This window comes from Leeuwenhoekiella polynyae, assembly GCF_004104075.1.
GTDB lineage: Bacteria > Bacteroidota > Bacteroidia > Flavobacteriales > Flavobacteriaceae > Leeuwenhoekiella > Leeuwenhoekiella polynyae.
This window is the reverse complement of record NZ_QOVK01000019.1, coordinates 1-57,671: the sequence shown is the minus strand read 5'-3', so window position 1 is coordinate 57,671 and position 57,671 is coordinate 1. Positions and strand designations below refer to the sequence as shown.

Here is a 57,671-nt window from a genome sequence, read left to right as displayed (position 1 = left end):
GCGGAATTAATGCAGTTAACACAGTAATCTCGTAACCCAACAATCCTAAAAAGCCAAATGCCCACATAACCCCAATCACCACCGTGATCATAGAGATAAACGTAGCTCTGTAAGAACGGAAAAAGAAAAAGAAAATTAATGAAGTTACGACAAGCGCACCACCAACAAACCAGCCTATTTCACTGATTATAGTCGCACTGTTTAAAGTACGTATATACGGCATGCCACTGGTATGAACCTTTACACCGGTTTCTGCCTCAAAACTTTCAATTAGTGGTATTAAGTCATCTACTATAAAATCTTTTCTAGCTGCAGTATTAACAATGTCTTTTTTAAGGTAGACAGCACTGCGAACGGTTCCGGTTTCCTTGTTATAAATAAGACCTTCATAAAACGGCAAATCTGTAAACAACTTTTTCTTCAGTGAATCTGCCTGAATCTTTGTATTTACATTTCCGAAAATAAAAGGTTTGAGGTCAAAACGTTTTGGATCTTCTTCCTTTTCTAAGAGTTTGAGATCTTTTAAAGAAACTGAAAGCGCAACAGCATCAAAACTATTGATGCTATCCGAAAGCGCATTCCATTTGTTAAGAATTTCCGGAGTAAAAAGTGTAGAATCTTTAATACCAAAAACCACCAGATTTCCTTCTTCGCCAAACTGGTCTAAAAACTTGTTATATTCCAGATTTACCTCGTGATCGTCAGGTAGTAAATTGGCTTCTGTATAGGTAAAACGCATGTATTTCCACTGCGTACCCAGAAATACCGTAAAACCGGCAACCAGAAAAAGTATAAAGAGTCTGTTGCGTAAAATGAGGCGTGCTACACCGTTCCAAAATCCGTAACCCAATAGCTTGGTCATCGTCCTAATTTAAGAGGCGCAAAGGTACTCATTTGTATGCGAAAAGTCTTTGCCTTATATCAAAAACAAAATTAACACTTCGGCTTTGCTCACTTTAGAAATTTTATTCGGAAAAAATAACCTTAACTGAAACCCTACAGTTGCAGATTAAAAGTGAATTTAAACGCAATATTATCTGCGAAACTAGGCAAATGATACGCTCCGTAGCGATAGGTGAGACTCGTACCAAAACCAAATAAAATTTTATTGATCTCAAAACCACTTTCCATAAAACCTTTGTTCAATTTTCCAAAAGTCACATCCTGATGTCTGTCAATATTTGAAATATCACCAATGGCATAACGCGAAATAAACACCATTTCAGGTTTAAATTTTTCGCCCAAATTAAACGGCCTTAAGCGATGTTTAACTTGAAGTGTAGCAAGCTTATCTGAAAAGAATTCACCAAAATACATAGTTTCAAAACTATTTACACCTGCCACCGAAAACCGCTGCATAATGGTTTGTTTAGTAGGCGCATTAGGATACGCGTGAAACAAATGTGTAAGTGGCACATCTCCAAAAGCCATTTTACCTTCGATCAGGAACTCGGTAGTAGATTTATTGAGACGCTCTACCTGATAATAGAATTTAGCGCCTACACGGGTAAAATCAAAATCCCCGTTAAACAATCCTGATATTCCCTTTGAAATCTGCGCGGTAACTTTTGGATACCCATCATAAATCTCAACCGTTCCTTTTTCTGAACGCATAAATTTACTTGACGGACTCCATCGAACTCCAAAAGTCGCTTCGGTGATATCATATTCACTGTACGACTCATCACCTAGCACAAACCGGTAAGCTTCCGTTTGTAAGACATTCGTTTTTGCAAATTGAAATTCTGAAAGAATTTTAGGTGTGATCTGGTATTCTTGATTCAGTCTAAAGGTTTTGTAATCAAAAAACTGGGTGATATTTACCAAACGCGGTTCAAAAAGCGAGTACACGCGGCGGTCTGTCAAATAATTAAAACTTCCGGTTTCTTGCAAGTCATCACTATAACTCAGGCTTAGCCAGGCTCCATGAGACTCATTCAACAAAACACCACCACCAAAACCATATTTTAAAACCTTGTCTTTAAAACCATATGCGGTATAACCTTCAATCCTAAAATCTTTTGAAAAATCAGCATTGGTAACACCACCAAGACCAAGACGTAAACCTTCATAATTATTATATTTTAAGGGATACGTCAAATCAAAATCGAAGAAGTCCACGGTATAATAACCTATTCCAAAATTATTGATCACCGCTAATCGACGTTCAATATTTTCGGTTTTTACAATATTATTCAGATAATCAAAACTGTTCAGATCACGTTCCGTAAGTGCTTGATTACGATACCGCGTCCAGAAATCTTCAGATTTTTGATCGGCGCCTTCCATAACTTCAATCGCAAGATTGGGATGCTCCAGTTTTTCTCCCTCGGAAAGATTAAAGTTTGCATTATAGGAGGTCAACAACAAATAGCGCCCCTCAATAGCTTCTTTAACCGGATTATTTTGTATTGTTCCCACCGAAACTTTTCCTCTAAAGAGCGAAAGGCGTTTTGAAGTCTCCCCTTTTTCAATATAAAGCTTACTGGTTCTAGGCATATAAACTCCAACGTCCGGCAGAAATTCATAGTGTTGCTCAATACGTGCAACGAGCTCATCATTTATAGCAATATGCACTTTTTGAATCGCTAAGCTCTGAGCATCTAAATAAAGTATACCTTCTAAACCGGGTATGGTTTTAGGACGCTTAGGGGAAAAAGCAACAGCATAACCTTTCCGATCCAACACCGTTGTATCTCCAATAAATTTGTAATCATAATTTTTCAAACCCCGGGAAGAAAGCGGCCCGGCATAACGATAATTAAAAATCACAAAATCTTCATCGTAAAAAGACCGCGATTGTAAAGTGATGCCTAAAACTTCATAACGCGGCTCTTTAAAACCGGCCATATTAAAAGCTAACACTTCTTCTTTAAATCCGTGATACGTATTGAAATTATTCTTCGAGACTTTTTCTGTAAAAAAAGAATGCGCGTTGTTTTCCCGCTCCAGCGAATCGGTGATGATTGTTTTCTCGTATGTAGTATAGCTAAAATGATCTAGCACCTTTTGCGGGTTATTCTGATCTGCACGATTGATGGCGAGTTGCATCAAGGAGTCTACATCTATGCTTTTTTGCTGTGCTATTGCAGCATTTTGCATCAAAAAAAGTAAAAACAAACAGAAAACAAATGGTTTAGTCATTATTACAGAAGGACTTAAGTGTCTAAAAATACTATAAAAAAAGCGACCCATGGGTCGCTCTTAGCATGAGTTTAACGTGAATTAAACGGTAAGTATTTCTTTTTCTTTAACTGTAAGAATATCATCTATTTTCTTGATGTGTGCGTCAGTTAAATCTTGAACGTCTACTTCTGCATTACGACATAAATCTTCCGCAAGACCATCTTTTTCTAACTTCTTAATTTCGTTGTTGGCGTTCTTACGATCGTTACGTACACCTACTTTTGCATCTTCTGCTTCTGCTTTTGCTTGCTTAACCAAGTCTTTACGACGCTCTTCTGTAAGTGGCGGAACGTTAATGATAACGCTCTCTCCATTATTCATAGGATTAAAACCAAGATTAGCATTCATAATAGCCTTCTCAATCTCATGAATCATCGCTTTTTCCCAGGGCTGAATAGAAATGGTTCTACCATCTGGAGTATTTACATTCGCTACCTGAGCTAAAGGAGTTAAACTTCCGTAATAATCAACCATAACACTGCCTAGCATTGCAGGACTCGCTTTACCGGCACGTATGTTTGCAAATTGTTTTTTAAGATGGGTAAGTGCATTTTGCATTGCCTCTTCTGTCCCGTCTAATATAAATTGAATGTCTTCGTTCATAGCTTTATTAAATTCTAAGATTTCTGGAAACCAGTCAAAAATAGTAAATTCTCTTTGGGAAAGCTCAACAGAAATTAAAATGAAGCGATTTTTAATTTCTTAAAAAAGCCTCTGAGCCATTAAGTCCACTAATCGGTGATTTATAAATTTACCGTAGTACCTATATTTTCACCCGCAACAACCTTAAGTAAATTCCCCTGCTTGTTCATATCAAAAACAATAATAGGCAATTCATTCTCCTGGCTTAGTGTGAAAGCAGTTGTATCCATTACTTTCAAACCTTTCTGAAGCACATCTTCAAAACTGATGAAATCAAACTTCACCGCTTTACTGTCTTTTTCCGGATCACTGGTATAAATACCATCTACACGAGTTCCTTTTAGTATAACATCTGCGTGAATTTCTATAGCACGCAAGACAGCAGCAGAATCTGTAGTAAAATAGGGATTACCAGTGCCACCACCGAAAATTACTACACGTCCTTTTTCAAGGTGCCTGATTGCTCTTCTACGGATAAAGGGCTCTGCAACTTCATTGATCTTGACAGCGCTCTGCAATCTGGTTTGAATTCCCGCCTCCTCTAATGCGCTTTGTAATGCCAGACCGTTAATAACCGTTGCCAACATCCCCATATGATCACCCTGAACGCGATCCATACCACGACTAGCTCCTGCAACGCCTCTAAAAATGTTACCACCACCAATTACTATGGCAACTTCTACGCCTTTATCAAGTACTTCTTTTATTTCCTCTGCATATTCTGCGAGCCTATCGGGATCAATACCATACTGGCGTTTACCCATTAATGCCTCTCCTGATAATTTAAGTAGAATACGTTTGTATTGCATGGTGTAGAAAAATTTTTGACAAATATAAGCTTAAATGGCATTTGAGAAAAAGAAAGAAATACAACAATAAAAAAGGCTGCCAATTGGCAGCCTTTTTCTATTCTAAAATAGAATTATAAGATTAAGCTAGGCTTACTCTTTTAAATCCTACAACTTCAAAATCACCTTTACTAGCAACATATTTTGCAACGTTGGTGCTTTCGTCCATAATAAATACTTGATCTAATAATGCTTTCTCATTATCAAGAGTAGTATTATCTGCAACAAAACGCTCTAGTTTACCAGGAACAATACGATCCCATATTTTTTCAGGCTTGCCTTCAGCTTTCAACTCTTCTTTGATAGCTGCTTCTGCCTGAGTCATAACTTCTGGAGTTAACTGAGACATAGAGATAAATTGAGGCACATTCTTTTGAGTTTTACCTAAACGACCTAACTCAATATTCTCTTTTTCTATAGCTGCAATACGTGCTTCAGTTTCCGAAGCTACGAACTCAGGATCAAAATCTTTGTAAGACAATGTAGTCGCACCCATTGAAGCAACCTGCATAGAAACAGCTTTAGCAACTTCTTCTGAAGCATCTTCTGCTTTAGATAAACCAGTTAATGCACCAATTTTGTTACCATGAACATAAGCGCCTACAAATGCAGCTTCTAATACTTCAAAACCACCTATTTCTAACTTCTCACCAATAACACCAGTTTGCTCGATCAATTTTTCTTCTACAGTCATCCCTTTAAAGTCTGCTGCTAAGAAGGCTTCTTTAGCATCAAAGTTGATCGCGATATCACCAAGTTCATTTGCTAACTCTACGTAAGAATCGTTTTTAGCAACGAAATCGGTCTCACAGTTCAATGAAAACACAACACCTCTGGTGTTAGCATCATTGATTTTTGCAACTACAACTCCTTCGCTTGAATCGCGGTCTGCTCTTTTTTCAGCAACTTTTTGTCCTTTTTTACGAAGAACAGCGATTGCTTCATCAAAATCACCATCAGCTTCTACAAGTGCATTTTTACAATCCATCATACCAGCACCGGTAGCCTTCCTAAGTTTATTTACTTCTGCGGCTGTTATTTTTGCCATTTTAAATACGTTTTATGAGTTAAAAGAAAAGTCGTTTAGTTTAGTGCAAAATTGCAGTATACTAAACGACTTTAATAATTATCAAATTGTTAAATACTATTCTTCTTCGTCGTTAGCTACAGCTTTTTTAGCTTTTGCCTTTGCAGGCTTAGCAGCTTTGTCAGCTTTTTTAGCGTCTCCAGACTTTTCTTTCCCAGCTTTACGCTCAGAAAGACCTCCTACTATAGCATCAGCAACGTTAGAAATGATTTTCTCAATAGATTTAGAAGCATCATCATTAGATGGGATAGCATAATCAACCTGACGTGGATCAGAGTTGGTATCAACCATCGCAAAGATTGGAATGTTTAATTTTTGAGCTTCTTTAATCGCAATGTGTTCACGCTTAATATCAACTACAAACAAAGCTCCTGGTAGACGTGTCATATCTTCGATAGAACCTAAGTTCTTCTCTAATTTGTCACGCATACGGTTCATTTGCAATTGTTCTTTTTTAGACAAGCTATCAAAACGACCGTCTTGTTTCATACGATCTACAGTTTGCATTTTCTTAACCGCCTTACGTATAGTTACGAAGTTAGTCAACATACCTCCAGGCCATCTTTCTGTGATGTAAGGCATTTTTGCACGACCTGCGTGATCTGCAACTATTTCTTTAGCTTGTTTTTTGGTAGCTACAAAAAGTATTTTTCTACCCGAAGCTGCAATTTTAGCCAGAGCTTCTGAAGCTTCGCCTAATTTAGCAGCAGTTTTGTATAGATTGATGATGTGAATACCATTACGCTCCATATAGATATATGGTGCCATGTTTGGATCCCATCTTCTGGTAAGGTGACCAAAGTGTACACCTGCATCCAGTAAATCCTTTACATTTTCTGTTTTTGCCATTTTTAAATTTAGTTTACGTTCCCGTTCTAGTAGCAATATGCAAGTGGTCTTCTAATGAATCGCCAAGCACATTTAGATGCTAAACTAATTTCCCAACGTATTGGGACAAGGACATTATTTTAAAATTAATTTCTTTTCGCTTTCAAAAATCTGATGCAATATAAATTGCAAAAGAATTGAAACACGATTGCTGTTAACGTTTTGAGAATTGGAATTTCTTACGCGCTTTCTTCTGACCGAATTTCTTACGCTCTACCATTCTTGGATCTCTCGTCAACAAACCTTCAGGCTTAAGAATAAGTCTGTTTTCTGCATCTAGCTCGCACATTGCTCTAGAAAGAGCAAGACGTACAGCCTCTGCCTGACCTGTGATACCTCCACCGTATACATTTACTTTAATGTCAAAGTTTTTATCATTTTCAGTCATTACTAATGGCTGATTAACTTTGTACTGTAAAGTACCTGTAGTAAAGTAGTTGTTAAGCTCACGTTTGTTGATCGTGATGTTACCAGAACCAGGAGCTAAATAAACACGAGCAACAGCCGTTTTTCTACGGCCAATTTTGTGAATTACTTCCATTTACTTAAGTTCGTTAATATTAATTGCTTTAGGTTTTTGCGCTTCCTGCCCGTGATCTGCACCGGCATAAACCTTTAAATTGCGATAAATCGCACTACCTAATTTGTTTTTAGGTAACATTCCTTTTACTGCATTTTCTACGAGACGCGCAGGGTCTTTACCGTACAATTCTTTTGCAGTTAGGCTTCTTTGACCACCAGGATAGCCCGTATGACGGATGTAAGATTTAGAATCCCACTTCTTTCCTGTTAAGTTGATTTTAGAGGCATTGATAACAATCACATTGTCTCCGCAATCAACGTGTGGTGTGTAGTTAGGCTTGTACTTTCCGCGCAAGAATTTTGCAACGATAGTAGACATGCGACCCAACGTTTGTCCTTCAGCATCAATAACAACCCACTCCTTATTTACGGTGTTCTTGTTGGCAGATACTGTTTTGTAACTTAATGTGTCCACACTGTTAATTTTAATTATTAAACATTCCATTTCCCGCTTCCACACTCACGCGCGAAAACAGGGCTGCAAATGTACAATTATATATTGATTTGACAAACGAGCTTTTGATTAATATTTAGAGTTCTGAAAATCTGATTTTCAAACTTCTAACCTTCCCCGTGAAAAACACGCTTCGTTAATTAAATACCCCAAAAGAAAAACCCGGTTCTCGTTACCGTAAATGATCTGTAAAAAAACAGCTGTTGTCTAGAAAAATTTAAAAATCAATAAACCTATTGAAAAATCCCATAATTAGAACAGAAAATCTTAACAAAATGATAATGTTTTGATCCTATTTAAGCTGTTTTATAAAAAAAATAAGCTTTCTATAAAATACCTGTATTCCGTACACATTAACTATTTATTAATTTTTATTCACCTAAAACACATTTTACGTGAGTTATCAGCAATAAAACAGAATAACGCATACGTTTTTTATGATGAATCAACAAAAACAGTGTGTCTTGTATTTTCAATATTCATTTAACCTAAATTTCATCATATAACTAAAATATATGTTAAATGATAAGAAAATTATTCTTTATGATTATGCTGGGGCTATTAGGGTTATCCACTCATGCTCAGCAGAAAACAGTGACTGGTACCGTAGCAGACCCTAACGGCATGCCTTTACCAGGCGTGAATGTGGTAGTGAAAAATGCCGCTAACCGTGGAGCTCAAACTGATTTTGACGGGAAATTCTCAATTGCAGCGTTCCCGGAAGAAACTTTAGTGTTCTCATTCTTAGGTTTTGAATCGACTGAACGTGTGGTAGGACAAAGCTCTGTAATAAACATTACTTTAAACCCAAGCACCGAATCTCTTGACGAAGTGGTGGTCGTAGGGTATGGCGTTCAGCGAAAATCAGATTTAACGGCATCTGTGTCTCAGGTAAAAGGAGAGGCCATTGCAGACCTTGTTACTCCAAGTTTTGAATCGCAACTTGCAGGACGTGCCGCAGGTGTACAAATAACAACTCAAACAGGTATCATAGGTGACACTCCTCGTTTTAGAATACGAGGTATTGCTTCTATTGATTCTGGCACATACCCATTAGTTGTTGTGGATGGTATCCCCATTGCAACAGGAGGCCAAGGAGGTTATGCCTCTTCAAATGCTCTGGGTGACATAAACCCTGCAGATATCGAATCGATTGATATTTTAAAAGACGGTTCTGCTACTGCAATTTATGGATCGCGTGCTGCTAATGGCGTTGTATTAATTACTACCAAAAAAGGAAAAGTTGGTAAGATCAGCACCAATTATAATGTAACTGTTGGTTTCGCGAGACCAGTAAGTCAATTTGACCTACTAGGCGCAGCCGACTTTGTAACCATCAGTAATGAAAAAAGATCAAACCGAAACCAATCAGATTGGGCAGCCGGTACTGAAGTAAATACAAACTGGCAGGATTTAGTTCTTAATGATAATGCATTTCAACAAGATCACAACCTTTCCTTTTCTGGTGGGACTGAAAATTTAAAATATTACCTGTCTTTAGGATTCACAGAACAAGAAAGCGTTGCTAAGCCCAATGAATTTACACGATTCACATACCGTGCAAATGCCGAGCAGAAAATCAAAGACTGGGTATCTATAGGCGCTAATGCTGGTATTACACAATCTGAATATTTTGGATTGAACGTGGGGACCAACTCTCTTTCCGGAAACGTTTTTAACGCTACCCGTCAACATCCTAACGTATCGCCTTATGACGCCAATGACCCTACTGGTTACAATTTGGATGATACTTTTCCGGATCGCATGGGACGCGGCACCAACTTGGAGACCGTAGGAGACAACATTCCTAACATTATTTTTGTAATAGAAAATAACAAATATGCCACAAAAATAAACAGATTGATCGGCAATACCTATCTTGACATTAAGCCAGTTTCTACCTTAAACTTCAGAACACAAATCAGTGTAGACAAGGCATTATCAAATGGCTATCTTTTCTGGAGCCCGATACACGGAGATGGTCGAGGTTCAAACGGGCGGGTTCAAAATAACAGTTTGGACGAAACTACTTGGAACTGGCAAAACGTTTTAAGCTATAATGAAACCTATGCGGATGCTCATAATATAAGCGTTACTCTTGTAAACGAATATCAAAAAACCAGAAGTCAAAGCTTCTTTGGTACCGGAACCGATTTAAGTAACGAATTCTTCGGCACCAACCTTATTACAGACTCTTACGGTGTTCAAGGTTCTGGCGGGGGTATTACCGAAAATGGTCTTATCTCCTATGCTGCTCGTCTTTCTTATAATTTTAAGGAACGCTACTATCTTCAAGGGACTATACGTCGTGACGGCCTCTCAAGACTAAGCTCAGATACCCGCTATGGTAATTTCCCGGGAGCTTCGGTTGGCTGGAGAATAAGCGAAGAACCTTTTATGGAAGGTATTAAACATGTGGTCTCTGAATTAAAATTAAGAGGTTCTTATGGAAAAGTAGGCAACACAGATATTGGAAATTATCCTTATCTAGGTCTTTACGCTCCAGCGCCCTATGCAGCAAATAATGGAATTGGTTATTCACAGTTTGGAAACAACACCTTACAATGGGAAACTAGCGCTAAATATGATGCCGGTTTTGACCTATCACTGTTGAGAAACAAAATAAACTTTAGTTTTGATTACTTTCTTAACGATATTGATGGCCTAATACTTGACGTGGAAACACCTCAATCTTTTGGTGTTCCTAACAACAGCTATAGAGCTAACATTGGTCAGATTGAAAACAGTGGTTTAGAGTTTACCGTAGATGCGCGTATTATTGATTCAGATTTCACATGGAATGTAGGCGCTAACATCTCATTTATTGAGAATGAGATCATAAGTCTTGTTAATGGCGCAGATCGTATCTCCAGTACTAATAACACGATAAACCGCGAAGGTGAGTCCATAAATTCAATTTACGGATACCGTTATTATGGTGTCAACCCTTCAAACGGGAATCCTGTTTACTATAAAGCAGACGGAAGTCTTGTACAGGGGAATCTGCCCGGAGCCAGTTATTCAGTTTTTGACCCGGCAAATCCGGCAGATGTATCAACTGCAGCAGCATTAAGCGCCACTGACGACCGCTCCATTATAGGAAGATCACAGCCTAAGTATTTTGGAGGATTTAATTCTAATATGACGTTCAAGAATTTTGATTTAGGTTTCCTATTCCGTTTTAGCGGCGGAAATCAGATTTTCAATGCAACCCGCAGAGATTTATTAAATCAAAACTTTACAAACAATAGCACAGAGATTTTAGGAAGATGGCAAAGTGTGGAGAATCCAGGCGATGGATGGACCCCAAGATTATATGCTTCTACAAACACAACCACTAACTTAACGTCAACGCCTACAACTCGTTTTGTGGAAGACGCAGATTTCATTAAGCTTGACAATATTACTTTAGGATACTCCCTACCTATGTCTGAAGCAGAAAAACTTGGTTTAACTAAGCTACGCATTTTCTTACAAGGTCAAAATCTTTGGACGATCACAGATTATAGCGGAGTAGATCCTGAGATGGAAACCGCAGGGGTAGATTTAAATTTAACGCCCAGATCTAGTGTGTTCTCATTCGGTATTAACGTAGGATTTTAATTAGAAACAAATGAAATTAAATATCAAAACAAATTTTAGAAGTAAAGCAGCATTTGTTTTACTATCAGTATCGAGCTTCAGTTTCACATTAAACTCTTGTAATGAGGGCAATGTGTTGGATCTAGAACCTTATAACTCTATTTCAGAAAATGCAGCATTTTCTACAGCAGATCTAGTAAAGCTATCTGTAACTGGTCTTTATAATGCAGCAGAGATTGGCGTATACACAGGTGCTGGGAGAGGATATCCATTTGGAGCAGCATTTGTACAACAAGGCGATAATCGTGGTGAAGACGTAGTAAACGTTGCTACTTTTTACCAACTTACGTATACAGCAACATACGACCCTACAACTGCCAATAACGTATACTACTGGAGCGACACATATCGTCTCATTAATCGCGCTAACATTGTTATTGAAGGCGTACAGGCAGCTTTAGATAATGGTATTATAACCAGTGAAGTTGCTACAGATTATATAGCTCAAGCTAAATTCTTTAGAGCCGCAGCGCATTTAGAACTATTATTCCATTTTGCAAGACCCTATAATGATACTCCTGATGCAAGCCACCTTGGAGTGCCTTATAGAGATTTTGCTATTCAAACCGCAGAATCTTTGGATTTAGCACAAGCACAAGGTCGAAATACAGTTGCTGAGTGTTATCAAAGAATAATTCAGGATTTTGATGATGCCGAAGATGATTTACTAAGCAAAGCAGACCGGGCAAGTGAAGAGGGCTCTATACGAGGAGGTATTGTTCGTGCTACAAAAGAAGCCGCAATAGCCTTTAAAACAAGAGCTTATTTACATATGAGAAACTGGCAGATGGTAATTACAGAAGGAATGAAACTGAATACAGTTTATACGCTACCTGCCGATCCCAATACTACGTTCTCTTCCGGTTATGACAACACAGAATCTGTATTCTCGATGGAACATTCTGAAAACAACAATCCAGGTGTGAATGCTGCTTTAGCTTCTCAATACAACAGAAGAGGTCTGGTAGTAGTTAGCCCTATTATCTGGAGAAACCCAGCTTGGCTTACAGATGATGAGCGCAGAACCGAAGGCGGTTTAATAAGCACAACTTCAGGAGTGATTTACACAAACAAGTATAAAGATGCTACAAATTATACTGATCCTGCTCCCGTTATACGTTATGCTGAAGTTCTTTTGAATATGGCTGAGGCTTATACAAGATTGAGTCCTGCAAATACAAGTGCAGCTCTCAGTTCACTTAATGCTGTTAGAAATCGTTCACTTGCAAATCCTGAAACTCAGGCATATGTCGCCGCAGATTTCACCACACCTGCCTCTTTGGTTAACGCTATTATAACAGAACGTAGAATCGAATTTGTAATGGAAGGAAGACGCTGGCCAGACATTCACCGTTTACAAAACGACAACTTAGCTCCTGTAAGTGGTATTCCTGCAAAAGTTGCAAACGGAACTCCTGCAGAAGCGCTTTACACTCTAGGAACTGCATATGACGGTCCTTTAGGAGTTGACGCAGTGCCTTACAACGATTTTAGATTTTTGTGGCCTATCCCTCAACAAGAAACAAATAACAACCCTACCCTTGCTGCTCAACAGAATCCTGGATGGTAAAAATTCCGATTTTGATTTTATAGATTTTTTAAACTAGCCAAAAAAACCCGTTTAGCAAATGCTAAACGGGTTTTTACTTTAGTGAAGTTTTTAATTAATGCGCCTCTAGCCAGTTTTCCCCTACTCCTAACTCAACATCTAACGGAACATCCATTTTAAAGGCATTTTCCATTTCTGATTTGATCATTTTTTTGACGTCTTCCAGTTCGGGTTTGTAGACATCAAAGACCAATTCATCATGCACCTGAAGCAACATTTTAGTCTTCAGTTTTTCAGCCTTCAGTTTTTTGTGAATGTTGATCATCGCGATCTTGATGATATCTGCAGCACTACCCTGTATAGGTGCGTTTACCGCATTCCGCTCTGCGGCACCCCGCACCACAGCATTGCCACTATTAATGTCTTTTAAATACCGGCGACGTCCTAAAACGGTAGAAACATACCCGTTATCACGGGCAAAATCTACCTGCTCACTCATGTAGTTACGCAGTTTCGGATAGGTTTTATAATAGGTATCGATCAGATCTTTTGATTCGCCTCGGGACAAATCGGTTTGATTGCTGAGTCCAAAAGCCGAAACCCCGTAAATAATCCCAAAATTCACGGTCTTGGCATTACTACGCTGCTCGCGGGTCACTTCATCAAGCGGCACATTAAACACTTTGGCCGCTGTTGACGCGTGAATATCCTCACCATCCTTAAAGGCCTGCATCATCGTTTCCTCCTGACTCAACGCCGCGATGATACGCAGTTCAATCTGCGAATAATCGGCAGCGAGTAAGACATAGTCTTCATTGCGCGGAACAAACGCTTTACGCACCTGCCGACCCCGCTCGGTACGAATGGGTATATTCTGCAAATTCGGATTGTTTGAACTCAACCGCCCGGTAGCCGCGACTGTTTGCATATAATCGGTATGCACGCGACCCGTGTTGGGATCAACCTGAGTAGGCAACGCATCTACATAAGTGCTTTTTAATTTTGACAGTCCACGATAATCCAAAACATGCTGAATGATCTCGTGATCGGGAGCCAGATAAGACAACACATCTTCTGCAGTTGAATACTGCCCGGTACGGGTTTTCTTGGGTTTATTGACCAGTTTTAATTTGTCAAACAGGATTTCTCCCAACTGTTTCGGCGAACCGATATTAAATTCTTCTCCTGCTTCTTTATAAATTTTTTCTTCCAGCGAAAGAATATCACTATTAAGGGCTTCTGCGAGACTCCCTAAAAATTCCTGATCCAGATTAATGCCTTCAAGCTCCATATCGGCCAGAACCTGCACCAACGGAATTTCAATCTCATCAAACAATTTTTGCGTATTAGCATCTCCCATTTCTTTTTCAAAATGCTTCTTAAGCTGAAGGGTCACATCGGCATCTTCTACGGCATATTCGGTTTGCTCTTCAACCGGCACATCGGCCATTGATTTTTGGTTCTTGCCTTTTTTACCAATAAGCTCTTCAATGGAAACCGGCGTGTAATTCAGATAGGTTTCGGCTAGCACATCCATATTGTGACGCATATCGGGGTTGATCAGGTAATGCGCAATCATCGTATCAAAGAGTTTGCCTTTCACGGCAACACCGTACTTAGCCAAAACTTTGATGTCGTACTTTAAGTTTTGCCCTATTTTCTCAATATTTTCATCCTCAAAAAAGGGACGCAGCTCTTCAATCAATTTTTGTGCTTCTTCTTGTTCCGACGGAAACGGAATGTAAAAGCCTTTAGTCTTTTCCCAACTAAATGCAATTCCTACCAAGTTTGCTTTCAAAGGATCCAGATCAGTTGTTTCCGTATCAAAACAAACCGAAGTTTGCTTCATCAGGTTTTTGATAAAAAGCTTCATCGCCATTCCGGGAGCAACACTTTGGTAAAAATGCTCGGTATCTTTAATGGTTTTTCGCGTGTTACGTTCTTCAATCTCGGTGTCGTCTCCTCCAAAAAGATTGTATTGCCCTGCTCCTGCATTTGCCGCTTTTTCAGATGAACTTACTAACTTTTTAGCCGTTTCTGTTCCGCTTACCGCAGCGCCAGTGTCGCTATCAGCTTCACCAGAAAATATTTTGATAAATTGATCTTTCAATCTTCTAAACTCCAACTCATCAAAGATCTCCTGTACTTTATCTGCGTCAGGCTGAGAAAGCTCATAAGACTCTGCGTGAAATTCTACATCACAGTCGGTCATAATCGTTGCCAGCTTTCGGGAAAGTCTTCCTAGCTCAGCATTCTCAATCACCTTCTCCTTCATCTTGCCTTTCAGCTCATCGGTATGCGCCAGTAAACCTTCTAAACCACCATATTGCTTGATGAATTTTTTAGCCGTTTTATCCCCCACTCCCGGAAGCCCCGGAATATTATCTGAAGCATCACCCATCATCCCCAGGTAGTCAATCACCTGTTCCGGGCGTTCCACCTCAAAACGTTTTTGCACTTCAGGAATTCCCCAGATCTCAATGCCGTTACCCATTCGGGCCGGTTTGTACATAAAAATATTTTCAGAAACCAACTGCGCATAATCTTTATCTGGCGTTACCATAAAAACCTGATAACCTTCTTTTTCAGCTTGTTTTGCCAATGTACCAATCAAATCATCAGCTTCTACTCCTTCAATCTCTATACAGGGCACATGCATTGCCTTCAAGATTTGCTGAATAATAGGCACGGCTATACGGATAGCCTCTGGGGTTTCATCACGATTGGCTTTATACTCCTCGTATAGTTCCACGCGTTCTGAGCTTCCGCCCTTATCAAAAGCCACGGCAAGATGATCGGGTTTCTCCCGTTTGATCACATCAAAAAGTGAATTCACAAAGCCCATTACCGCAGAGGTGTCCTGCCCTTTTGAATTTACTCTCGGATTTTTAATTAGGGCATAATAGCCTCGAAAAATTAAAGCATAAGCGTCTAAAAGAAATAAGCGTTTTTGAGTCGACATATCGGGAATGTGTTTGATTCTGGAATTGAATTCCAAAAATAGGAATTAGTCTTTTGATATGCGTTTTTAAATCTCAGACATTTTTGCTTTACACCAAGAACAAAAAAAGCAGCCTTATTCAGGTTGAATAAGGCTGCTTTACATAAAGTTTTAAGATGTTTAATCAATTAAAATACAAGACATAAACACGCTGAGACGGATTGTCTAAGCTTGTAAAAGTCCCTGACTCATTGGTATAATTAACTAAATTACTTGAAAAAGACCCTTCTAGAGTTGACACAAGACCTTTTTCACTGGCAAAAAAGTTCAACAAAGGCATTACGTCAGCTTCAATATAAGCTGCATTCCCCGATGCTGCTCCTTCGTATTCCATGAATATAACTTTATCAACAACGGTTGCCTCCGAAAAACAAAAATCAGCTCTGAATACTCCCCCATCAGACAATCTTCTAAAGAATAATAGCAAATAAGATTCACAACCCCCATCTTCAACATTACTCATATTAAACTGAAAATCCTCCAACATAAAGCCACCTCCCAAATTAGCCAAGTTAGCATCAACTTGATTCCAAAGCGCATTAAATCCTGAAGAGGTAAGTGCGTTATCACCCCAGCTATAAGGACGATATCCAAATATCGGAAAACCACCATCCTTATCCAGGATATCTTTATAATCATCTGTAATAAACCCAGGCCTATCAGCTTTACCTATAATTGCGGTATTGCCATTCACTTCAGATTTAAAATTATCTTCTTCTTCATCATACGTAAACTCCTTAAATTCAATCCCGCCATAACTAACGGCTGGACTCACGATCAACCCCTCTTCTGTAAATGCAATACCAAACTCGTCGTAACTACCTCCAAATGGACTTTCCTCAGTAACACCAAATGGCTCAGCAAATTGCTTCAAAATGTCAAAATTAAGATCGTACTCTGCTTCATCACCGTCCACTTCAAATTTTAATGTTTGAAAAACTGAGCTTTTCTCACTACTTGCTAATTTTGATCTATTCTCCCTAGAAGCTGCTATTAAATCTATTGCATTATCAATTACATCTTGCCCAACAGGCTCAAAAACCAAACTGCCTTCACTACGCAAATCACTAAATACCAAAGAATCACCTTCTCCTACGGTATTGAATTGAAAATGTGAATGACCTTCATAACCAGTTCCTATTAAACCAGAAGTACGATTATCACTTAGTTTATGAATAGAATTAGGTGTTGTAAAAACCAACTCAGTAGCAGATACCGAACGTACTTCATATTGGCTTGTTCCAAATGAATCCTCATCATCTATATTCGAAATCATCTCTACATTACCACTTTCATCAAAAGCCATATAAAATAGGAACCCTCCATATTCAGAATCTTTAGGAAAGTAAATAACCTTAAATCCATCAGATGCCTGTAATAAATTTTCTAATTCTGCTCTACTTGCATTCTTTCTTTCAGTAGGGGTTTGATCAAAGACAGTATCATCATCATTTTCACAAGATGCTACAACAACGAGCATCACAAAAATGAAAATTATTTTATATAATGTATTTTTTAGTTTCATGTGATTTCTAATTTAATTAACTAAAGACTGAGACTTTTCATGAGCTACCTCTTGTAATTCATAAATATCTATACCAAAACTTTTCTGATAATAGTCAGCTATATACGTTTCCTTCAATCTAATAATAGCTCTTGCCTGAGGGTTAATAATACCCTCCACTAAAGCATCAAACTCATCTCGTGTACGCGTTAACATCTCAGCTATCATTTCCACAAAATCTTCATCTGAATTACTGGATGCATACGCTGTTATATATCCTAATTCACGAGCTTCAGCATCTGAACGATTAAACCATTGGGCAGTATAATTTCCAGGATTAATTTCTTTATAAGATGGATCAATAGGTCTTGTCTGATTTAAAATATGACCATATTCATGTTGAACAGTTCTCAACGGCTGATTGATACTGTTCAAATCAGTAAAATCGAGATAATCAATATTAAAAAGTGTAATCTTTGCTCCTGCTTCAGCAAGCCCTAAAGTAATTGTTCCTGAAGGATTTGTATTATAACTGCCTATTAAAGTAAATTCTCTTGGAGCTATTTTTTTTATAAAATCTGCACCTGCAACTTCACTGTAAGGAGCGATCCAAGCCGTTAATAAAATATTCAAGGCAGGCTTTACACTTTCTAATCGAGGTGGGTTTAGAAAACGTTCTTGAGCAACCTCATTCTCATCAAAAACATATTGAACCCTTATATTATAAGGCTTTACAAATTCTTCTCTGATGTATTTATCCAACTCACTAAGATCAGGAGTAGAAGTATCAAGTTGACTAGGCAATAAGGGGTCTGCATCCTCTCCACACGAAGTGATAAGAAGCAGAGTCAGTAATAAAAGTGTACTAATTTTTTTCATAATAAGATGTTTATTTTTAAAATCTACTATCTTGGATTAGGCTCTAATCCAAATGAAACCGCTTCGTTAGGAATTTGTAAAGAATACCTCAAATCACCACTCTCCAAAGTAAATGTCTCTCTGTTTTCTGTATCTAAATGATTGATAGCCAAATGGAATCTTCTAATATCAAACCATCTAAGACCTTCTTCATAAAATTCTCTTCTACGTAACTCCTGCAAACCATGTATAAATGGAATTTGCTCAGGATTAAGATTATAAAAAGGCTTATATTCAAAATTTGTATTGCTATAATAGTCTGAAAAATTTTGTGGAGATAAAATAAAACCAGCATTATAATTCCTTGTTTTTTTACTTAAGTATAAATTAATATAATCCAAAGCTTCAAACTCTTTTCCTAGCATCACTTTAGCCTCTGCTAAATTCAGTAGAACTTCATCAGTAGATAATAACACATATTGCACATATGCATTACCAATATTCGCACTTGCATTTGTTACTCTAAAATATTCTGAAAACTTAGGAATATTATAAGCAAGATCAGTTCCGTATAATGGATAAGCCCACGCCCCTCCTGTAGGGTTACCATTAGAAAAAAGCTCATTACTAAGACCTGGAGCTAATTGATAACGAGCACTAAAGAAATTTCTAGCATATAATGAACCTGCAGAAACCACCAACAAATTAGCAGGCTCATCAGATGAGCTGTATAAAGCTGAAATTTGACTATAGGTCAAACTACGATAATACACCCAATCTCTAAGTTGATTAGATATATTATCACTTGACAGTACGAAATTTGAAAATTGTTCTACTTTATCCCACTGACCTAAATGTAAATAAACTCTAGAAGCGAAAGCAGCTGCTGCTTCTTTTGTAAAATGAAAACTTTCTTTCTCATAATCATCTTCAATTAGTAAAAAACCACGCTCTAAATCAGCTACAATATTTCTATAAACCTCTGCCACAGAAGCTCTCTCATACTCTTTAATAAGTACTGTTTCTGGCTCTTCAACATAAGGTATTCCTAAATCACTTTCTGCTGTCGCACTGTCATAAGGCTTAGCCCAAATATTTAACAACATAAAATGCGCATAAGAACGTGCTAACAAGGCCTCTCCTTCGTATTTATCAAGATTATCTTCCATTCCAGAACTCCTTAATTCTTCAATAGAAACTAAGGCTTGATTAGCTTGAGCAATCGCAGAATAAGCAGAGTTCCAATAATTCAAAGGATAATCGTTATCTGGATCAAAAACATCATTCCAAAAAAATGATTCTCTGTTTATACGCTCATCTCCTCCTGCTCGACCTTTATCTTCAGCGTTATCTGTTCTTGGCTCTAAAAAAGGAATATATGCTCCTTCTGGATAAGCTCCAGTTAGCAATTCACCAATTTTTTCAGCTGAATCTATTTCTGTTCTATTATCTGGAACTTCATCAAGTACATCATTACAGGAGACACATAGAAATACACTACTGAAGAACACACTCTTTAAAATTTTATTTGTATTAATAGTCATAGTGTTGTTTTTAAAATGCAAGATTTAGTGAAACTGTATACTGTTTTGGTACAGGTTGAGCGACTCCTCCAGATCTTATAAATTCTGGATCCTGACCATTTAATTTACTATCTGAATAGATTAAAAATGGGTTTGTAGCTTGTGCAGACACGCGTAGCTGACTTAAGTTTAGTCTACTCAAAACGTTTGAAGTAAAACTATATCCTAAACTTATATTACGCATCCGTATAAAACTACCATCTGCAACACGTTGTGTTGAATAATTATAAGCATTATAAGCTCTTGTTAAGGTATTCTGTCCGTAAGCAGATAACTGAGCTCCTGATGGGATAGTAGGAACAGAAGTAACATTTTCATCCCCTGAAATTAACCACCTGTCATTAAAATCTCTGCTAAATACAGATAAGTCATTATAAACGGCACTAAATGTAGGTGCCAGTCTAATTTTATTACCTTGAGCAAATGTTACAAAGAAACTGAAATCAACATTCTTATACTTAAAACTATTAGATAGTCCTCCTGTGAAGTTAGCCTGCGTAGGGCCTTCATAAACTAAATAATCTGTGATATCTTCGATATCCTGAAAATCGATATCTCTTAGTGGATCTTCACCATCCCCCAGGTTAAAAGTAGGGAAACCTTGATCACTAAGCCCAGCGAAATCAAATGACCATAAGCCATTTACTGGCTTACCTACAACATTGCCTCCAGTATCATCTACAAGATCTAAAACATTAGGGCGTTGAGCAATCTTAGATATCTCTTGATCAAAGTAAGAAGCATTTAACGTTGTATCCCAAGAAAAATCATCCGTCTTAATATTATGAGTTGTCAATTGAGCTTCAATACCTTTAGTCAGCAATTCTGAATTGTTACCTAACTTTAAGAATTCTCCACCAATACCAGATGTTCTTACAAAGTCTATTAAATCTGCTCCTTTACGAGTATATAAATCTAAATCTAAAGAGATTCTATTATTGAGAAAACCTGCATTCATACCAATATTAAGCTCTCTAGTTTGTTCCCAAGTAAGATCACTATTCTGTAAATCTTCTATCGTAATGTAATTCTCTCTATCATCAGAAAATAATCTATTAGTTAATGCATTTCTAAAAACAGGAAGGTTGTTACTAACATTATCAGCAAGCAAGGCTATTAAGCCGTATCCAGCTCTAAAAGACAACTTAGAAATCCATCCTGATTTCTTTATAAAATCCTCTTGACCTGCATTCCATCTTGCACTAGCATTATAAGTTGGTAACCAACGTGAAGAGTTAGATCTACCAGCTCTGTTAGAACCTTCATAATTTCCTGAAATATTGAATATATATTTACTGTCATAATCATAAGAAAGCTTTGCCAAAAAAGTCACCTCTCGCTGACGCGTTTCAAAAACCGAATAATAATCAACACCTTCACCAATGAGCTTATCAAATAAATCAGGATCTAAAAAGGGTACATTTCCTTTACCAAACTGAACTCCATAATTTCTATTACGATGCTCATACCTATCATTATATCTATATTCTTGAGCAGCATATAAGCCTACTGTATGAAGATCGTTTATAGTTTTATCAAAATTCAAGGAGTTTCTAACTGTATAAGTCGTTATAGAGTTGTCTGTTCGCTCTAAAATACCTCCGTAAGGCATTACTACTCTAGGATCTTCATTTGGCCTACTTGGATCCGAATACAGAAAAATATTTTGATTTCTAACAATAGAAGTTTCAGCAGATCTATATGCTTCTGCTCCATTTGAACCTTCACGTACTTTATGATTTCTGGTAGAATTAGCATATCTAACAGTTCCTAAAAAATTATATTTTAAGTCTTTAGAAAGCTTATATTCTAAATCTGCCTGCAAACGAATATCATACACATTAATTTTTAATGTATTCTTTTCAAGTTCGTTGATAATATTAAATGGAGCCCAATTAAATCGCACATATTCTAAATCCCCATTATTATCATAGGGTCTAATAGCTCTACTCGTATTTAATGCATAACTAAAGGGGTTTATATCAAAATCTCTTGTAAATGTGCCATTTACAGGGTCATTTTGCCTATTGAATGTTCCAGGAGCATTTTGATCTCTATAGGATGCTTGAATATTAGTCCCTACAATCAGCTTATCATCAGCTAAGAAGAATCTATTTCTCATATTGCCAGTTAGTCTACGTACGCGATCAGCAACTGTCCAGCCCGGATCTGTATAATAACTTATTGAAGAGTAAGATGTACTGTTTTCACCTCCTCCGGTAAAACTTAAGGAATGCGTCTGTGTAAGACTTGGTCTAAAAAGAGTTTTAAACCAATCTGTATTAGCCAACTCATATTGTTGTAAAAAACGATTACGCGCTTCCGGAGTATTACTTACTCCAAAAGCCCCAGAAGTTTCATTATAAGTATTTATATTCCTTGCTAATATATGATATACCCCACCATATCTACCTTGCAAACTTAAGGGGTAGTTAAGTCTCCCCTTATCAGACAATTCTTCATAGACACCTATAGTTCTCTGAGAGTTTAAAAGATCAAACTGCCCGTAATTAGGAACAACACGCACCGCGTTTTCAACAGAATAATTTACACGTGTTTTTTGATTACGCTTACCGCTTTTAGTTGTTATAACTATCACACCATTTAACGCCCTTGCCCCATACAGTGCAGATGCTGAAGCATCTTTTAATATTTCAATACTTTCAATATCAGCAGCACTGATACCTGCAACCGCAGAACCTAATAAAGTATTTGCATCTCCCGAAGCTAAGTCGTTAACATTGACATTGACGATATTTTCTTGTATCGCCCCATCGATAATCCATAAAGGCTTGGTGTCACCCAATATAGAGGAAGACCCTCTTATGGTAATCTTAGGTGTTGCCCCAAAGGTACCAGACACATTCTGTACCGTAACCCCTGCTGCTCTACCTTCAAGAAGACGAGAAACCTGAGGCACCCCTGCTATTTCAATATCTTCTGCCTTCAATGTCTGGGCAGCACCCGTAAAAACTTGCTCTTTAATATTCTGAAATCCAGTAATAATAACATCATCTAGTGATTCTACAGAGGCTTGCAATGAGACATTGATAACAGAATCATCTGCAACTGTAATTCTCTTCTTCTCAAAGCCTATATACGAATAGACAAGAACCTCACCCATCTGCGCAGAAATTGTATATTTACCGTCAAAATCTGTGCTTGTTCCCTTTGAAGCTCCTTCAACCAAGACAGTCACCCCAGGCAAAGGCATTCCTGACTCATCTTTAACGATTCCCTGGATCTGCCTTTGTATAAGACCTAGATTTTGATTTTTTGAAAAAACAATAGTTTTTTCTCCTTCAACTTCAAAATCAATAGCTGAAGTTTCTAAAACCTTCTTTAATAAATTTTCGAGCAAAAAATCACCTTTAGATAATTCAATATTTTGCATACCTGCAAACATATCTGCTGGGTAAACAAAATTATAATCTGTTTGATTTTTTACAATCTTCAACACATCATCAACACTGATAGTCATATCCTTTTCAAAAGATACTCTAGATTTTTGTGATACAGATTTACCCGGTGTTAAAGCCAGCACTGATGTACAGAATAGGAGAATAAAGATCTTCATAGTAGTTTGGAATATAACCCGAGGAGGGGTATAAAATTTGTTAGTAATGTTTTCTTTCATAAAAACTGGGTTAGAATTATTTAAATTGAAAAGGTTTGAGAATTAGTAAATTTCAATGTGATTTCCACTACGTGAATATTTTAGAGAGATAGATTTTGAAAGAATATTGAGTATCTGACCTAAATTTTGATTTTTCCTAAGAACGCCATTAAACTTCTTCTGCTTTAAATCATTCCGAGTAATATTAATTTCAACATCATACCAACGCATTAGCACATTTCCAATATCCTCTAATGTATAATCACTAAATGCAAATACCCCAGACTTCCACAAGACATCATCATCAACTGTCGCATTCTCTACATTTACGATGCCTGAATTTTTAAATATAACTGCCCGTTGATTGGGCTTAAGAAAATGTTCTGCACCTAAATAAGTCAACTTCACACTTCCTTCTAAAAGACTTGTAACATGCTTATCGTCATTAGCATAAGCCTTAACATTAAAATGGGTTCCCAAAACCTCTATTTGTTGCTTATTAACCTCCACAACAAAGCGATTTCCATTATTCTCTGAGCTAGGACTCACTTCAAAGTAAGCCTCACCAGTAATCAATTCAACTGTTCTTGGTTGGCTATCAATAAATTTGACGGGATATCGTAGTTGTGAATCAGAGTTTACCCAAACCTTAGTATTATCACTCAAAATCAATTCAAAAAAACCACCTTTAGGAACAAATAGGGTATTGAATCTAAGTTCAGAAACTACAGGTGAAGTATCTTTAGTATACAAGATTTTATCTTCAACAACCTCAACATCTTTGTGTTTAAATTTGCTCTTAGTGTCAATTTTGATACTTCTCCCATTAGCCAAAATCAAAGTTGCTTTGGTCTTAGATGGAGTTATAGGATTCTCAAATTGTACTTCATCTACTAATACTGGTTCAGAAATACTAGTGGAACTAAAAAAGACATACGTTGAAACACTAAGAAAAACTATAAATACAGCTGCACTCCATTTTAAAGAAAAATATGTCTTCATAATTTTCTTAGGAGTTAAAGATTTCTCTTCCTCTAACTGATTCTTAACTTTATAGTAGTATTCTCTATGAGAAGAGCTTTCATTAAACCATGCTTGAAAAGCCTGTTCCTCAGACTCTGAAAGGTTTTTATTTATCTTCTTGTAAATTAACTTAAAATCAATCACTATATATACAATTATATAGAGAAGACAATTTATTCTAATAAAAGGGTGACAAAAAAAGAGAAAATTTTAAAATTAACTTAAAATAGTAGTAGTACAAAGAGCTAAAAAGCCTACTATCCTTAAGCCTGTATCAGAAACAAGCTTCTCAGACATTTTTAACTTAGCTCGTTTCAGCTGAGTTTTAACTGTATTAACTGATATATTAAGCTCATCTGCAATTTCTTTATAAGAATACTCTTTAAAATATTTCATAGTGACTATTTCCCTCATTTTCTTCGGAAGCTCTTTTACAGCTCTTTTAATCACATGAACTTTATAAGTGTTCTGCTCAGCATCCACCTCTTCATAAAAATCTGAATTCACTTTAGACATGAAATCTAACAAACCACTACTATCTACAATTTTTAACCGCTTAAGCTCATTTAAGCACCTATTTCTCACCGTTGCATACAAGTAATTCTTCAATGAATGATTAATAGATATATTTTCTGAGTTCTCCCATAAATAAACAAATGCTTCTTGAACAATATCTTTCGCCAAATCCCTATCATACAAATAAGTATTAGCAAAAGAAACTAGATCCTGATTGTAGTTCGCATACAAGTCACCGTACGCAGAATCCTCTTTCCTTCTCAAAGAATCTATTATAGTAATTGTATTCATATTTTAAAATTACTAGTTTATGCTTCATTACTTAACAATTATTAACAACAAAATAATATATAACAAGCAATTTTACTAAAATTAAAAAACAAGATCATTATATTTTCAATATCCTATTTTTTAATAGTTTATATTATCATTCACACAAACTAAAAGTATTTTAAACTGTCAACAACATACTAGATAATGTCATCTCTACAATCTTAGACAGACTTCAAGAAAATTCTTGATGTAATAATACCTCCAGAAAATTGGAGTAAAAAGCCCAAATCAGTCTAGGATCAAACAAAAGGAGACTGGGATAAATCGCACGGTAATGCTCAGGACATCAACAGCCCGATGGGCAGCCCATTCACGCCCACCTGCACCGCGCTGAAGGCGACGACTGGAATGCCAAATACTGGTATCGCCAGGCGGGCAGAACGTTTCCCAATATTTCTTTAGATGCAGAACTCAAGCAGCTTGTAGAAGAAGTTTTAATTGAGAAAAAATAAAAAAAGCTCACAGATTTTAAAACCTGTGAGCTTTGTTATTTAAGAGTATTTCGCAGTTGCGAAATTTCTACATTTCTAAAGCTTTAAGAACATTATTATCCATCAATAACTCTTCTGGATTTTCTATAGCTTCTTTTATAGCCACTAAAAATCCTACAGATTCTTTTCCGTCAATAATACGGTGATCGTAAGAAAGTGCCACATACATAATTGGCGCAATTGCAATCGCTCCATCACGTGCGATAGGACGCTCAACAATATTGTGCATTCCTAAAATCGCAGATTGTGGAGGGTTGATAATAGGCGTTGAAAGCATACTGCCAAAAACACCACCATTTGTTATAGTAAACGTTCCGCCGGTCATTTCATCTACTGTGATTTGACCATCACGTGCTCTAAGAGCCAGACGTTTTACTTCAGACTCCACACCGCGGAAACTTAGATTTTCAGCATTTCTAATTACCGGTACCATCAATCCTTTTGGACCAGAAACTGCAATAGAAATATCTTTATAGTCATAGGTCAACATTTCCTTACCGTCTATCATAGAATTTACAGAAGGGTACATTTCTAATGCACGCACACAAGCTAATGTAAAGAATGACATAAAACCAAGACCTACACCGTGCTTGGATTTAAAATCTTCTTTGTATTTGCTACGTAACTCAAAAATAGCACTCATATCTACCTCGTTGAAAGTAGTAAGCATCGCAGTTTCGTTTTTAACTGAAACTAAACGCTCTGCAACTTTACGACGCAACATAGACATTTTAGAACGGCTTTCTCCACGGCTTCCGGTTCCCGGAGTACCCATAGAAGGTTGTGCGTTTACCGCATCGTCTTTTGTAATACGACCGTCACGACCTGAACCTTTTACATCTTTTGCATCAACACCTTTTTCATCTAAAGTCTTTTTAGCTGCAGGAGAAGGTGTTCCTGAAGCATACGATTTCTTATCCTGAGACTGGCTAGGTGTACTTGATTTAGAAGGTTCTTCTTTTTTAGCATCACCTTTCTCATTAGTATCTGGTGTTTTCTCGTCCTTTTTATCAAGATCTTTCGCAGCATCACCCCCACTACCTTCATCTCCTGACGCTTTTTTATCGTCTCCATCAGGTTTTGGAGCATCTGTATCTATAAGGCAAACCACCTCACCTACGGCAACAGCATCACCTTCTTCGGCTTTTAATGTGATTATCCCACTCGCTTCAGCAGGTAATTCTAAGGTTGCTTTATCGCTATCAACTTCAGCAATTGCCTGATCTTTTTCTACATAATCTCCATCTTCAACAAGCCATTGTGCGATTTCAACTTCGGTGATCGATTCTCCCGGTGAAGGGACTTTCATTTCTAAAGCCATAATTCTCTTGTATTAACTTTTATTCTATCGCTTTCGCGAAATTTTCTTTTATTGGTTATTTGAATTTTTATCAAACACGTCATCAATTACGCGCTGATGTCTTCTCTTAAAACGTACAGAACTACCCGCTGCTGGTGCACCATAAAACTTACGGCTGCAAATTCTGAATTTTTGCGCTTCAGGTAAATGCATCAATAAGTGACCATAAGCTCCCATATTACGTGGCTCTTCTTGAGCCCACACAACATCGTCTGCATTTTTATATTTTTCTATAGCCGCTCTAATTTCATTTTTAGGAAGTGGAAACAACTGTTCTACTCTAACTAAAGCAACATCATCACGCCCCAACTCTTCGCGTTGTGCCAGCAGATCATAATAGAATTTACCGGTTACAAATACGAGTGTTTTTACTTGATCTGCTTTTACTTCCGAATCATCTATAGTCATTTGAAAACTTCCGTTAGCCAACTCTTCTTTTGTAGAGATCACTTTAGGATGTCTCAACAAACTTTTTGGAGTAAAAACAATAAGCGGCTTTCTAAAGTTAGTCTTTAATTGACGACGTAGTAAGTGGTAGAAGTTTGCGGGTGTAGTACAATCTGCAACATACATATTATCTACTGCACACAGCTGTAAGTAACGCTCCATACGTGCCGAAGAGTGTTCTGCCCCCTGACCTTCATAGCCATGCGGTAATAACATGACCAGACCGTTTTGAAGTTTCCATTTATCTTCTGCAGCAGAAATGTATTGATCTAACATAATCTGTGCTCCGTTGCTAAAATCACCAAACTGTGCTTCCCAGATAGGGAGTGTTTTTGGACTCGCCATGGCATACCCGTAATCAAAACCTACAACGCCATACTCAGAAAGTAGCGAGTTGAAAATATACATATGCCCTTGCTCTCCTTCAAGATTATTAAGCAATACAATTTCTTCTTCGCTATCTTCTACTTTAGTTACTGCGTGACGGTGTGAGAACGTACCACGCTCTACATCCTGCCCGGTCATCCGCACATCAAAACCCTCTTTGAGCAACACCCCATAAGCCAGCAATTCCGCAAGACCCCAATCTATTTTATTATCATCAAAGTACATCGCGCGACGCCCTTCAATAATCTTATTTATTTTACGTAAGAACTTTTTATCTTCTGGAAGCTTTGTGATTGACTTTGCAACTTCTGTAAGACCCTCAAGATCAAAAGTGGTATCTACCGGCTTCATCATCTCATCTTCAGTAGCAGGCTCAAAACCTTCCCACTCATCCTGCATAATAGCCGTTATACGTGTAGTATCTTCCTCTCGAGATTTTTCTAACTTCTCTTCAAGCTTATCTTTATATTCTTCTTCTAACTGTTTAACATAACTTTCATCAATTACGCCTTCAGACTTTAAACGATCTGCATATATATCCCGAGCATTACCATGTTTAGCAATCGCTTTGTATAATTTAGGCTGTGTAAAACGCGGCTCATCACCTTCGTTATGTCCGTATTTACGATATCCCAAAAGATCAATAAATACATCACGGCCAAATGTCATTCTAAAATCGAGCGCAAAAAGCGCTGCGTGCACTACCGCTTCTGCATCATCTGCATTCACATGAAGTACTGGTGACAAGGTCGTTTTAGCAACATCTGTACAATAGGTTGAAGAACGTGCATCCAGATAATTTGTGGTAAAACCTATCTGGTTATTGATCACAATATGAATAGTACCTTTTGTAGTATACCCATCTAATTGTGCCATTTGTATTACTTCATAAACAATTCCCTGGCCTGCAATTGCAGCATCACCGTGCACAACAATAGGTAGAACCTCTTGCGGATTGTCAAAGTGATGACGGTCTTGCTTTGCCCTAGAAATACCCTCAACCACCGCACCCACGGTCTCTAAGTGAGACGGGTTTGGCGCAATATTGATGTTGATTTCTTTTCCACTATCAGTAAGGCGACTTGAAGTCCAACCTAAGTGATATTTCACATCTCCGTCAAAAACTTCCTGATCGTAATCTTTACCATCAAACTCACTAAAGATGTCTTTAGCATTTTTACCGAAGATATTTGTTAAGGTATTTAAACGCCCCCGGTGAGCCATACCCATCACAAACTCTTTTACACCAAGATCTGCAGCAGCTTCAATAATCGCATCTACAGCCGGAATAAAACTTTCCCCTCCTTCTAAAGAGAAACGCTTTTGACCTACATATTTCGTATGCAAAAAGGTTTCAAAAGAAACAGCTTCATTTAATTTTTTTAGAATCTTCTTCTTAGTCTCAGCAGAAAAATCAGGATGATTATCATTGATATTGAGTTTATCCTGAATCCACTGAATCTCTTCAGGTTTTCTGATAAACATATATTCTACACCAATAGATTCACAATAAATCTTCTCAAGATGTATAATAATTTCCCGAAGCGTAGTAGTCCCAATACCCAGAATTTCACCAGCCGTAAAAGTGGTATCTAAGTCATTCTGACTCAATCCAAAATTCCCCAACTCTAATGAAGGAGTATATTGTCTACGATCACGCACGGGATTTGTTTTAGTAAACAAATGCCCACGAGTTCGATAACCATCAATTAGTTTTACAACCTGAAATTCTTTCTGAAGGTTTTCAGGAACACCCGAACTGGTAGGTTGAGGAGCAACATCTGGCGCTAAACCACGCTCTTCCATTCCGAAGTCAAATCCTTGAAAAAAAGCTCTCCAACTGGGTTCTACACTATCAGGATGCTGTAAATATTTATCGTATAATTCTGCGAAGTATGCAGTATTTGCTGCATTTAGAAATGAAAATCTATCCATTTTATAAGTTAAATCTGTCGATTTTTTAAGCAATAATTTGTCAAAAATACAATATTTACGCTCCACAAGACGTGTCCTTATCTATTTTTATGCCTATCATTAACATTTTAAAATCAGGATTTAACATCTATATAACAGATCTGCAAATTCTATAAAGACTACTTTATGAAATCGATTGCTACGTTAATAATTACGATACTTTTTGTAACGCTATTTTCAATTGAATCAACAGCTCAGTTTGCGCGATCTGATTTTTGGGATCGGGTAGCTATTGGAGGGGGTCTTGGTTTAAATTTTGGTCAGGATTATTTTGCTGCAAATATTTCGCCAAGCGCCGTTTATAATTTCAATCCGTATTTTGCTGCAGGGCCAGGCTTGAGCTATTCGTATATAAAAAATGGCAGGTACAAATCGTCAATTGTGGGAGGTAGCATTATCGCATTAGCAAACCCGCTGCCTATAATTCAGCTTTCTGCAGAGTTTGAAGAGCTTTATGTTACACAAATACAAGAATTGGATGGAGGAAACCGAAACAGAGATTTTTGGAATTCCGCTCTTTTCCTGGGGGCTGGTTATCGTTCTGGACCTGTTACAATAGGCGCTCGTTACAATGTTTTATTTAAAGATGATAACCTCATCTACACCAGCGCCATACAACCGTTTATTCGTTTCTATTTTTAAAAGAAACCTTCACAAACTCTCGTTCTAAGATCAATGCTGAAACAGCAAGGGCAAATTCGTGAACTTCTTGCTGCGGTAACTTTTTAATTTTTGATTCTGAAACATCAATGACGTAAAGCAAATTGAGATAAGCCTCAAAATCTGAAACGATAGTAGTGTACAAAGTTGCCGTTAAGTTACGCACCAAAGCTTCAGGGGTCAATTTTTCACCAAACTGGTCAGCTATTCCGGCACGCAAAAAGTCTTTATTAAGCTGAATGATCAGATCTTTATACAATTTAGCAGCTTCTGCTTTCTGTAAAATCTGAATTCCTGCTTCCATCTTTTGCAAATTGTTAAACCGATCTATACATCAAAGCTTGTGCAAACTCGCGTAAGTTCTCTTTATTTTCTTCTTTCACGTCTAACTCATCAAGTACTTTAAGCGCCTGATGGGTATAACTTTCTATCTCTTTCTGTATTGCTTCAGAAGCTCCCGATTCAACAAAAAGCTGTTTTACTGTTTCAACCTTTTCTGATGGATCTTGTGGGTTTATTGTAAATAAATGTTGCAGTTGAATGCTTTGCGCAGGATCTAGTTTTTCTAATGCAGTAAGATACAGAAAGGTCTTTTTATTTTCGATTATATCTCCACCTACCTGCTTACCAAAGGTTTTAGGATCACCAAAAGCGTCTAAATAATCATCCTGTAATTGAAATGCAATCCCTAAATCACGCCCAAACTCATAAATACGGTCACAGTTGATCTTTGTGGTTTCTGCAACAATTGCTCCCATTTTTAAAGCAGCCCCTACTAACACAGCGGTCTTATATTCAATCATTTTTAAATATTCAGGAAGCGTAACATCATCGCGCGTTTCAAAATCTACATCATACTGCTGTCCCTCACAAACCTCTATCGCTGTTTTACTAAAAAGCTTTGCCAACTCTCTGAAAATTTCCCCTTCATAATTTTCAAATAATTGGTACGCATTAATAAGCATAGCATCTCCAGAAAGAATACCGGTATTTACATCCCATTTTTCATGTACAGTATCCTGACCACGACGCAAGGGAGCATCATCCATAATATCATCATGAACCAGCGAAAAATTGTGAAAAACCTCTACTGCTAGTGCAGCATCTAACGCTTTTTTATGATCAGATTCAAAAATATCAGTTGCCATTAAGATCAAAACCGGTCGCAAGCGCTTCCCTCCTAACTGTAGAATATAATTGATGGGGTCGTACAAATTCTTAGGCTCTCGCTCTGTAATTTTACTATTTAAGTACTCAACAAACACTTCTGTGTATTGATCAATGCGCAGCATACTCATTAAATTTTCAGCTAAAATAAGACACTAAATCTGAACTCAACTCTCAAAGTCTTATGAAGCTGCACGAATACCATATTGTTACCTCATCATTAAATAAATAAAAAACTTTGGAAACTTATTAAGTTTTTAAAGTTTCCGTTATATATTTGCGCTCGATTATGAAGACTGAAATTTTAAAAAATGCATCGCAATTATTTTTAAATCAAGGATTTAAAAGCGTTACTATGGATGATATCGCCACACATATGGGGATATCTAAAAAGACGATTTATGCAAATTATGCTCATAAAATAGAGTTAGTACATGCCGTAGGTTATGAATTACTAAACAATGTTCAATGTGGCGTACAAAATTTATTAACAGAACATATGAATCCTATTGAGGAGCTCTATGAGATTAAAAAATACGTCATACAGCACCTTCAGGGAGAAAAAACCTCTTCTATACAGCAGCTCATCAAATATTACCCTAAAATTTTTGAAGAATTACGCAGCAAACAATATGAATTTATGCGTGGGTGTATGGAACGTAATATCACGCGTGGAATTGAACAGGGTCTATTTAGAGAAAATCTGGATGTAGAATTTATTTCCCGCATGTATCAAATAGGAATTACCAATATTAAAGACCAAACAATTTTTCCAACTGAAAAATTTCCTCATGCGGGTTTATATGAAATGTATCTGGAATATCATTTACGTGGAATTGTAACCCCGGAAGGACGAAAAATTCTCAATCATTTAATTCATTCAAATCAAGACTAATGCGAAAATCACTCCTCCTTTTTACTTGTGCTCTGGGTCTATATTTCCCAGCAAAAGCTCAGGATTCAACAGAGGTACAATCTTATGCACTCAGTTTACAAGAAGCTATTACTTATGGCCTTGAAAACAGTTATACTGCAAAAAATGCTCAAACAGACGTGGAGATTGCTTTAAAACAGAAATGGGAAATCATCGCTCAGGGATTGCCTCAAATCTCTGGTGAAATCACCTATCAAAATCAGTTGATACAGCCAACCTCTTTTATACCTGCTCAATTTTTTGATCCAGACGCTCAACCCGGCACTTTTACTCCGGTGCAGTTTAGCCCTAAACAAAGTGCCTCTGCAACAGCTACCTGGAACCAATTGATATTTGACGGCTCCTATATCGTAGGCGTTCAGTCTGCAAAAACACTTTTACAGATTTCTGAAAATGCTAAAGTAAAAACAGATCTCGAGGTTAAACAAAGTGTAATTGAAGCTTATGGTAATGTTCTACTTGCTCAAGAAAGCATTTCAATTTTTCAGAAGAACTTAAAAACCATAAATAAAAATCTAAACGATACCCGTAAGATTTTTGAAAATGGTCTTGGTGAAGAAGAAGATGTAGAGCAATTACAAATCACAGCCTTAGGCCTAGAGACTCAGCTTAATAATACAGTACGTCAACTGGCAATCGCATACGATATGCTCAAACTTACTTTAGGAATACCTATAGACAGTAAACTTGAAGTTACTGATAATTTAGAAGATGTAACGATGCAGTATTATGACCTTAACCTACTTACGCAAGACATACAAGCTGAAAAAAATATTGATTTTCGTATTGCTCAGGATCAAACCAATTTGGCAGAGACCGAAGTTAAGCTTGAGAAAAGTAAAGCGCTTCCCCGCTTGAGTGCTTATGTAAATTATGGAGCTTCAGGAGCGAGTAATGAGTTTACGTTTCTAAGTGAGGAACAACGTTATTTTGAGCAATCTGTTCTAGGCGTATCACTTAGCGTACCCATTTTTAGCAGCGGGATGCGTGCAGCTAAAACCGCTCAAAAAGAATTGGCTTACAAGCAAAGTCTCGAAGATCTGGAACAAACCCGCAATCAAGTCAAACTTCAGATTGCAACAGCTCGTAATGACTACCAATTTGCATTGGATAATTATGCTACCCAAGAAAAAAATCTTGCACTTGCAGAACGTATAGAAAACAAAAACTCTATTAAATTTTTTGAAGGCATTGCCAGTAGCTTTGAACTAAGCGAAGCACAATCTCAACTCTATCAGGCACAGCAAGATTATTTACAAGCTATGTACGATGTTATTGCCAATAAAGCAGCATTAGAAAAAGTTTTAGACACTACTATTTACGAACCAAAAGAAGACTAACCTCAGACACCTTATATCTATGAAAAATATATTCACCCTAGCATTTTTAACACTGTTACTTGTTTCCTGTGGAGGCAAAGAAGAATCTGTTGATGCAATTATTGAAAAAGGAGATTTGAGTGCGATGCGCGCAAAAAAGACCGAATTACTTGCTCAACAAAATGAGTTGAAAGCTAATATTGACTCGCTTAATACAGCTATTGAGAAACAAGACGTTAAAAAGAAAGCTGCGCTGGTTACAACCACAACGCTTAAAGACACATTGTTCAAACATTATTTTGAAGTTCAGGGTAATGTGAATACAGACCAAAACATCATTTTATACGCTGAATATACCGGTGTACTCACACAAGTGTATGTAAAAGAAGGACAACGCGTTTCTAAAGGACAACGTTTAGCACGTATAGACGATGGTGGCTTGAGTAGTGAATTGGCACGCCAAGAGGCACAAGCTTCTTTAGCAAAAACGACCTACGAACGTCAAAAAAGACTTTGGGATCAACAAATAGGTTCAGAAATCAGCTATTTAGAAGCAAAATCTAATTATGATGCTATGCAAGCCGCAACAGATCAATTGCGCTCTAGAGTTTCTAAAACAGTAATTACTGCTCCGTTTGCTGGAGTTGTTGACAACACCTTAGCAGATCAGGGACAGGTTGTAAATGCGGGGCAGACCGGTGTTTTACGTCTGGTAAATCTTAGCGATATGTATGTGGAAGCTTCAATTCCGGAATCTTTTTTAGGTAAAGTTGAAGAAGGTACCGAAGTAAAAATCAGACTGGCTTCAATAGGCAAAACCTACGACGGAAAGATCAGACAGGTAGGAAACTTTGTGAGCCCAGATAACCGAACATTTGATGTGAAAATTTCAATACCAAATCCTGATAATGCGGTAAAGCCCAACCTGATTGCGACGGTTATGGTTAATGACTATTCTGTAGAAAGTGCCATAGTCATCCCAGAAAATGTAATTCAGCAAAATGCAATGGGTAACAGCATCACTTATGTATTTGATGAGCAGGCAGATGGTACTGCTGTTGCTAAACAGGTTCAGATAGAAGAAGGCTACAGTGATGATCAATATGTAGAAATCACATCTGGTCTTGAGCCCGGTGACCAACTTATAATAGAGGGTGTACGCTCGTTGAGAGATGGCCAGCATGTAGAACTAAAAGACAAATCTTCAAACAACCAGTAAGATGGCAAAAAACACCTATAAAGAATTTGGTATATCATCCTGGGCAATAGACAATAAGATGACGGTATATGTTATTACCGCAATCATCTTATTGAGCGGTCTTGCTGCCTATTACAGTATGCCTCGAGAAGCGTTCCCTGAGATTATAGAAACCAAGATTTATGTGAGTTCTGTAAACCCGGGTAACGCCGCAGAAGATGTAGAAAAATTCATCACAGAACCGCTTGAAGAAGAGTTTAATGATATTGCCGGTGTAAAAGAAATAACCTCTACTACCCTGCAGGATTACAGTATCATCATCGTCGAATTTGAAGAAGATGTTGATGTAAACGTTGCCAAAACCAAGGTTAAAGATAAAGTTGACCTTGTAAAAGCAGAGACTACCTGGCCTACCTTAGACAACGGCGCCAAGGTAGAACCTAATATATTTGATCTCAATATTTCTGAAGAGCAGCCTATTTTAAACATCAATCTTACGGGAGATTTTCAGGTGCAGCAATTAAAGGATTATGCAGAGCATCTTCAGGATAAGATCGAATTGCTTCCGCAGATTAAAGAAGCAACCATTCGTGGCGCAGAAGATCAGGAAGTTGAAGTAGCTGTTGACATTTATAAAATGACCGCTTCTAAAGTAAGCTTTGATAATATTTTAAATGCAATTAGATCAGAAAACAATACTATCTCTGCGGGTAACGTAATTTCAGACGGACTGCGTAAAAACATTAGGGTTCTGGGAGAAATTAAAAATCCCAGAGAGCTTAACAACATTGTGGTTAAGCGCGATGGCGGAAACATTTTCTTAAAAGATATTGCTACCGTTCGCTTTAAAGAAAAAGATGCAACCACTTTTGCTCGTGAATACGGTCAACCGGTTGTTATGCTTGATGTTAAAAAGCGTGCCGGTAAGAATATGATCGAGGCTGTAGAGTCTATCAAAAAAATCGTAGCAGAAGAAAGTGATACCTATTACCCGGAGTCTTTGCACATAAGTCTTACAAATGATCAGTCTATCAAAACTGAAAACCAGGTTGATGATCTGGTAAACAACATCATTTTTGGTGTGATCCTCGTGGTAGTGGTTCTGATGTTTTTCTTAGGTTTTAGAAACGCATTGTTTGTAGGTTTTGCGATTCCGCTTTCTATGTTTATGTCACTTACCATCCTTTCGGCATTAGGCTTTACATTAAATACCATGGTGCTTTTTGGTCTGGTTATGGGACTGGGTATGCTGGTGGATAACGGTATTGTGGTGGTAGAAAACGTATACTCCTTGATGGATCAGGGAATGTCGCGTATCAAAGCTGCAAAACAGGGTGTTGGTGAGATTGCCTGGCCTATTATCGCTTCTACGGCAACTACACTTGCAGCGTTTTTCCCCTTAGGGTTATGGCCGGGAACTATAGGTAAGTTTATGATTTACTTCCCCATCACTCTTTCTATTGTATTGAGTTCGTCGCTTTTTGTAGCCTTGATTATCAACTCGATGTTGACTTCTCGCTTTATGAAATTAGAAGAAGAAGAACTTACTAAGAAAAAGCTGGTACGCTACAGCCTGGTTTTAGCAGGTGTAGGAGTTATTTTATTGATTGCCGGTTTTGTTATGGACTCTGGTGGTTTCCGTGGAATAGGAAATCTGATGCTATTAGCTGCTATTTTGCTTTGGGCATACAAGTACTTCCTTGCCGGTGCTGTGCGCTACTTTCAGTTTAAATCCCTTAGAGACCTTGAGAATCTTTATGAGCGCTTCTTAAAATATGCGCTTCGCGGAAAGAAAGCTTACGTGTTTTTCTTCGGAACTTTTGCGATGTTGATCCTATCTTTTATTCTTATCGGGTTAGTTCAACCTAATGTGTTGTTTTTCCCCGAAAACGAACCGAATCAGATCATTACGTATATAGAATATCCTGAAGGAACAGCTATAGAAAAAACAAATGAGCTTACCAAAAAAGTTGAAGAACGCATTTTTGAAGCTATCAAAAAATATGAGGATAAAGACGGGTACAACTATATGGTTGAATCTGCTATTTCTCAGGTAGGTCAAGGTGCCGGTAACCCACAAACCGATGGTGGCCAGAGTAACGAAATGCCACATAAAGGTAAAGTTACACTCTCTATGCGTGATTTTAAATTGCGCCGTGGTGTCAAGAGTAGTACCGTTTTATCTGAAGTGCGCGATGCTGTTAAAGGCTTCCCGGGTGCATCCGTAACGGTTGAGAAAGATGCTGCAGGACCTCCGGTAGGATACCCTGTAAATATCGAAATCAGCGGTGAAGACTATGAAGAAATGCTTATAGCTGCAGAAAATATGCGCTCCTATATAGAAGATCTGGGCATTGGCGGTATCGAAGAATTGAAGCTTGATATAAACCGCTCTAAAGCAGAATTAGGCGTTACGGTTAACCGTGAGAAAGCAGGGCAATTAGGTATTTCCACAGTAGCTATTGGCCAAACATTAAGACGTTCTGTTTATGGGGAAGAAGCTTCAACCTATAAGGAAGGGGATGATGATTATGAAATCAATGTGCGTTTTAATAAAGAATACCGTTATGATGAGAATGCGTTGTTCAATCAGCCGGTAACCTTTAGAAACAATCAAGGTGAAATCATACAGGTTCCGATCTCTGCATTAGTTGACACTAAAGCTACTTCTGCTTTTAGCGCAATAAAACGTAAAGACCTCAAGCGGGTAATCACGTTGTATTCTAACGTATTACAAGGGTATAATGCTACTGAAATTGTAAACCAGCTCAAGCAAGAGCTTTCGGGTTATGATTTACCTACCGGTACTTCATTCAGTTTTACGGGTGAGCAAGAAGAACAAGCTGACAACATGAGCTTCTTATTGATGGCTTTAGGTATCGCGATGGGCTCAATTTTATTAATCCTGGTAGCTCAGTTTAACTCCCTTTCAAAACCGATTATCATCTTGATGGCAGTTATATTGAGTTTAGTAGGGGTATTCTTAGGTCTGATCATTTTTAATATGGACTTTGTAATCCTGATGACAATGATGGGTATTATTTCACTCGCAGGTATTGTTGTGAATAACGCCATCGTATTGATCGATTACACCCAGATTCTCATCGATCGTAAAAAAGAAGAATTGGGTTATGAAGAAGACGATTTATTAACTCGTGAAGAATACTTTAAACTTACGGTTGCCGGTGGTAAATCGCGTTTAAGACCGGTATTACTTACCGCAATCACAACCGTACTGGGTTTGATTCCGCTCGCGGTAGGTCTTAACATTGATTTCTTTGGTCTATTTACAGATTATGATCCCGGAATCTATATTGGTGGAGATAACGTGATCTTCTGGGGGCCACTGGCGTGGACGGTTATTTTTGGTTTGGTTTTCGCAACCTTCCTGACTTTAGTAATTGTACCGGTGATGTTCTACTTAACAAACCGAGCGAAAGTTAGATTCAACGATAAGAAAAAAGCACGTGAAGAGAAAAAGCAACAAGCAAAGCTTGAAGCGGCTAATAATAATACGAGTGAAAATTAATTTTAAGTTTTAGTTAGATTTGAAAAAGCAGGAGCTCTATGGCTTCTGCTTTTTTGTTTTCAGCAGGATTCAGAGCTATAGATTTAATGACTTTATACAAGATCAATCAACAATTTTAGGTAGAAAATTCAAATCTCAACGTTCAAGAAAAATAAACCTAAAAACAATAGGCTTTGACTTGCTTTAACTTCTTAAATTTGCACCTCAAATAATCAAGCATGTACAGAACGCACAATAACGGAGCTTTACGCGCCGAACATATAAATGAAACGGTAACGCTTGCCGGATGGGTACAAAAATCCCGTGATAAAGGCTTTATGATCTGGCTGGATTTACGCGATCGCTACGGCATCACCCAACTTATTTTTGACGAGGAGCGTACCCCTAAAGACGTGATGGATCTCGCTAAAACCTTAGGTCGTGAGTTTGTGATTCAGGTAACGGGTAAAGTGATTGAGCGTGAGTCTAAAAATGCGAAGATGGCTACGGGCGATGTTGAACTTTTGGTTGAAAAATTAGAAGTTTTAAACGAAGCAAAAACACCCCCATTTACGATTGAAGATACAACTGATGGCGGAGAAGATTTACGGATGAAATACCGCTATCTCGACATCCGTCGCAATCCGGTAAAAGAGAAACTCATCTTTAGACACAAAGTGAGTATCGCCGTGCGTAATTACTTATCTGAACAAGGCTTTATAGAGGTTGAAACGCCCTATTTGATCAAATCTACTCCGGAAGGTGCGCGCGATTTTGTCGTGCCCAGCCGTATGAATGAAGGGCAATTCTACGCCCTTCCGCAGTCACCACAAACCTTTAAACAATTGCTTATGGTAGGTGGTATGGATAAGTATTTTCAGATTGTAAAATGCTTTAGAGACGAAGACCTACGGGCAGACCGCCAGCCGGAATTCACACAGATTGACTGTGAGATGGCCTTTGTAGAACAAGAAGATATCCTGAATATTTTTGAAGGCTTAACCAAGCATCTTTTAAAAGAGGTCGTAGGTTTTGAGATCGAAAACTTCCCGAGAATGACTTATGATGAGGCGATGGCAAAATACGGTAACGATAAGCCGGACATTCGTTTTGGGATGGAGTTTTGCCCCCTAACCCCCAAAGGGGGAACTGACTTCGGCTTTGGGGTCTTTGACAATGCCGAATTAGTCAATGCCATAAACGTTGAAGGTTGTGCCGATTATTCGCGTAAGCAAATTGACGAACTCATCAACTGGGTCAAACGACCACAAATAGGTGCTACCGGGTTAATCTGGGTTAAATACAATAGTGATGGAAGCTTAAGTTCATCGGTTAATAAGTTTTTTGACGAAGAATACTTAAAACATTTCGCAGAAGCTACACAATCTAAACCGGGAGACCTCATCTTAATCATGGCTGGTGAAACCTATAAAACCCGTACGCAATTGAGCGCGCTACGAATGGAACTGGCTACCAGATTGGGTTTACGTAAATCAGATGAGTTTGCTCCGCTTTGGGTGGTAGATTTTCCACTCTTAGAATGGGACGAAGAGACTGAACGCTATCACGCGATGCACCATCCCTTCACCTCTCCCAAGCCCGGCCAAATGGAATTGCTGAACACCAATCCCGGTGACGTAAAAGCAAATGCTTACGACCTTGTTTTAAATGGAAACGAAATTGGCGGTGGGTCTATACGGATTCACGATAAAGAAACCCAGTCTAAAATGTTTGACTACCTCGGCTTTTCTAAAGAAGAAGCACAAGCACAGTTTGGCTTCTTGATGGACGCTTTTCAATACGGTGCACCACCTCACGGTGGTTTAGCGTTTGGTTTAGACAGACTGGTAGCCATTCTGGGTGGTCAAGAAACCATACGCGACTTTATTGCATTCCCTAAAAACAATGCCGGCCGTGATGTAATGATCGATGCCCCTGCAACAATTGATGCAGCTCAATTAGAAGAATTAAATTTGAAGGTAACAATATAAGTAAATCACTTATACTAATAAAAAATCAAAAGCTGCTAGAACATATCAGCTTTTGATTTTATTGAAATATTAAGACGACTATTCTTTATTTAGCGATCTTCTCTGAGGATCCGTCTTCATGTTTAAAAATATACATACCACTTGGAAGATTTTCGATTAAACTTTTTCTGTCTGATTCAGAATAAAGCTTTTTCTCTTCTATCAAATTACCTGAAAAATCAAATATATGTATAGTCTCGACCTTAAACTCAACTGTATCGGCAAATCCCTCACCTTGTACAAGGGACTTTTCTAACCGTGGTGATCTATATGAAGTGAACTGAACATTATTGATTGAAATTGTATTATCGCTAAAGTTTTCATCATTATATACTAGATCAATACTCAAGAACAAATAATAGTTGTTCAAAGGAACATTGGAAGGTATATCTACAGCTTGAATATCTTGAATGTTTGAAACGGTTCTTGATGCTCCAGGCTGAATATTATATAAAGTGATTGCATTTTCAGGTAATCTTGGATCTAACTCTCGATTAAGTTCATCATCAGTTGATAAATAAAGATTGATTGAAGTGTTAGGAGATATTTGCCCTCCAACATTTTTAACTGTAATATTTCTTAAATAAATACCTGAACTGTTGCCGATTTCGAAATAATCATTTGAAGTAAGATTATCCAATTTAATATAGCCTTTATTGGGTACATATACCTCAGTTTTATTTGTATCAAATTTTAAATCGTAAGTTGAGGGCAAAGGACAACCATTATTACTACTTGGTCCAGCTTGGTTAGGGCAATTATCTTGCGAGTCAGGGACACCATCTCCATCGGTGTCGCAAGAAATAGAAATAGGGCTATTGTTAAAGCTAGAACTAAAAACTTCATAATCTGGATCCCCTTTTGTATAACTCCGTAAATCCACATAATAATATTGAACCACACCATCCCCAATATCCAATCGGTAAACCTTATTCTTAATCAAAGGCTCTTCAATATATATATTTACCTTAAATTGTAAACCCGTAATGTTACCTGAGCATATTTTACTTTTAGCTGAAGTTATTGATCCTAAACGTATTAGTTTATGATACTTCCAAGATAGGCTTGAGCAAGATAAATTAACTTGTGTTATTGTTCCTGGACTAAAAACTTCATCACCAGAATCATTATTATCATCCCAAGCTAATATAACTTTATAATAAGTGAGGCCGTACCCCAAATCTGCCAAGTATACTTTACCCACTTCTAATTTTACTCCATTAAGATTAGTCCTCAAAGTTCCTAGATCAGAACCTGTACAATAATAGTGTGTCGCGTTTTCTAGATCAGAACCTAAATCTAAAAGTTTATGATATTTTAAATCCTGAGAATAAGTATAGATAGAAAAAAACATAATAAAGAAAAGCGTAAAAATTCTCATATTTTTATTTTTAAATGAGAACTAAAATATGACTAAAAAAAAATCCTAATATTAATTGTGCATCAATAAATCATTTCTACAAAATTAACAAAGACGAATTGAAACCGGCGAGTATTACTTTGACTCACCTCCAAGAAACAATATCAGAGCCAAAGATTTGTTGTAACAATAAAGTCTCCTTAACTTCACAAATAGTTCCTAATTTTCACCAATATTGTATGTTTTCTAATAAGTAGATAAAAGTTAATGGAATATCGGTTGTTTAATTTCAATACCTGGAAGGAAACCCAGTCTAAAATGTTTGACTATTTAGGCTTTACCAAAGAAGAGGCTCAGGCGCAGTTTGGCTTCCTGATGGATGCTTTTCAATACGGCGCTCCGCCACACGGAGGTTTGGCCTTTGGATTAGACAGGTTGGTTGCTATTCTCGGCGGACAAGAAACGATACGCGACTTCATCGCCTTCCCTAAAAACAATGCAGGGCGCGATGTGATGATCGACGCTCCGGCAAAAATTGATGAGGAGCAATTGAAAGAATTGAATCTAAAAATCACCTTGTAAGTGCACATCAAAGTGTTTTAAGGCTTAGAGAATTATATACATATAAGATCTCAACTATTTAAAGTAAACTACCTCAGGGCAAGCCGGTCTGCCGACAAAGGCAGGCCCATGAAACATTGCTTGGAAACGAATTTTCAATTTCTTCAAGGCAAGCCTTAGAATAGTAAACCCTTTGGCGGTGCCAATAAAAAAGAGGCTTTCTTAAGTTTAAGACAGCCTATTTTTTTATGCTACGTCAAGTTATTAGGGATAATTGTTGTGTTTAAGCAAAAATTGGAGTTAATCTGTACAGAATAGATGTGGCATTTTTCACTCCTCTAATCCTCCTAATCCTCCTAATCCTAAGCTATTCAACAATCCCTATAATTCCATACAAACATTATAGATAAGACAGGAATACATATAGGTAACCCAAAAGTCAGTCCACATTCCAACTATATTCACCCACAGATTTTGTGGTAAAGTGTGGTTGGAGTGTGGTTGCACTGTGGTATCAGTGTGGTATCATTATGCTTTTACCTGGAAAAAGTTAGCCTTCTTTTTAAAGTATGGAGTTTCTAACTCAGGCTAAATCACAACTCCACTAGTACACCTTATCAAAACCCAATGTACCACAGAAACCGTAGAGAAGTGTGCCCAGTGTAGTCTCTGTTTGAATTCGCTGTGAAATCATTCGCAGCAATCAAAATTCAACCCTAAAGTAGGGCAACTCCCAAGCAAAGGCATAGCAAAGCCTAGGATAGTGTATGAAGAGTGTATGAAAACCACTTTAAAAACGTATAAAATTAAGATTTTATTAACAATAGAGCTAATTGCTAAAATCTGTCCAAGAGGCTCTTAAACTTTAAAGAAATCCAGTTCTTTTTAATCAATCCTTCTAAATAAGACAGCTTATCTCGCTCCGCTTGAACAAGTCGCTCATATAATTTCTTATTTTCTTCGTAAGCTTCAACAAGTTTGTCTAAAGGATTGAATGTTGCATACATACCTTGATTGAAGCTATTACCTTGAGAAGCACTATTATCATTAAAATAATTGATGCCATTTTCCTCTGAAAAATTTTTAATAGTTTCCGAAGTAACACCAAGGACTTTCGCTACCTCTTCTAATTTTTTATTTTCTAAGGTTTCACTCTTTTCGATGTGGGACACACTTTGCTGGCTAATACCTAATTCTTCCGCCAGGGTTTCTTGCTTCACCTCGAAGCTCTCTGATACGCGCGATTTTACGTCCTATAGGATTGGTTTTAGTAACGCTCTAAACTAATACAATAAGATCACGCTTACATTTAAATAAAGCCTTCGCATAGCCTGTTCCTTGAATAGTCTTATCGGTTTAGTTATAATGTTGAACAAAAAAATAGCTAAATAAAAAAGGTCCGAACAATGTCCGGACCTTTCGTCTATAGCTAATTCAAATAAATTTATTCAACAGTCCATCCTGCTTTCCAAGTATCATAATCAGTACCGGTAGCATCACCTTCATTAGTAATGAAATCATTTTCAGTAAAAGTAAAACCTGTATCATTTTTCATTTTCACAGAAATGTCTTCAAAGTTTACAGTGTCTACAAATAATAATCCGTCTACAACACCTTGCCCTGTTGGACTATCTCCAGAATCACCATCTAAATCAAAAGCTTCCTCATACCCTTGAATGATAACATTGTTAAATTCACCTTGAGTACCTGCTCTTAAACGTACAGCTTCTGTATCTGTAGTATTACCTTGACCAATGATTAAAAGATTGTTAACCGTTGGAGCAGAGAAATAAAGTGGGTTAGAGTTATTTCCTATATCTGTATTGAATCCATCAGCTTCAATAGCTTTATCGTGCGACACACCATGCTTGATATAAACATTTGACAAGGTACCAGAATACCCTTCAGTCCAGTCTACAGAATCATCCTGAGCATTTACCACAGAAACATAGCTTGCGTTAACAGTACCACCAAAAAACTCAACCCCGTCATCTTTACCTTCAAATGCTTGGATGTGGTCTACCGTAGTACCATTACCTACACCGTAAAAAGAAAAACCATTGTTTTCAGATTGACCATCAGCTGCTCCTCCAGAGTACTCAACACGCACGTAACGAATAACTCCTGAGAAATCTGATACATCGCTACCCCCGTAAGGAAGACCCCCAATTTCTGAAGTTGAAGTTGCAGAACCACCAGCAGTAGAGTTTATAGGTGCACGTCCTAATAAGATAAGACCACCCCAGTCACCAGCCGCAGGAGAAGTAGAAGCAGAAGTAAGTACAATAGGACGTGTAGCAGTACCTTGCGCGTCAATCACAGCATCCTGTGAGATCGCTATATAAACGTTTGCTCCACTCGCTGCTTTTATAGTCATACCGGCAGGAATAGTCAATTTTGTATTAGGAGCCATTACCAGAGGTCCGGTTAAGGTATATGTATTATTGATATCGAGCGTTAAATCACTAGTCTTGGTACCCTCTAAATCAATCGCTTCACCGGTACTAGGCTCTTCAGGGGTTGAACCACCATTATTGTTTGTAACACTATTGTCTGTATTGTTAATTACAATCTCTGCAGTATCATCAGCTTCACAAGAGGCAAAAATAAGTGCCGCTGCGGTTAAGCCAGTAAGTAAATAATTTGTCTTCATTGCATTTAAAGTATTTAATTAATTGTCTATCGTTTTTATTAAAATTTGTATTTCACACTGATACCTGCGTTGATTCCTCTGCGGTATATTGATGTAGTATAATCTCCAAAAGAAGTACCTTCTCTTACGTATTCAATGTCTGGATCAAGTAAGTTTTTTGCGCTAGCATTTACTTCCCAGTTTTCTCCTATTTCATTACGCCATACAAAATCAAGTGTGCCGTATCCTTTCTCTACTATGTTTCCTAATTGACCAGAACCTAAAGCATCGATACGATCTGCAAAATAAGAGTACACTAAATTGGCTACAGGTCTGTAATTTTCAAATGACGTAGGACTGTAGCTAATGTCTGCATTAATAAGAAATGGAGATGCTCCTTGAAGCTCATCATCACGATCTAGTGTTGAAGAAAACAAACCGTTTGAACTTCTAAGATCTTGCTTAGTGTGCATATACGTACCGTTTACACCAGCAGAAACAACAGCATTATCATTAGCATCCTGCACAAGGTTCTTACGAACTTCTACTTCTATACCATAAACATTTGCTTTCTCACCAGTTCTAAAATAACGTCTGGTTCCTGTTGCGTCATTGGCAATAACAAGGTTTACAGGATTTCTAATTTCTTTTGCAAAACCAGCTATAGATAACAATTCTGATTTACCAAAAAACCACTCATACTTAAGGTCTAGATTATAAACATCAGATACTGCCGGGTCATTTAATAAATCTGGATTACCACCCACACGCTTCGTAACATCTTCATAAACAAATGGTGCTACCTCTTTAAATTCTGGGAAAGAGACTGTTTTTGAAAAAGAGAATCTTAAGTTAGAGTCATCATTAAGCGCATACCGTACGTTTAAACTAGGTAAATAGAAATTCTCATAACTTTCAGCATATCCTGAAGCATCAGGAGGAAGGTTAATAACGTCATAAGAAATTGATTGATTGAATGACTCTACTCTAAAGCCAGGTACAAATAGCCATTTTCCTGTTGTAATTTCAGCATTAACATAACCTGCGTGAATATCTAGATTACCAGTATACTTGTTTTCATCAAGACCTGGAAAATTACGGTTGTCAATTCCTAATTCAGGAGCAATTGATCTAAAAACAAACGTGTCATAAACACTACCTAGGTTAGGTACATTAAACACACTATCTAAATTATTAATATCAGTAACCGGAGTGTTTGGTTCTATTAAATCATAACCATACCTGATGTTTTTAAAGAAACGCTCTTTAGATCTACCGTTATAACCAAAATTTAATTTGAAATTATCTGAAACAGTATATTCAAGATTTAAACGACTATTAAGCTCTTCGTCTTCAATACTCTGAAAATACCGTTGATTATCAAAGTTTGTGTTGTTGTAGAAAGAAGGATTGGTGTCAGGATCGTTATCTAAAGCACGATCGTAATTTTCTAAAGCAAAACGTTTACGGTCTGGTTGATTAGAAAACACCTTATTATAACCTACACCCCAGGTTAGTTCTAATTTATCATCAAAAGTATGTAGGCCAGACAATTGATTTACAAAGATCATATCTTGATTAAACTGAATATTCTTAGTAAAAAAGCCTTTGTCTGTATTTAAAATAGCATCTCTATTTCTACCATTACCATCAATCCCGAAGTTTCCTACCTCATCAGATGAACTATTCAAGAATAAAGAGTTAAAGGTAATTTTATGACCAGAACTTAAGCTGTAAATAGCATTAAGCATCGCTGTTGTTGTTGTAGAATATTCAAACTCTTCTACATCATCATACACTTGCTTTTCTACGGTTGTAAAATCTGCAGCAGAACCTCTTCTGTATTCATAATCATTTGCAAAAGAAGCTGTAGCAAAAAGGCTCAATCTACCTCCTTCACCCATTTCAAAAGATTTTCCACCAGATATAGATCCGTTAATATTAATAGGCTCACCCCCATTAACCGGATCAACAGGGTGCGAAAGAATTACTGCGAATGGGTTATTATCATATCTGTTATAGAAACCAAAATAACCTGTACCTTCACTTCTAACAAAGTTTTTACCTATTGCTCTACTATTGATACTTGACCCTAGTTGAATATCTAAAAATCCTTTTCCTTTATAGTCTTTTGAAATAACGTCGATATTACTTGCAGCAAAATCTCCGTAGAATTTTGTAGAGTATGCTTTACTTACCGCAACGTTCTGTATGATATCAGAAGGAAATAAATCAAGATCCATATTCTTCTTTTCAATATCATTTGAAGGAAGCGTTAACCCGTTATAGGTCGTATTTAAATAACGGTCCCCTAAACCACGCACATATACATTACCTGTACCCCCAGATTGTTTAGAAACTCCAGAGATCTTTGCAATTGCTGCTGCTGCATCACTTACCCCTTTTCGAGCCAGTTCATCAGCACCTATACTTTGTTGAATGCTTACTGCTTTCTTTTGCTCTAATAATAGTGCAACTTCAGATTCTCTTGAGACTGTTGTGGTGATTACCACCTCATCAAGAGCTGCAGCGGTAGCACCAAGGCCTGTATTAACGGTGGTCACTTTACCAGCTTCTACAACTACATTTGGAATTTCAACCGTTTCATATCCTACAAAACTAAAAACCAAGGTATAAGTTCCTGCTTCAACATTGGCAATTTCATACAATCCATCAAAATCAGTGGTGGTTCCTTTGGTTGTATTTTTTATTTGAACAGTAGCAAAAGGTAATGGTTCATTGTTAACCTCTTTATCACTTAAAACTCCAACAACACTCCCTGTCCCTTGCGCCCAGACTGATGTTGAAAATATAATACCTATTAATAACAGATAAAATTGTCTCATTACTTGTTTTATTTTGTGCTGCAAAGATGTCGCGAAAGAACTGCTGGGTGGTTAATCCAATGTTATGAATTCGTAATGCCAGGGTTACATCATGGTTACCTTAATGTTAAGCGATTTGAGAGCCAACGCTAAATCATTAGATTAAAATTTGGCAATACTGTATCTTGCCGAAAATTGCCTATTATGATGAACTGGGAACATTTGCTCTCGCTAAAGAGACAGGGAGACACCGCAAAAAGACTGCGTATAGAACAGGACGACACCCGTCTTGGATTTGAAGTAGATTATGACCGGATTATATTTTCTACGCCCTTTAGAAGCCTCCAGGATAAAACGCAAGTCATCCCACTTTCTAAAACAGATTTTGTTCATACACGCTTAACACACAGTATGGAAGTTTCGGTTGTGGGACGTTCACTAGGTAGAATGGTGGGCAAACAACTCCTTGAAAAATACCCGCATCTGGAACAGGTTTACGGCTATCGCTTTAATGATTTTGGAGCTATTGTTGCCGCTGCGGCGCTGGCTCACGATATCGGTAACCCACCTTTTGGGCATTCGGGAGAGAAGGCGATTGGGGAGTTTTTCAAATCGGGTTATGGTAAACGTTATCAAGACCGCTTAACCGAAAAAGAATATCAGGACCTGATCAAGTTTGAAGGTAATGCTAATGGCTTTAAAGTACTCTCCCAAAGCAAACCGGGAGCTCAGGGTGGCTTGAGACTTTCGTATGCAACTCTGGGTGCTTTTATGAAATATCCAAAAGAGTCGCTTCCGTACAAACCCACAGATCATATTGCAGATAAAAAATACGGCTTCTTTCAGTCTGAAAAAGAGCTTTTTGCTGATGTTGCTCAAGAACTGGGCTTGTTGAACAGAAGCGAGACCGATGATTTAAGTTGGTCACGCCACCCGCTTGCTTATCTCGTTGAAGCGGCAGATGATATTTGCTACACCATTATTGATTTTGAAGACGGTATAAACCTGGGACTTATCCCTGAAGAGTATGCGTTGGAGTATATGGTAAAACTCGTTGGCAACACCATAGACCGTAACAAATACAATGCCTTGCAGGAAACTTCAGATCGAGTGAGCTACTTACGCGCACTTGCGATAGGCACCCTGATTACTGAAAGCGTGGAGACCTTTATGAAGTATGAAGAAGAGATTCTCGCCGGCACCTTCAATCAGTCTTTAATAGACAAAAGCAGTTACCAGGCACAAATCACCGATATCATCAACCTCAGCATCGACCGCATCTACAACAGCCGCGAAGTGATCGAAAAGGAAATCGCCGGATATGAAATCTTATCCACACTTCTTGAAGCACGTTGCAAGGCACTAGACAATACAGACACGCATTACAACCAACTCATTCAGCAGCTTCTGGCTCCGGTAAATAAATCTGAAAATACGTTGTATGAAAACCTCATTCAGATTTGTGCCGAAGTATCAACAATGACAGACGGTAAAGCCTTACGCAATTACAAAAAAATAAAAGGATTGGACATTAAGTAAATTACCTTGGGGCATTTAAAGAAAACAGTTTTTGACTTCGAGACAAGTCTCTGAGCATGTAAAGCTCGATTATCGAATAACTAATCCAGAAGCGACTGAATATTTTCTTTTAAACTTTCAAAATCCAGACCTAAAGCCTGTTGCAATTCTTCCGTGGTACCCTGTTCTATAAACTGATCAGGTATTCCGAAGATTTCCAACTTGCCTGTATAGCTTTGACGTGCAGCTTCTTCGGCAATAGCGCTCCCAAAACCACCGGATTGTACCCCGTCTTCTAAGGTTATGATTGTGTTATACTTTTTAAAAACCCGCTTGAGCATCACAAAATCTAGCGGCTTTACAAAACCAAAATAATACACAGAGACGTTCCCCTTAAATACCGCTGCAAGTTGCAGGGCTGTTTCAGTAAAATTACCGGTAGCTAAAATGGCGAGTTGAGAGCCTTTAATCAAGTGCTCAGCTTTTCCGAGTTCCAGTTGCTCAAAAGGATTCTGCCAGTCCAATTCCAATCCGCGCCCTCTGGGATACCGAATTGCAATGGGTGACTCGAGACCCAATTGCGCCGTATACATAATATTCCGTAAGCTTGCTTCATTCCGCGGAGCGAAAATTATAAGATTGGGAATACAGCGTAAATACGCCAGATCAAAGACGCCATGATGCGTTGCACCATCGGCACCTACTAATCCCGCCCGATCCACACAGAAAATAACCGGAAGCTTTTGCAAAGCCACATCGTGAATCAATTGATCGTAAGCGCGTTGCAAAAACGTAGAATAGATTGCGCAAAACACAACACCTCCTGAGGCGGCTATCCCGGCTGATAAGGTCACTGCGTGTTGCTCTGCAATCCCCACATCAAAAGCACGCTCTGGAAATTGCTGCATCATATATTTTAAAGAACTACCCGTTGGCATTGCCGGAGTAATCCCAATAATTTGCTTGTTCTTTTTTGCCAGTTCAACTAACGTCAAACCAAAAACATCCTGATACTTGGGTGGCTGCGGATGGGTATTCTTAGGTTTCAACTCCCCTGTTAGGGCATCAAACTTTCCAGGGGCATGGTACACAACCTGATCAGCTTCGGCTTGCTTAAGCCCTTTTCCTTTTGTAGTAATTACATGCAAAAACTTAGGCCCCTTTATTTTTTTAAGCGTCTTGAAGATCTCAAGCAACTTCTCCAGATCGTGCCCGTCTACAGGACCAAAATAATTAAAGTTCAAAGCCTCAAATATATTCTCTTGTCGCTGACTGCCCGTTTTTACATTCGTGAGGTAATTCTTAAGTGCCCCCACACTGGGGTCGATCCCAATAGCATTATCATTAAGAATCACCAGCAAATTCGCATCACTATCCCCCGCGTGATTCAAAGCCTCAAAAGCCATCCCGCTGGCAATAGAAGCGTCTCCTATTACAGCGATGTGATGGCGTGCTGTATTCCCTTGAATTTTTGAAGCAATCGCCATACCCAGCGCTGCAGAGATTGAAGTACTCGAGTGCCCGGTACCAAAAGCATCGTATACACTTTCCTGCATTTTGGGGAAACCACTCAAACCGTTAAACTCGCGGTTGGTCTCAAAATTATCCCGCCTTCCGGTAATGATTTTATGGCCGTATGCCTGATGCCCCACATCCCAGATCAATTTATCATCGGGAGTACTAAAAGCATAATGCAAAGCCAGCGTAAGCTCAACAACTCCCAGACTGGCACCCAGATGTCCTTCTTTAGTTGCCACAATATCAATGATAAAACGACGCAATTCTACAGCGATTACGCTCAACTGTTCAACAGAAAGTTCACGTAAATCAGCCGGATCATCTATCGTTTCTAAAAGCGGATAACTCATAAAACAAAGGTAGCCGAACTTACAGAAATAATAAGTTGGTCTTTTAAAAATGATACTGCAAAAAACTTTTTATCTTCATCACTTAAAAGCAAGACTATGGCTCTGATAGAACCCTTTGATGATGCGTATTTTATGAAAAAAGCACTGCTGGAAGCGGAGACCGCTTTTGATCTGGGAGAAATCCCCGTGGGAGCTGTTATCACCGTCAACAATACCATAATAGCCCGTGCGCACAACCTTACGGAACGCCTTAATGATGTAACGGCGCACGCAGAAATGCAAGCCATCACGGCGGCGGCTAATTATTTAGGCGGGAAATACCTAAAAGATTGCACCTTGTATGTCACGCTAGAACCTTGTCAAATGTGTGGAGGGGCTTTGTATTGGAGTCAGCTTTCACGCATGGTATATGCAGCAGCTGACCCCAATAGAGGGTACAAAAATCTGGGAACCCAACTGCACCCTAAAACCCAGGTCACAAGCGGTATTCTGGAAGCGGATGCCAGTGCTTTACTGAAACGCTTTTTTATACAACGCCGTAACCTGAATTAAAACCTTCGTATGAAAAACACCATCGCAGAACGTGTTGCCGATTTTTTAAAACGGTACCCTCCTTTTCAGTTTTTAGAACCGGATAGCTTGTTACAGATAGCCGGACAGGTTCAGGTGCTTTATTTTGAGAAAGACAAACCCATTTTTAAAGAAAAAGACACCAATCATACCATGTTCTATGTGGTAAAAGATGGTGCAGTTCGCTTGTTTAGAACCGTAGATAACGAACCTAAGATTGCAGATATCTGTGATGAAGGAGACCTTTTTGGACTGCGCCCGTTGATCACAAAAGAAGACTACGAACTTTCTGCTTCTGCAAATGAAGAGTCCATTCTCTATGGAATTCCCATAGACCTGTTTTTACCCATCGCATTAGAGCATAAAGAGGTGAGTAATTTTCTCATCGCCACCTTTGCTTCTAATGTGAGCGACCCCTACTCGCTGGAAGAAAGCGGTAAATTGTTTACGGAATATTCGGTGGAGCGTAATAGTGAGATTTTTGATCTTCAAAAAGCACGCTATTCTAAAAACATTCTCACGTGTAGTCCAGATACGACAATACAAGTTGCTGCAAAAAAGATGAGCCACCGCAATGTGGGTTCGATCGTAGTAATTGACGCTGAAAAGCCCGTAGGTATCATTACAAACCGAGACTTCCGGGACCGTATCGCTACAGGAGCACACAGCATTACAGATCCTGTAACCAAAATTATGAGTACTCCGGTACGCTGTTTTCAGAAAGATCCTACCGTTGCGCAGGCACAATTGATCATGCTTAAAAATGAAGTCAATCACCTGTGTATCACCGAAGATGGAACGCCAGATTCTAAACTACTCGGTTTGATCACCGAACACGACATCATGGTTTCTTTTGCAAATAACCCGGTCGTACTGTTAAAAGAAGTAAAGCTCGCAAAACGTACTAAAAGATTGCGTGATGTACGCTTGAAGGTATCCCGATTACTAAAAAAGTATTTAGATCAAAACCTTCCGTTATCGCAAATTCTCAATATTCTTAACGAGATCAATTATGCGATTGCAGTACGCGCTTTAGAGCTTTCTCTCAAGAAGATGGAAACCCCGCCTCCGTGTAAATTCGCCTGGTTGGCGTTGGGAAGTCAGGGGCGAAAAGAACAGTTATTGTTTACCGATCAAGATAATGCAATCGTTTTTGATAACGTACCGGAAGAAGAATACGAAGCCACCCAAGCCTATTTCATCAAGTTAGCCCGTATCGCCACGCGTGCGATGCATAAAGTGGGCTATGCCTATTGCCCGGCAGATATGATGGCGAGCAATCCCAGATGGTGCCAGTCGCTCTCCGAATGGAAAAAACAATACGATATCTGGATTACAGATCCTTCCCCGGAAACCCAATTGCTATCTGCTATTTTCTTTGATTACAGTTATGTATTTGGTGATACCCAACTGGTAACCAACCTGTCAGACAACATTCTACTTACCTTAGATAAAAACCCCATGTTTTACCGGGTAATGGCAAAAGATGCCATCCGCAGTCCGTCTCCGCTTGGGTTTTTTAGGCAGTTCTTAGTTGAGGAAAGCGGGGATCACAAAGACTTTTTTGATGTAAAAGCCCGTGCGTTGATGCCGTTAATTGATGCCGCCCGTGTCTTGAGCCTCAACCACAAGTTACGCAACATCAACAATACCGCAGGTCGGTTTGAGCGCCTTGCCGAACTCGAAGCTAATAATAAAGAGATCTACGAGAACTGCTCCTATGCCTTTAAAGCCTTACTGAAATTCAGAACCAAACAAGGGATTCTGCATGATGATTCCGGGAGGTTTATAGAACTCGCAACCTTAAGCAAAGCCGAAAAACTCAAATTGAAGCGCTGTTTCAAATCCATTCATGATATCCAGGAGTTGCTCACGCTTCGCTATAATCTCAAGTAATTATGTACATCCCCTTTTTCAGCAAAAAGCAAGATCCGCCAGAATTCTATAAAGCATATGCTGCACAATTTTCGAAGACAAATACCGCAGACTTTGATACCGCGCGGTTTATAATCTTTGATACCGAAACCACAGGGACCAATGCCCGGGAAGACCGGATGTTGAGCATTGGTGCATTAGCGTTGACCGGCAACCAGATCAATCTTGCCAGTAGTTTTGAACTCTATGTGAAACAAGATATGTTTAGCGAAGAAGCCGCTGCTATACACGGAATCTTAAGAGAAAACAGAAAATACAAGAAGGTAACTGAAGAAGAAGCTGTAAAAGCGTTTTTAAAATTTATAGGTACCGATATTTTAGTAGGCCATCACGTGGGTTTTGATGTAGGCATTATCAATTATGCCCTCAAGCGGCTAGGAGCACCTAAACTAAAGAATAAATTTACAGATACCGGCGTCCTTTACAAACGCACGGTTCATCTGGTAAACATCACAAATCCAGATAAAGTATACACGCTGGACGATTTGTGTGAAGAACTCAATATTTCGCGTACTGACCGGCATAAAGCAATGGGAGATGCCTACATTACTGCTTTAGCATTTTTAAAAATTCTATCCCGACTGAAGGGAAACAAGAAATTAAAATTGAAGAATATCCTTCTTAATTGAAACGAATCGCGCTAGTAGATTGTTTAGAAAGACTTGTAAAATTATCGATCAATGTATACTGATAAAGCTGAGACTCAAGCAATAATTTTTTAATCTTGGCTGCATAGGGAGTTTTCTCGTCTGTGATCAGCTTTTGTAAGTGGGATTCAAAAGTAGCATACAAAAGCTCTATCATTCGGGTTTTCGTGTTTGAATCTTTATAATGCTGTAAAAACTTTTTACAGCAAGATAAGAATAACTGCGGATGATGGATCAAGGTATCAATAACCGTATTGAGATAATGCAACACCGCCTCGCCTTCTTGCTCTTCAACCTGAAGTTCAGCGTGCTCTGACGAAAGATTATCTTTAAAAAGCCACAGGTTGTTTTTGATAAAATCGGTATGATTGCGGGTGCTTTTGTAATAGACATCAAGACCCAATGCCGTAGTCATCACAAATACATTCTGACCAATTGTATTGATAAGAAATCGTTTGAAACTTTTCTCAGCAGCAGCATACAGCACAGGAGTTCGCTTAAAACCACTGTTTCTAAATCTTACCGAATACAATTCTTCTACTACTTCAGGGTGTAGCATGCTTTAAAATATTTTCTATTTGAGAGAGCCCCTGCATCCGGGCGTGATCTTCTGCAATAAGATCTCTGGAATCTTTAAGCAAAGGATCTGCTCCTTTTTCAAGCAACAATTCTACCAGTTCTTTTTGATTAAAGGTAGCTGCATAAATAAGCGCAGTCGCACCATTAAAATTTTGCACATTCACATCTGCTCCTTTATTGATCAAAAGTCTGGCCACCTCAACATATCCCTTAAAGCAAACTCCCATCAATGCGGTGTTTCCGGATGCATCCTTAGCATTTATATCGGCACCACTGTCTATAATAAGTTCACTTACGTCAATAAACCCATAATAGCTCGATAAAAGCAAAGGGGTTGACCCGCGTTGATCTTTAGTATTGATGAGTTGAGGGTTTTCAGACAATAATTCTTTAATCGTGGTTGTATCTTCAGAACGTATCGCATTAAATAAAGAATCCTGTTTCATATTGTTAAAATAATATATTTTTTTCAAAAAAATACGTGGTAAATTCACAATATTTCACCACGCCGTGATTAATTTTCATCGATTAAGTCTTCTCGAAGCTTATCCAGTTACGTTACTTAAGCACTAATAGTCCTACTAGTTCTTTAAGCTCTTGGATACAATCACCAACTGCTAATTTAGTATCGATCATAGAATGATTGCTTCCCTACCTATCAAAGTTAGCTATAGATTCTTCTGATTTTGTTAGAAAATGATTAAAAGATTAGATTTATACATCAACAGAAACTATTAGCTTTTTATTTTTACTACTAAACCTATTGTATGAACTATTTCCGGTTACTGCTTCTTTCCGTTATTTGGTGTTGCAGCTGGCTTTCTTTTGAAGTGGCTGCTCAGGAAGTTTATTTCCCTGCATTTGGAGCCCGGTGGGAAACGCCTACCAAAACTGACAACGCCTTTTCTGAAGAGTCTTTACAAAAAGCTGTTGATTTTGCATTAGCGCATGAATATTCAGGATCCCGTGATTTGAGACAGGCCATTCTAAAAGGCTTTGAACGCGAACCTTATCACGAAATTCTGGGACCGACAAAAAAACGTGGCGGTCCTGCCGGAATGATTCTTAAAAACGGCTATCTCGTGACCAGCTGGGGAGATACCCAACGGGTGGATATAACCTTTAGTGTTACCAAAAGCTTCCTCTCTACGACCGCAGGTCTTGCGGTAGCTGCAGGCATCATCCCTGATGTGAATGATCCCGTTAGTCGTACCATCTGGGACGGAACTTTTGAAGGAGACCACAACAGCAAAATAACCTGGAAACACCTACTGGAACAGAATTCTGACTGGAGTGGCCAACTCTGGGGCGGTAAGGACTGGGCAGATCGCCCGCCACGCGAAGGTAATATTGACGCCTGGAAAAACCGCGAACTGCAAGAGCCCGGAACTTTCTTTGAATACAACGATGTGCGGGTCAACGTTCTTGCCTATGCACTTACACAAACCTGGCGCAAACCGCTTCCTCAGGTTTTAAAAGAACAGATTATGGACCCCATAGGCGCTTCTACCACATGGCGGTGGTTTGGTTATGACCAAGCTTGGACGACTATAGACGGACTACACATGCAGTCCGTAACAGGTGGTGGTCACTCCGGCGGCGGGATGTTTATCAGTGCAGAAGACATGGCGCGTTTTGGATTGCTGTTTCTCAATAACGGTATTTGGAACGGCAAACGCTTGCTATCCGAAAATTGGGTCAACGCGGTGCAACAACCGTCTGCACCAAATCCCAATTACGGATATATGTGGTGGCTGAATCAACCCGGACCCCGACATTGGGAGAACCTACCGGAACATTTGTATTATGCTGCAGGCTTTGGCGGAAATTTTATTGTTATTGATCAAGAGAACGACTTGGTACTTGTTTTACGCTGGTTAGAGCCCGGTCAAATTGAGGCGTTTTTAGAGTTGGTTTATGGGGTGAAGTGATCTGAAGACAGTAGATCTTAGAAGTAAGACAAGAGATAATAGAAGAAAGAGGTTTTTAACCACCGTCCTCGCGCTGCCGGTGCCAATGCATATTGGGAATTGTATTGGGTGTGGGTTGAATCTTAAGCTTAAAGATTTTTCTCTTTAGAATAGCATGATTTTATTTTCAATTAATGTTCTGTTCATTTTTTCCATCGATGAAAAAACGAACCAAAAAAATCTAGGCTTACATGAGCTTCTCTAAATTTATTGCTCACTGCACTGCATGCGCTTAACTCGGGCGGCACACCACCCTCAAACAGAACCGCCTGCTACGTTCCGCTCCCTGCAAATTTTACGAGAACCTCATGATAGGCCGGTACTGACGTGGCTATTTCGGAGTAATGGTGCCAGCTGTTTCGGTCAAACAGTGCCACTTTAAAAGATACTGCAATTATATATAAAATTAATGTTACTCG

At 38.3% G+C, this 57,671-nt stretch carries 38 protein-coding genes and 2 pseudogenes (1 of these 40 running past the window's edge); 14 read left to right on the top strand and 26 right to left on the bottom strand.

Translation table 11 applies throughout. The features are described 5' to 3' along the window. The 8 genes from DSM02_RS15990 to rplM all read right to left on the bottom strand — a co-directional run. Positions 1–862, bottom strand: the 5' end (the start) of a protein-coding gene (locus tag DSM02_RS15990; protein ID WP_128766559.1) for an efflux RND transporter permease subunit. The gene continues 1,547 nt to the left of window position 1, outside the view; the window shows 862 of its 2,409 coding nt (coding positions 1–862); it begins with the start codon at positions 860–862; the stop codon falls past the left edge of the window. Between the two features lie 134 nt (positions 863–996). Continuing rightward, positions 997–3,120, bottom strand: a complete 2,124-nt coding sequence (locus tag DSM02_RS15985) for a DUF5686 family protein (RefSeq protein ID WP_240674082.1) — start codon at positions 3,118–3,120, stop codon at positions 997–999. Positions 3,121–3,225: 105 nt separating this feature from the next. Further along, positions 3,226–3,789, bottom strand: coding sequence for a ribosome recycling factor (frr, locus tag DSM02_RS15980; protein WP_128766557.1), 564 nt, complete (start codon positions 3,787–3,789; stop codon positions 3,226–3,228). Between the two features lie 140 nt (positions 3,790–3,929). Beyond that, a complete protein-coding gene (gene pyrH, locus DSM02_RS15975) occupies positions 3,930–4,637 on the bottom strand; it encodes a UMP kinase (protein WP_128766556.1) in 708 nt (235 codons plus the stop codon). A 121-nt stretch (positions 4,638–4,758) separates the two neighbouring features. Further along, positions 4,759–5,724, bottom strand: a complete 966-nt coding sequence (tsf, locus tag DSM02_RS15970; RefSeq protein WP_128766555.1) for a translation elongation factor Ts — start codon at positions 5,722–5,724, stop codon at positions 4,759–4,761. A gap of 96 nt (positions 5,725–5,820) precedes the next feature. Next, entirely contained in the window at positions 5,821–6,612 is a 792-nt protein-coding gene (gene rpsB, locus DSM02_RS15965; RefSeq protein ID WP_128766554.1) for a 30S ribosomal protein S2, read from the bottom strand. Between the two features lie 193 nt (positions 6,613–6,805). Beyond that, complete coding sequence (gene rpsI, locus DSM02_RS15960) at positions 6,806–7,192, bottom strand: 30S ribosomal protein S9 (protein WP_073099261.1); 387 nt, start codon at positions 7,190–7,192, stop codon at positions 6,806–6,808. After that, a complete protein-coding gene (gene rplM, locus DSM02_RS15955) occupies positions 7,193–7,648 on the bottom strand; it encodes a 50S ribosomal protein L13 (RefSeq protein ID WP_073099262.1) in 456 nt (151 codons plus the stop codon). It lies immediately after the preceding gene. A 561-nt stretch (positions 7,649–8,209) separates the two neighbouring features. On the opposite strand from rplM, the gene DSM02_RS15950 reads away from it, so the two are divergent. Further along, positions 8,210–11,290 carry a SusC/RagA family TonB-linked outer membrane protein gene (locus DSM02_RS15950; protein ID WP_240674081.1) on the top strand — a complete coding sequence of 1,027 codons (3,081 nt, stop codon included), beginning with the start codon at positions 8,210–8,212 and terminating at the stop codon, positions 11,288–11,290. A gap of 10 nt (positions 11,291–11,300) precedes the next feature. Next, the gene (locus tag DSM02_RS15945; protein WP_128766553.1) at positions 11,301–12,899 is read left to right on the top strand and encodes a RagB/SusD family nutrient uptake outer membrane protein; all 1,599 of its coding nucleotides are present in this window, start codon (positions 11,301–11,303) and stop codon (positions 12,897–12,899) included. 94 nt (positions 12,900–12,993) lie between these two features. Here the strand turns inward: DSM02_RS15945 and polA are convergent, their stop codons facing one another. The 9 genes from polA to DSM02_RS15895 form a co-directional block, all read right to left on the bottom strand. Further along, entirely contained in the window at positions 12,994–15,840 is a 2,847-nt protein-coding gene (gene polA / locus DSM02_RS15940) for a DNA polymerase I (RefSeq protein WP_128766552.1), read from the bottom strand. Positions 15,841–16,003: 163 nt separating this feature from the next. Further along, on the bottom strand, positions 16,004–17,404 hold the full coding sequence (locus tag DSM02_RS15935) for a DUF4302 domain-containing protein (protein WP_128766551.1): 1,401 nt from the start codon (positions 17,402–17,404) through the stop codon (positions 16,004–16,006). A gap of 12 nt (positions 17,405–17,416) precedes the next feature. Beyond that, the gene (locus DSM02_RS15930; RefSeq protein ID WP_128766550.1) at positions 17,417–18,262 is read right to left on the bottom strand and encodes a substrate import-associated zinc metallohydrolase lipoprotein; all 846 of its coding nucleotides are present in this window, start codon (positions 18,260–18,262) and stop codon (positions 17,417–17,419) included. Positions 18,263–18,288: 26 nt separating this feature from the next. Further along, on the bottom strand, positions 18,289–19,785 hold the full coding sequence (locus DSM02_RS15925) for a RagB/SusD family nutrient uptake outer membrane protein (protein WP_128766549.1): 1,497 nt from the start codon (positions 19,783–19,785) through the stop codon (positions 18,289–18,291). 10 nt (positions 19,786–19,795) lie between these two features. Next, a complete protein-coding gene (locus DSM02_RS15920) occupies positions 19,796–23,461 on the bottom strand; it encodes a SusC/RagA family TonB-linked outer membrane protein (RefSeq protein ID WP_240674080.1) in 3,666 nt (1,221 codons plus the stop codon). A 42-nt stretch (positions 23,462–23,503) separates the two neighbouring features. Beyond that, positions 23,504–24,607 carry a FecR family protein gene (locus DSM02_RS15915; protein ID WP_128766548.1) on the bottom strand — a complete coding sequence of 368 codons (1,104 nt, stop codon included), beginning with the start codon at positions 24,605–24,607 and terminating at the stop codon, positions 23,504–23,506. A gap of 72 nt (positions 24,608–24,679) precedes the next feature. Further along, entirely contained in the window at positions 24,680–25,270 is a 591-nt protein-coding gene (locus DSM02_RS15910; protein ID WP_128766547.1) for an RNA polymerase sigma factor, read from the bottom strand. A 561-nt stretch (positions 25,271–25,831) separates the two neighbouring features. After that, positions 25,832–27,124 (bottom strand): 2-oxoglutarate dehydrogenase complex dihydrolipoyllysine-residue succinyltransferase, encoded by a 1,293-nt coding sequence (gene odhB / locus DSM02_RS15900; protein ID WP_128766546.1) that lies wholly within the window; start codon positions 27,122–27,124, stop codon positions 25,832–25,834. Positions 27,125–27,172: 48 nt separating this feature from the next. Beyond that, entirely contained in the window at positions 27,173–29,932 is a 2,760-nt protein-coding gene (locus tag DSM02_RS15895; protein WP_128766545.1) for a 2-oxoglutarate dehydrogenase E1 component, read from the bottom strand. A 165-nt stretch (positions 29,933–30,097) separates the two neighbouring features. Between DSM02_RS15895 and DSM02_RS15890 the strand changes: the two genes are divergently transcribed. Continuing rightward, entirely contained in the window at positions 30,098–30,613 is a 516-nt protein-coding gene (locus tag DSM02_RS15890) for a hypothetical protein (RefSeq protein WP_128766544.1), read from the top strand. On the opposite strand, the gene DSM02_RS15885 is transcribed toward DSM02_RS15890, so the two are convergent. Then, positions 30,594–30,935, bottom strand: coding sequence for a hypothetical protein (locus DSM02_RS15885; protein WP_128766543.1), 342 nt, complete (start codon positions 30,933–30,935; stop codon positions 30,594–30,596). The genes DSM02_RS15890 and DSM02_RS15885 overlap by 20 nt on opposite strands. A 13-nt stretch (positions 30,936–30,948) precedes the next feature. Further along, the gene (locus DSM02_RS15880) at positions 30,949–31,923 is read right to left on the bottom strand and encodes a polyprenyl synthetase family protein (RefSeq protein WP_128766542.1); all 975 of its coding nucleotides are present in this window, start codon (positions 31,921–31,923) and stop codon (positions 30,949–30,951) included. A 164-nt stretch (positions 31,924–32,087) separates the two neighbouring features. On the opposite strand from DSM02_RS15880, the gene DSM02_RS15875 reads away from it, so the two are divergent. The 5 genes from DSM02_RS15875 to aspS all read left to right on the top strand — a co-directional run bounded on the left by DSM02_RS15875 (position 32,088) and on the right by aspS (position 40,748). Continuing rightward, on the top strand, positions 32,088–32,693 hold the full coding sequence (locus tag DSM02_RS15875) for a TetR/AcrR family transcriptional regulator (protein ID WP_164918328.1): 606 nt from the start codon (positions 32,088–32,090) through the stop codon (positions 32,691–32,693). Further along, positions 32,693–34,072, top strand: coding sequence for a TolC family protein (locus DSM02_RS15870; protein WP_128766540.1), 1,380 nt, complete (start codon positions 32,693–32,695; stop codon positions 34,070–34,072). Before DSM02_RS15875 ends, DSM02_RS15870 begins: the two co-directional genes overlap by 1 nt. A gap of 19 nt (positions 34,073–34,091) precedes the next feature. Then, on the top strand, positions 34,092–35,270 hold the full coding sequence (locus tag DSM02_RS15865; RefSeq protein ID WP_128766539.1) for an efflux RND transporter periplasmic adaptor subunit: 1,179 nt from the start codon (positions 34,092–34,094) through the stop codon (positions 35,268–35,270). A gap of 1 nt (position 35,271) precedes the next feature. Further along, complete coding sequence (locus tag DSM02_RS15860; RefSeq protein WP_128766538.1) at positions 35,272–38,778, top strand: efflux RND transporter permease subunit; 3,507 nt, start codon at positions 35,272–35,274, stop codon at positions 38,776–38,778. 218 nt (positions 38,779–38,996) lie between these two features. Next, on the top strand, positions 38,997–40,748 hold the full coding sequence (gene aspS, locus DSM02_RS15855; RefSeq protein ID WP_128766537.1) for an aspartate--tRNA ligase: 1,752 nt from the start codon (positions 38,997–38,999) through the stop codon (positions 40,746–40,748). An 85-nt stretch (positions 40,749–40,833) separates the two neighbouring features. Here aspS and DSM02_RS15850 read toward each other — a convergent pair whose 3' ends face one another. Beyond that, the gene (locus DSM02_RS15850; RefSeq protein WP_128766536.1) at positions 40,834–42,168 is read right to left on the bottom strand and encodes a thrombospondin type 3 repeat-containing protein; all 1,335 of its coding nucleotides are present in this window, start codon (positions 42,166–42,168) and stop codon (positions 40,834–40,836) included. A gap of 279 nt (positions 42,169–42,447) precedes the next feature. Between DSM02_RS15850 and DSM02_RS15845 the strand changes: the two are divergent. Next, positions 42,448–42,729 (top strand): annotated as a pseudogene (locus DSM02_RS15845) (amino acid--tRNA ligase-related protein); the annotation flags it as partial. An 815-nt stretch (positions 42,730–43,544) separates the two neighbouring features. Here DSM02_RS15845 and DSM02_RS15840 read toward each other — a convergent pair. From DSM02_RS15840 to DSM02_RS15830, 3 genes and pseudogenes are all read right to left on the bottom strand, one after another. Continuing rightward, a pseudogene (locus DSM02_RS15840) lies at positions 43,545–43,965 on the bottom strand (helix-turn-helix transcriptional regulator). A 187-nt stretch (positions 43,966–44,152) separates the two neighbouring features. Further along, positions 44,153–45,361 carry a multidrug transporter gene (locus tag DSM02_RS15835; RefSeq protein ID WP_128766535.1) on the bottom strand — a complete coding sequence of 403 codons (1,209 nt, stop codon included), beginning with the start codon at positions 45,359–45,361 and terminating at the stop codon, positions 44,153–44,155. Between the two features lie 38 nt (positions 45,362–45,399). Beyond that, positions 45,400–48,186: a TonB-dependent receptor gene (locus DSM02_RS15830; RefSeq protein ID WP_128766534.1), complete on the bottom strand. Its 2,787-nt coding sequence runs from the start codon at positions 48,184–48,186 to the stop codon at positions 45,400–45,402. A 186-nt stretch (positions 48,187–48,372) separates the two neighbouring features. Here DSM02_RS15830 and DSM02_RS15825 point away from each other — a divergent pair, with 186 nt between their 5' ends. After that, positions 48,373–49,704 (top strand): deoxyguanosinetriphosphate triphosphohydrolase, encoded by a 1,332-nt coding sequence (locus DSM02_RS15825; RefSeq protein ID WP_164918329.1) that lies wholly within the window; start codon positions 48,373–48,375, stop codon positions 49,702–49,704. Positions 49,705–49,784: 80 nt separating this feature from the next. Here DSM02_RS15825 and dxs read toward each other — a convergent pair whose 3' ends face one another. Beyond that, a complete protein-coding gene (gene dxs / locus DSM02_RS15820; RefSeq protein ID WP_128766532.1) occupies positions 49,785–51,551 on the bottom strand; it encodes a 1-deoxy-D-xylulose-5-phosphate synthase in 1,767 nt (588 codons plus the stop codon). 102 nt (positions 51,552–51,653) lie between these two features. Here dxs and DSM02_RS15815 point away from each other — a divergent pair, with 102 nt between their 5' ends. The 3 genes from DSM02_RS15815 to DSM02_RS15805 are packed head-to-tail and all read left to right on the top strand — an operon-like array spanning position 51,654 to position 54,685. Beyond that, complete coding sequence (locus tag DSM02_RS15815; protein ID WP_128766584.1) at positions 51,654–52,103, top strand: nucleoside deaminase; 450 nt, start codon at positions 51,654–51,656, stop codon at positions 52,101–52,103. A gap of 9 nt (positions 52,104–52,112) precedes the next feature. Next, positions 52,113–54,017, top strand: coding sequence for a DUF294 nucleotidyltransferase-like domain-containing protein (locus DSM02_RS15810; protein ID WP_128766531.1), 1,905 nt, complete (start codon positions 52,113–52,115; stop codon positions 54,015–54,017). A 2-nt stretch (positions 54,018–54,019) separates the two neighbouring features. Continuing rightward, on the top strand, positions 54,020–54,685 hold the full coding sequence (locus DSM02_RS15805) for a 3'-5' exonuclease (RefSeq protein WP_128766530.1): 666 nt from the start codon (positions 54,020–54,022) through the stop codon (positions 54,683–54,685). On the opposite strand, the gene DSM02_RS15800 is transcribed toward DSM02_RS15805, so the two are convergent. Together DSM02_RS15800 and DSM02_RS15795 are read right to left on the bottom strand one after the other, a co-directional pair. Continuing rightward, positions 54,678–55,262: a hypothetical protein gene (locus DSM02_RS15800; protein ID WP_128766529.1), complete on the bottom strand. Its 585-nt coding sequence runs from the start codon at positions 55,260–55,262 to the stop codon at positions 54,678–54,680. The two genes, DSM02_RS15805 and DSM02_RS15800, sit on opposite strands and share 8 nt — an antisense overlap. Further along, the gene (locus DSM02_RS15795) at positions 55,249–55,728 is read right to left on the bottom strand and encodes an ankyrin repeat domain-containing protein (protein WP_128766528.1); all 480 of its coding nucleotides are present in this window, start codon (positions 55,726–55,728) and stop codon (positions 55,249–55,251) included. Before DSM02_RS15795 ends, DSM02_RS15800 begins: the two co-directional genes overlap by 14 nt. Positions 55,729–56,049: 321 nt before the next feature. Here DSM02_RS15795 and DSM02_RS15790 point away from each other — a divergent pair, with 321 nt between their 5' ends. Then, complete coding sequence (locus DSM02_RS15790) at positions 56,050–57,213, top strand: serine hydrolase domain-containing protein (protein ID WP_128766527.1); 1,164 nt, start codon at positions 56,050–56,052, stop codon at positions 57,211–57,213. The last annotated feature ends 458 nt before the right edge of the window (positions 57,214–57,671 follow it).

What these genes read in the sequence shown, in the direction of transcription:
- frr (WP_128766557.1), bottom strand. Translation starts at nt 3,789, where the DNA reads ATGAACGAAGACATTCAATTTATATTAGACGGGACAGAAGAGGCAATG.
- pyrH (WP_128766556.1), bottom strand. Translation starts at nt 4,637, where the DNA reads ATGCAATACAAACGTATTCTACTTAAATTATCAGGAGAGGCATTAATG.
- tsf (WP_128766555.1), bottom strand. Translation starts at nt 5,724, where the DNA reads ATGGCAAAAATAACAGCCGCAGAAGTAAATAAACTTAGGAAGGCTACC.
- rpsB (WP_128766554.1), bottom strand. Translation starts at nt 6,612, where the DNA reads ATGGCAAAAACAGAAAATGTAAAGGATTTACTGGATGCAGGTGTACAC.
- rpsI (WP_073099261.1), bottom strand. Translation starts at nt 7,192, where the DNA reads ATGGAAGTAATTCACAAAATTGGCCGTAGAAAAACGGCTGTTGCTCGT.
- DSM02_RS15950 (WP_240674081.1), top strand. Translation starts at nt 8,210, where the DNA reads ATGATAAGAAAATTATTCTTTATGATTATGCTGGGGCTATTAGGGTTA.
- DSM02_RS15945 (WP_128766553.1), top strand. Translation starts at nt 11,301, where the DNA reads ATGAAATTAAATATCAAAACAAATTTTAGAAGTAAAGCAGCATTTGTT.
- polA (WP_128766552.1), bottom strand. Translation starts at nt 15,840, where the DNA reads ATGTCGACTCAAAAACGCTTATTTCTTTTAGACGCTTATGCTTTAATT.
- DSM02_RS15935 (WP_128766551.1), bottom strand. Translation starts at nt 17,404, where the DNA reads ATGAAACTAAAAAATACATTATATAAAATAATTTTCATTTTTGTGATG.
- DSM02_RS15930 (WP_128766550.1), bottom strand. Translation starts at nt 18,262, where the DNA reads ATGAAAAAAATTAGTACACTTTTATTACTGACTCTGCTTCTTATCACT.
- DSM02_RS15925 (WP_128766549.1), bottom strand. Translation starts at nt 19,785, where the DNA reads ATGACTATTAATACAAATAAAATTTTAAAGAGTGTGTTCTTCAGTAGT.
- DSM02_RS15920 (WP_240674080.1), bottom strand. Translation starts at nt 23,461, where the DNA reads ATGAAAGAAAACATTACTAACAAATTTTATACCCCTCCTCGGGTTATA.
- DSM02_RS15910 (WP_128766547.1), bottom strand. Translation starts at nt 25,270, where the DNA reads ATGAATACAATTACTATAATAGATTCTTTGAGAAGGAAAGAGGATTCT.
- odhB (WP_128766546.1), bottom strand. Translation starts at nt 27,124, where the DNA reads ATGGCTTTAGAAATGAAAGTCCCTTCACCGGGAGAATCGATCACCGAA.
- DSM02_RS15895 (WP_128766545.1), bottom strand. Translation starts at nt 29,932, where the DNA reads ATGGATAGATTTTCATTTCTAAATGCAGCAAATACTGCATACTTCGCA.
- DSM02_RS15890 (WP_128766544.1), top strand. Translation starts at nt 30,098, where the DNA reads ATGAAATCGATTGCTACGTTAATAATTACGATACTTTTTGTAACGCTA.
- DSM02_RS15885 (WP_128766543.1), bottom strand. Translation starts at nt 30,935, where the DNA reads ATGGAAGCAGGAATTCAGATTTTACAGAAAGCAGAAGCTGCTAAATTG.
- DSM02_RS15880 (WP_128766542.1), bottom strand. Translation starts at nt 31,923, where the DNA reads ATGCTGCGCATTGATCAATACACAGAAGTGTTTGTTGAGTACTTAAAT.
- DSM02_RS15875 (WP_164918328.1), top strand. Translation starts at nt 32,088, where the DNA reads ATGAAGACTGAAATTTTAAAAAATGCATCGCAATTATTTTTAAATCAA.
- DSM02_RS15870 (WP_128766540.1), top strand. Translation starts at nt 32,693, where the DNA reads ATGCGAAAATCACTCCTCCTTTTTACTTGTGCTCTGGGTCTATATTTC.
- DSM02_RS15865 (WP_128766539.1), top strand. Translation starts at nt 34,092, where the DNA reads ATGAAAAATATATTCACCCTAGCATTTTTAACACTGTTACTTGTTTCC.
- DSM02_RS15860 (WP_128766538.1), top strand. Translation starts at nt 35,272, where the DNA reads ATGGCAAAAAACACCTATAAAGAATTTGGTATATCATCCTGGGCAATA.
- aspS (WP_128766537.1), top strand. Translation starts at nt 38,997, where the DNA reads ATGTACAGAACGCACAATAACGGAGCTTTACGCGCCGAACATATAAAT.
- DSM02_RS15850 (WP_128766536.1), bottom strand. Translation starts at nt 42,168, where the DNA reads ATGAGAATTTTTACGCTTTTCTTTATTATGTTTTTTTCTATCTATACT.
- DSM02_RS15835 (WP_128766535.1), bottom strand. Translation starts at nt 45,361, where the DNA reads ATGAAGACAAATTATTTACTTACTGGCTTAACCGCAGCGGCACTTATT.
- DSM02_RS15830 (WP_128766534.1), bottom strand. Translation starts at nt 48,186, where the DNA reads ATGAGACAATTTTATCTGTTATTAATAGGTATTATATTTTCAACATCA.
- DSM02_RS15825 (WP_164918329.1), top strand. Translation starts at nt 48,373, where the DNA reads ATGAACTGGGAACATTTGCTCTCGCTAAAGAGACAGGGAGACACCGCA.
- dxs (WP_128766532.1), bottom strand. Translation starts at nt 51,551, where the DNA reads ATGAGTTATCCGCTTTTAGAAACGATAGATGATCCGGCTGATTTACGT.
- DSM02_RS15810 (WP_128766531.1), top strand. Translation starts at nt 52,113, where the DNA reads ATGAAAAACACCATCGCAGAACGTGTTGCCGATTTTTTAAAACGGTAC.
- DSM02_RS15805 (WP_128766530.1), top strand. Translation starts at nt 54,020, where the DNA reads ATGTACATCCCCTTTTTCAGCAAAAAGCAAGATCCGCCAGAATTCTAT.
- DSM02_RS15800 (WP_128766529.1), bottom strand. Translation starts at nt 55,262, where the DNA reads ATGCTACACCCTGAAGTAGTAGAAGAATTGTATTCGGTAAGATTTAGA.
- DSM02_RS15795 (WP_128766528.1), bottom strand. Translation starts at nt 55,728, where the DNA reads ATGAAACAGGATTCTTTATTTAATGCGATACGTTCTGAAGATACAACC.
- DSM02_RS15790 (WP_128766527.1), top strand. Translation starts at nt 56,050, where the DNA reads ATGAACTATTTCCGGTTACTGCTTCTTTCCGTTATTTGGTGTTGCAGC.